A 57,671-nucleotide genomic window follows, 5' to 3' on the forward strand; every position below is an offset into this window, starting at 1 on the left:
GCCGCCTTCCTCACAGAGGCAGCGTCGAAATCGGTGCGAAGCGCGATCGGCATGGCAAACTCCAATCCGTTTGCCATGTTGAATCAGGGCGCGCTGACGCTGGCAAGCCCCGCCGAGTCACGATCTCCGAGCCTTGGTATAAGGGGGTCCCGATCGGCGCCGATCGCCCCCCGAGAGTTTTTATTCTGTCTTCCGCTACAACGCCTTAGCCGCATTTCGGCGGGGGTCCCGTTTCGACGCCTATCCACAAGCAGGTCAGTCTCAAGTTGCCGCAACCCGCCTTGCACAGACAGTATTCAGCGATTAGATGTGTCTACAGCAGGAAGCGAGTACACATACCGAGTACACAAAGGATCTGGGAGACTAGCAAAAGTCGCAGATTTCCGCGGTTTTTGCCCTCGAGGAAGTCCTCCCGTTGGGGTCACCACTCTCCGCAGATCAGCCCCCCGCCGTGGCAGCGTGGCATGCGATGCCGGGACGGGTATCACGTCGGCGGACGCCGGATCGGCCGTACCACGCACTCCAGCGCTGTCGGGGCAATCCCATCGCCAGCGACACAAGCGCTTTTGCCGCCACCGATCGGGCATGGTCCGGGCGTGCGTAGCCCGACGCGGCCGATATTCGGTCCGTCCGCTTTCTCCGCCGATCGCGCGGTCGGTGCCACCCTCGGCACGGACATTTGCTTCCGGCGCTGTCCGGCAAGCGACCGCCCCTCGCCAAGCCGGGTTCGCAGAGCGGCATACGTCTGATGACGTATCACGCCATCGCGATTTTTCGGCCATTTCCAGGCGATGGGTCGGCACGCGAGGACAGAATGAGCGGAGTTCGCGTAGGAAAACGGGTGATCGGGGCAGAGGCGCCGGTGACGATCGGGTGGGAAAACATCCCGAGGGTCGAGGGCGGCCCGGTGAAGCAGTTCGTCTTCACCTGGTTCCAGCCCGCGATGCTCTTCGCGTTGCTCGCCTTCTGGTACTATGCGCCCAATTCGATCGCCAAGGCATCGACGGCGATCGGCATCGGCATCGGTTTCAGGGTGCTGCTGCTCGGCCTCGAATGGGTCAATCCCCGCTTCGCGAGCTGGCAGCTGACGTGGAAGGAGCTGGTCACCGACCTGTTCTACGTCGGGCTCGGCTACACCGTGCTCAATCTCGCGGAAGGTTTCATCGGCAGCGATGTCATCACCGAGAAGCTGCTGCACTCGATGGACTGGGGCAAGGTCACCTGGTTCATGACGCTGCCGCTGCTGGTGCAGGCGCTGCTGATCGCGTTCATCTTCGATTTCGTACAATATTGGATGCACCGCGGGATGCATAACTGGTATCCGCTGTGGCTGCCGCATTCGGTGCACCACTACATTACCCAGCTCAACATCAACAAGGGCGCGGTCGGCAACCCGGTGGAGCTGTTCCTGATCGGGCTGGGGCTGGGCGGCTTCTTCGATTTCCTGCCGCGTGCGGCCCTGCTCGCCGGCGTCTTCGGGCTGGCGATCGGATCGTACCAGCACATCAACGTGCGCTTCAATTCGCCGCGCTGGTGGCGGTTCCTGTTCAACACTACCGAGCACCACAGCCTGCACCACTCGCAGGATTATGAGGCGACGCGCAGCAACTATGCCGGCTCCTTCATCTTCATCGACCGAATGTTCGGGACGTGCGTGGATGGCGAAGCCGAACTGCTGGGGCTGGAATACGGCCGCCGCATGTCGGTGCGCGAACAGATGACCTTTCCGTTCGTCGAGGGCTGGAAGACGATCAAGGTCAAATATGGCCGGTCGACGGGCGGCCAGCCGATCGCGGTGCCGGCGGAATGACGGGGCTGGCCCTGCCCACGTCATCCGGCAACCGCCCGAACGGACACCGCATGAACCTTCGCCTCGTCGACTGGATCTGGAACGTCAGCGGTAGCGTGGCCCTGCCGCGCGGCCAGTCGGCCGAGGAGGCGTTCGCCCGGATCGACCCGCTGTTTCGCCAGCCGGGCACCACGCATGAGCGGGCCGGCGACACGCTGACCTTCCGCAAGAGGGATCAGGCCGCGCAGGACAGGATGGCGGTGTTCGACGGCGGCGTGCTGCGGATCGAGCGCGGCGTCGCCGGTCCGCTGCTGCGCTACCGCCTGACCAGCCGGATGCTGCTGTTCTGCTTCTTCTTGCCGCTGCTGTTTCTCGGCTTCGCCGGGCTGACGATCGTCGTGAGCGACTACCAGAAGCCATCGGCGGAAGCCGCCGCGAAGGCAAAGAAGGAGGCCGCCGCAAAGAAGAAGCCCGACGTGCCGATGAACCCCCTCGACAAGGCGCTGGGCGCCCCGGCCCCCGACAAGGCGAAGAAGGACAAGAAGGACGAGGACAAGAGCCAGAAGCCCACGTCCGCCTACGTCTTCGCCGGCATCTTTGCCCTGCTCTATATCGTCGGTCGGATCCTGGAGGCGCGGTTGTTCCGGTCGCTGCTGAGGAAGAAGCTGGAAGCCTGACGCGCGCCGTCAGGGGTGGGGGATGGCGGGATCGGCCGGCCGGCAATTTCCCCTGGGCACCCGCGCCGGGAGGGCGAACCGGGCATGGCGCGCCATCGGCGCCCCGCCTGCCCGCCTCGTAAGATCTCCCGGTGGGCCGCGTGACGCACGCCACACCCGCCAAGGCCCTCGTCACGATCGCAATCGTGCCGCTCGTCCGACCGGAAGGTCCGGCAGGTGATCGCCAGACAGTCGGCGACACCGCTACGGCACCATCCAGATGAAACGATCGGTTCTAGCCCGCCGCCAGCGGCGGCATGCGCCGCATGCGCCATGCCGGGCGCCGCGCCGCCGGGCATGGCGCCCGGCGGGGGCAGTACTCAACGGGCGATATAGGCCCGCCACCCGCCCAGCGCCGTGATGTCCTCCGCGCCCGCCATCGCGCGCGGCTCGGCGACGAAGCCCTTGACGAGGCTGCCGTCCGCCAGCGTCACCGTGCCGATCGCCAGCGGCGGCGGCACCTCGGCGACGAAGCTGCCGAACGCGGCCATGTCCAGCTCGTACACCTCCAGCGCGATCGCACCGCCGGTCTCGTCGTGGATCAGCGCGGGCTTGGGCGGCACGCTGCCGGCCATCGCGAACAGCCGATAGACGGGCGCAGTCTTCGCTTCGCCGACGAACGTCGCCTCGCGCGAGGTCAGCTGCCAGTGCAGCGGCATGTCCTTCAGATGCGCGCCGACGACGGCGATGCGGACTTTCTCCATCGAACCCTCCAGATCGAGCGGCGGCACGCTGGCCGGCGCGGGAAACAGCGTCTTCGCCGCGGCCGCCAGCGCGCGGTCCGTACCCGCCGGGCCGATCAGCGTGACGCCGAAGCCCACGCCGCTGGCATGGCACCCCGTCGGCACGGCGATCGCCGCCATGTCGAGCAGGTTGACGAAGTTGGTGTAGGTGCCGAGGCTCGCGTTGAGCGCCACCGGGGCGGCGAGCATCTCGCTCACGCGATAGCTGGTCGGCGCGGTCGGCAGCAGGAGCAGGTCGATATCCGTCCACATCGCTTCCGCCATGCGGGCAAGCGCGGCCAGCCGGTACGTGCCGGTAAAGACGTCGACCGCGCTATAGGACAGCCCCTGCTCCACGATCCCGCGCACGACCGGGTGGATCGCGTCCGGCTGCCCTTTCAGGAAATCGCGGATCGCGGCGGTCCGCTCGGCGACCCACGGGCCGTCGTAGAGCAGCCGCGCCGCCTCGGCGAGCGGCGCCATGTCGATCTCGACGATCTCGGCATCCAGCCCCGCCAGCGCCGTGTCGTACAGGAACCCCGATTCGATATCGCCGAACCATGCCCGCTGCTCAACGCGCGGCACGCCGATCCGCCGGGTCGCACGCGGCACGTCGGGCAACGCGCGCGAGAACACGTCGTCCACATCGAAGCCCGCGACGAGATCGTCGACCAGCGCCGCGTCGTCGACCGTGCCCGCCATCACCGTGATGCAGTCCAGCGTGCGGCAGGCCGGGATCAGGCCACGGCTGCTCCACCGCCCCCGGCTGGGTTTCAGCCCGACGAGGTGGTTGAACGCCGCCGGGATGCGCCCCGAGCCGGCCGTGTCGGTGCCGAGCGCGAAGGCGACCAGCCCCGCCGCCACCGCCACCGCCGACCCCGAACTCGATCCGCCGCTGATCCACGCGCGGTTATAGGCGTTGCGGGGGATGCCGTAGGGGCTGCGCGTGCCGTTGATGCCGGTCGCGAACTGGTCGAGGTTGGTCTTGCCGATCACGATCGCGCCCGCCGCGACGAGCCGTTCGACCACTTCGGCGGAACGGGCCGGGGCATAAGCGAAGGCCGGGCACGCCGCCGTGGTGTCGAGGCCGGCGACGTCGATATTGTCCTTCACCGCGAAGGGCACGCCGGCCAGCGGCAGCACTTCGCCGCGCGCGACCCGTGCGTCGATCGCGGCGGCGGCGGCGCGCAGGGCCGTGGCGTCGAAGCGGGCGATCCAGACGGCATCCTGAACCGCATCGTAGCGGTCCAGCCGGGCCAGCACGTCCTCGATCACGGCGGCGGCGGATCGCCGCCCCGCTTGCACGTCCGCCGCGATGGCGCTGGCGGAGAGGCGGTCGAGCGCGGTCATGCGCGGGTCAGCGCCAGCATCGGCGCGCCGGGCGATACCGCCTGCCGCTCGGTCACGTACAGCGCGGCGACCGTGCCGGCGGCGGGGCTGGTGACAGGAAACTCCATCTTCATCGCTTCCATCACCGCAATCGTCTCCCCGGCGGCGACGGTATCGCCGACCGCCTTCATCAGCTTCCACACGCTGCCGCCGAACGGCGCCTCGACCATCTCGGCGCCATCGGGCAGCGCCACCTCGTCCGCCGCCGCCCCGCCGACCTCCTCGACGAGGCTGGCGACGCGATCGAACTCGCCGCGCGCCTCCCAGTCCGCGCGCTCGGCAGCGAAGGCCGCGTTGCGCTGCGTCTCGAACGCGGTGATCGAGCCGGCGTTCTCGTCGAGGAAGGCGCGATAGTCGGCCAGCCGGAACTCGGTCTCCTCGATCTCGATGCTGCGCCGCCCGAGCGGGAAATCGCGCCGCCATTCGGTCAGCTCGTCATGGCTGACGGGGAAGAAGCGGATCTGGTCGAAGAAGCGCAGCAGCCACGGCTTGCCGTCGACGAAGGCATCCGTCTGGCGGTGCGTGTTCCACACCTGGATGGTGCGCCCGAACAGCTGATAGCCGCCCGGTCCCTCCATGCCGTAGATGCACATATACGCCCCGCCGATGCCGACGACGTTGGGCGGCGTCCAGGTGCGCGCCGGATTGTATTTGGTGGTGACGAGGCGGTGGCGCGGATCGACCGGGGTGGCGACGGGGGCGCCGAGATAGACGTCGCCCAGACCGTACACGAGATAGCTCGCGTCGAAGATGATGCGCTGCACCTCGGCGGCATCCGCCAGCCCGTTCACCCGGCGGATGAACTCGATATTGTCCGGGCACCACGGCGCGTCGTCGCGCACGACCGCCATGTAGCGTTCGATCGTCTGGTGGATCGCAGGATCGTCCCAGCTCAGCGGCAGGTGGACGATGCGCGAGGGGATGGTGAAATCGTCCAGCTCGCCGAGCGCCGCCTCGATCGCGGTCAGCCGGTCGAGCAGCGCCGCCTCGCGCAGCGACACGCCGTCGTAATGCACCTGAAACGAGCGGATGCCGGGCACGATGTCGATGATGCCGGGCAGCGCCGTCTCGACCAGCGCGGCGGTGGCGGCATGGACGCGCAGGCGCAGTTCGAGATCGAGCGTGATCGCACCATATTCCACAAGCAGGTTGCGGTCGCCCTGCCGGCGGTACAGCACGCGCGGACGCCGCCCCTGTGCCGGCAGATCGGCAAGGATCGCCTCTTCGCGCACGGCGTCGGGCACGACGGCGGGCGGCGCGGCGCGCCCGGCGATGACCGCCTCCTCCACCGCGCTGGCGGCCTCCGCCTCGGCAAGGCTCACCTGCGCGAAACGGATGCGGTCCCCCGCCGCAAGCTGCCCGACCTGCCACAGATCCGCCGAGATGACGACGAACGGGCAGACGAAGCCGCCAAGCGACGGGCCGTCCGGGCCGAGGATGATCGGCATGTCACCGGTGAAGTCGACCGCGCCGATGGCATAGGGGTTGTCGTGGATGTTCGACGGATGCACCCCCGCCTCGCCGCCATCCTTGCGCGCCCAGCGCGGCTTCGGCCCGATCAGGCGCACGCCGGTGCGGTTGCTGTTGTAATGCACCTGCCACTCGGCCGAGAGGATCATCTCGATATCCTCGGGCGCGAAGAAGTCCGGCGCGCCGTGCGGGCCGTAGAGGACGCGCATCGTCCCCACCGGGCCGAGCGCGGGCTGGTCCACCGGGCGGGGGGCGGGCGATGCGGTACATGGCCGGTCGGCCAGATGCAGCGTGTCGCCCACGTGCAGCCGGCGACCGCCGTGGCCGCCGAACTCGCCGAGGTCGAACGTGCTGGCGCTGCCGAGATAGGCCGGTACGTCCAGCCCGCCCGCGAACAGCAGGCAGCCGCGCATCCCGCCACCGCCCACCCGGCCCAGCGCCAGCACCTGCCCCGCCGCCACGTCCACCGGCACGTTGCGGGAGACGGGTGCGCCGTCGAGTGTCGCATTAAAATTCGCGCCGGTCAGGCAGATGCGCGCGGCCGTGTTGAAGGCGAGCGTCGGGCCGGTCGCGGTGAACTCCAGCCCCGGTGCGGCGGCATCGTTGCCGAGCAGCGCATTGCCCAGCCGGAAGGCGCGCGCATCCATCGGCCCCGATGGCGGCACGCCGACATCCCACGAGCCGATCCGGCCGGGGTAATCCTGCACCGCCGTCAGCGTGCCGGCGCTGCGCACGACGATGCTGCGCGGATGATGCTCGACCGACTGGAGCGAGCCGGTGGAGACATTGCCCGAGGCGAAATCCTCGTTCCGTGCCACGTCGCGCAGCCAGCGCACGTTCGTCTCGATGCCGGCAAGCCGCGTCGCATCCAGCGCGGCCTGCAACGCCGCCACCGCCGCGTCGCGATCCTCGCCGCGCACGATCAGCTTGGCGAGCATCGGGTCGTAGAAGGGCGACACGTCCGAGCCGCCTTCGACCCACGTCTCCACCCGCGCACCGGCGGGGAAGGCGACCTCGGTCAGCCGGCCGACGGCGGGCCGGAAATCGACCGCCGGATCCTCGGCATAGAGCCGCGCCTGGATCGACCAGCCGGTGGGGGCGGGCACGGGCGCGTCGAGGAACGCGAAATCACCCCCGCCGCCGCGCACCATCCACTCGACCAGATCGATCCCGGTCACTTCCTCGGTCACGCCATGCTCCACCTGAAGCCGGGTGTTCACCTCGAGGAAGAACCAGTCCTCCCGCGCCGAATCGTAGAGGAACTCGACGGTGCCGGCCGAACGGTAGCGCGCGGCCTTGCCCAGCCGCACCGCCGCCTCGATCAGCGCCGCGCGGACATGACCGGGCAGGTTCGGCGCAGGGGCCTCCTCGATCACCTTCTGGTTGCGCCGCTGGAGCGAGCAGTCGCGCTCGCCCAGCGCCACCACGCGGCCCGCGCCGTCGCCGAAGATCTGCACCTCCACATGGCGCGCGCGCGGCACGAAGCGTTCGAGGAACAGGCTGGCGTCGCCGAAATTGCCGGCGCCCAGCCGCGCCACGGCGGCATAGCCATCGCGCACCGCCTGATCGTCCGCGCACACCCGCATGCCGATGCCGCCGCCGCCGGCGGTCGCCTTGAGCATCACCGGATAGCCGATCCGCCCCGCCGCCTCGACCGCCGCCGCCGCATCGGCGAGCAGGCCGGTGCCGGGGGCCAACGGCACGCCTTCCGCCTCCGCCAGCGCACGCGCGCTGTGCTTCAAGCCGAACGCGCGGATATTGTCGGGCGTCGGGCCGACGAAGGCGATGCCCGCCGCCTCGCACGCCTCGGCGAAATCGGCGTTCTCCGAGAGGAAGCCGTAGCCGGGGTGGATCGCATCCGCCCCCGTTTCCTTCGCGACAGCGAGGATGCGCGCGGCATCGAGGTAGCTTTCCGCCGCCGGCCCCGGCCCGATCCGCACCGCGACATCCGCCTCGAACACGTGCCGCGAGGCCTCGTCGGCATCGGAGAAGACCGCGACCGAGCGGATGCCCATCCTTTTCAGCGTGCGGATGATCCGGCAGGCGATCGCGCCCCGGTTGGCGATCAGGACCGTGCGGACGTTCATGCCGTCACGATCATGCGCACGGGCGTCGGGTTGAAGCCGTTGCACGGGTTGTTGATCTGCGGACAATTGGAAACAACCACGATCACGTCCATCTCCGCATGCAGGTCGACGGTCATGCCGGGGGCGGAAATGCCGTCGACGATGCCCAGCGCGCCGTCCGCCTCCACCGGCACGTTCATGAAGAAATTCACGTTCGACACGATGTCGCGCTTGGCGCGGCCGTCGTGCAGGTTCGCCTCGAGGAAATTGTCCACGCAGGCGTGCTGCGCCTTGGTGTGGTGGCCGTAGCGCAAGGTATTGGACTCGCACGAGCAGGCGCCGCCGATCGTGTCGTGATAGTCGACCGAGGTGGCCGCGATGGTCATCATCGCGCGGCCCTCGTTGGACAGCAGCACGCTGCCCGTCCGCAGAAAGATATTGCCCTGACGCGCGATCGTATCCTGCGCGCTGTAGCGTTCGGCATCGTCGGCGGCCGCATAGACGAGGAAATCCACCGCCTGATTGCCGTCGAGATCGACGACCCGCAGCGTCTCGCCCGCCGCCATCCGGTGCCGCCACGGCGCGCGCGCCGCCACGATCTCGTCATGGACGACCGGCCCCGGCAGGCCGGCGAGGTGCGGATCGCCCGCGTTCTGGGAGTGCGTCGTCATCGGCGGTACAGATCCTCGGTGTTGAGGAAGGCGCGCCGCCGCTCGGGCGTCGCGTTGCGGATCGGGTCGTCCTGCCCGGCGACTGGCCCGCGCCATGCGGTGGCGCGCAGCGGCGTGACGCTCCACGGCCGTTCGTCCCTCACGTGCGGGCAATTGGCGAGCACGACGATCAGGTCCATCTCGGCCCGCAGCACGAGCGCGCGGCCGGCTGCGAACGGGCCGATCTGGGGTTCCACGGCGCCATCCAGCGCGATCCGCACGCCCTTGAACAGGTTGAGGCACGGATGCACGTCGCGCCGGCCGAGGCCATGTTTCGCGGCCCCCAAAAGCAGCCGGTCGCGCGCGTTGGGGGTCTCGCCCGAATTGCTGCCGTCACCGTAGCGACGGGCGTTCGATTCCCGGTTGGATGCGCCGCAGAAGGCGTCGTGCGTGCCCGCCTCGTCCGTCTCGATGCTGGCGAGCGCACGGCCCATGTCGGACAGCAGCACGCTGCCGGTGGTGGGGTAGGCGTTCCACTGCACCTTCACCGTATCGGCGATGTTCAGCCGCTCGGCGGGCATGTCTGCGTTGAACAGCAGCAGCGAGGCGCAGGCATCGCCGCGCAGGTCGATCAGCCGCAGCCGCGTACCGCGCGCGATCCGGCGCGAGGCGTAGCCGCCCGCTGCGATCGTCTCCTCCCACAGCAGGTCTTCGGGCGCGACGCCGGCAGGCAGGTCGTCGGCGCGCGGTGGCAGCAGCGGCATCGCCTCGACGACGGTATCGCCCATCGCGCGGGCATGGGCGCGCGCGGCACCCGGATCGGCCAGACCGCTCATGCCGCCTCCCCCGCCAGGCGCCCGGCGTCCTGCTCCTGCTCGTACAACGGCGGCAGCAGCGCGGTCGTGGTGAACAACCGCAGCTGTCGCACCCCGCGCACCTTGCGCAGCGCATCGCACAGTTCCCGCAGCCGCACCGCCGGCCCCTGAACGAGCAGCACCTCCAGCGACTGGTCGTCCTCTAAGAAGACGTGCTGCGAGGAGATGACCTCCTTCAGATACTCGGCCTGCGTCTGCGCGAGCTGGTGGCGCACGCGCCCCATGTCGCCGCGATAGACCAAGGTGATGGTGCCCGCGAGCATGTCGTCCGGCCGCATCGCCTCGCCGTGATCGGCCAGCGCGTTGCGGATCAGCTCGGCGATCAGCTGGGAGCGGGACGGCAGCCCGCGCTCCTCCACCATCACGTCGAGCTGGCGAGAGAGTTCGGCGGGCAGGCTCATGCTCAGCCGCGCGAGGCTTGTGGGGGCTGCGTCTTTCACCGGATCATTTCTCACGATTATTACCTATGATGTCAATCGTAATAACGTCCGCGTCGGGTTCGGCCCCGGCGGCGGTGTCGGCGGGCAGCACGTGCGGCTTGAGCGCGAGGTCGTAGATCGCCGTCGCGCCGAAGCGGTGGGGGGCGTGCGGATCGATCCGGCGCTTGTCGAACGTCAGCAGCCGGGTGCCCAGCTTGAAGGCCTCGCCGATGTCGTGCGTCACCATCAGCACGGTCAGCCCATGCTCGCGCCACAGCCGCAGGATCAGGCGGTGCATGTCCTGCCGGATGCCGGGATCGAGCGCGCCGAACGGCTCGTCGAGCAGCAGCACGCGCGGCCGCGCGATCAGTGCCTGCGCGATCGCGAGGCGTTGCTGCATCCCGCCCGAAAGCTGCGCGGGATAGACATGAAGCGCGTCGCCCAGCCCCACCTCGGCCAGCATCGCCGCCGCTTCCTCCTCGGCGGCGCGGCGCGCGCGGCCGAACAGCCGGGCGGTGAACCGCGCACCGGCACATTCACGCGCGAACATCACGTTGCGCAGCGCGGTCAGGTGCGGGAACACCGAATAGCGCTGGAACACCACGCCCCGATCCGGCCCGCATTCCGCCACGAGCGGCCGGTCGTCCAGCAGGATGCGGCCCCGGCTTGGCGCCTCCTGCCCCAGCACGAGGCGCAGGAAGCTGCTCTTGCCGGCGCCCGACGGCCCGATGATCGAGATGAAGCTGCCCTCGGCGATGTCGAGATCGACACGCTCCAGCACGATCTTGTCGCCATATTCCAGCCACACGTTGTCGAGGGTGAGGAGCGCGCTCATCGGTCGCTCCGATGCGCCCAGGCAAAGCCGCGCCGGCTCAACTGCGCCAGCGCCACGTCCATCGCGATCGCCAGCAGCGAAATCCACGCGACATAGGGAATGATGACGTCCATCGACAGATAGCGGCGGACGAGGAAGATGCGGTAGCCCAGCCCCGCGTCCGAGGCGATCGCCTCGGCCGAGATCAGATAGACCCACGCCGGCCCGAGCGACAGCCGCAGCCCGGCGATCAGGCGCGGCATCGCCTGCGGCAGCGCCACGCGCAGCGCCAGTTGCCAGCTCGACGCGCCGAGCGTCTGCGCCTTGACGAGCTGTTCCTGCGGGATTCGCGCGACATGATCGGCCAGGTCGCGGATTAGGAAGGGCGCGACGCCGATCACGATCAGCGCCACCTTCGCGGTTTCGCCCAGCCCGAAGACGATGAACAGGATCGGCAGCAGCGCGATCGGCGGGATCACGGCGATCGCCGTCACCAGCCCGCCGAGAGTGGCGCGCGCCACCGGGAGCACCCCCAGCACCATGCCGACCAGCAACGTGGAAAGCGTGCAGATGCCGAGCGCGATGCCGAGCCGCTGGAGGCTCGCCGCCGTGTCCATCCAGAACAGCATGTTGCCGCTCAGCGGATCGACCTGCGCGATCAGGCGGTGCATCGCCGAGACCATCGCGCCCGGCGTGGGCAGCAGCTTGTCCGAGGGATTGTCCGCATGCCGCGCGGCCGACGCGAACAGATAGGTGACGAGGATCGCCAGCAGCGGGATCGCGCCGAGCAGCATGGCGCCGTTGCGGCTTGGCCTGATGTTCACCCAGCGCATGACGGCCTCCTCACAGCGTGCCGGCCGCGGCCTGCTCCATGAAGCTCGGATCGAACCGCAGCTTCACGTTGGCCGGGTCGCCCAGCGTCTTGCCGCCCGGCAGGCCGATGCCGACCGCGTCGGCGGAGGTCGCGCCCTGCCCGAACAGCCCCTTGGAGAAGCTGAAGTCGCGCACCTTGGTCATCGTGCCGGCCAGCGTCGGCGCGGTCAGCGCCGCCACTGCGTCGCGCGGGGTGCCATAGAGGTGGGTGGTGCGAAGCTGCGCGTCGAACGCCTCGGGCGTGGTGCCCGCCATTCTGGCCATCGCGGCGCGCGCGGCGGCACCTGCCGCGTCCTGCCGCTGCATCAGGCCGATCGTCTCGTACCAGATCCCGGCGAGCGCCTTGCCCAGGTTCGGGTTCGCCTTCAGCGTCGCGGTATCGATGACGAGCAGGTCGAGGATCTCGGCGGGGATCTGGTGCGAATCGAACGCCAGCTTCGCGTTCGGCAGCCTGGCCATCTCGGTCAACTGCGGGTTCCACGTCACCGCTGCGGTGGCCGCCGGATTGGCGAAGGCACCGACGATGTCGGCGTCCGACGTGTTCACCGTCTTCACGTCGCTGAGCTTCAGGCCCACCGTGGAAAGCCCGCGCGCCAGCAGGTAGTGCGACACCGACAGCTCGACCAGATAGACGGTGCGCCCCTTGATGTCGGCCAGCCCCGCCGCGTTCTTCAGCACGATCCCGTCATTGCCGTCGGAATAGTCGCCGAGGATGATCGCGCTGGTATCCTTGCCGCCGGCCGCCGGGATGGTCAGCGCGTCCATGTTTGTCACGGTCACGCCGTCCAGCTTGCCGGCGTTGTACTGGTTCACCGACTCGACATAGTCGTTGACCTGCACGAAGTTGATCTTGACGCCGTACTTGTCGGCCCATTTCTTCACGATGCCGGCCTGCTGGGCGTAGGGCCACGGCATCCAGCCGGCATAGATCGACCAGCCGATCGAGAAGTCGGTGCGCTTGGCCCCGGCCTCTTGTGCACCGCCGCTGCAACCAGCCGTAACGAGCATCAGGGAGGTCGCGATCGCGACACATGTCTTGGACAGCCAACCCGCCACGCGCACCTCCAAATATCGCATCGTCACGATGCCCAGCCCCGATATTGCTGGACCGGACGATGCACTGAATATTAAGTTTGGACAATCCGGTAATAAAATTTATAACGAGCGAATGGCCGCTGTCATTCTTTTTTGCACTGCCGCAAAGTCCGGGTCGGGCCATCGTGGCTGACGGGGCCGGCCGCGATGCCGCTACCGCCGGGGAGCGGGAGCTTCGCCGGGCCAAGGAGGCGGCCGAGGCCGCCAACGCCGCCAAGACGCGCTATCTCGTCGCCGTCAGCCACGAGATACGGTCGCCGCTGAACGCGATCTACGGTTACGCGCAACTGCTCGAACGCGACGGCGCGATCCCCCCCGCCGAGGCGGGCAGCGTGATCCGGCGGTCGGTGGAGCATCTGACCAATCTGGTCGAGGGGCTGCTCGACATCTCGCGGATCGAGAGCGGCGTGCTCCAGCTGCGGCAGGATCTCGTCCGCCTGCCCGCCCTGCTCGATCTCGTCGTCGACATGTTCCGCATGCAGGCGACCGCGAAGGGGCTGTCGCTCGACTATGTGGCGGATGGCCGCCTCCCGCCGTTCGTGCGGACCGACGAGAAGCGGCTGCGCCAGATCCTCATCAACCTGCTGTCGAACGCGATCAAATACACCCACGCGGGCGGCGTGACCGTCACTGTCCGCTATCGGAGCCAGACGGTGCTGGTGGAGGTCACCGATACCGGCATCGGCATCGCCCCGGCGGATATCGAGCGGGTGTTCGAGCCATTCGAGCGCGGCGGCGCGCCCGATGTCGCGTTGCAGCCGGGGATCGGGCTGGGGCTGGCGATCACCCGCGCGCTCGCCCGCCTGCTCGGCGGCGAGGTGACCGCATCGAGCGAGGAGGGGCGCGGCAGCCGTTTCCAGCTTCGCCTGATGCTGCCCGAGCCGATGGCCGCCCCGTCGCGTGCGCTCACCTATGCCAACGTCATCGGCTATCGCGGCGCGCGCCGCACGCTGCTCGTGATCGACGACGACCCCGCGCAGACCACCGTGTTGCGCAGCCTGCTGCGCCCGCTCGACTTCACCGTGTTCTCGGCGGCGAACGGGGCGGAGGGGATCGAGCTGGCGCGCTGCGCGCCCGATCTTGTGCTGCTGGACATCCACATGCCGGGCATGAGCGGCTGGGAGGCCGCCACGCGGCTGCGCGAGGTCTGCCCGCCCGCGACGCGCATCGTGATCGTTTCGGCCAACGCGCATGAATTCCGGGCGGGCGGCGACGGGCGCAGCAGCCACGACGCCTTCATCTCCAAGCCGGTCGAACTCGACGCGCTGCTCGACATGATCGGCCGCCAGCTCGATCTCGACTGGATCGTGGCCGACGACATGGCCGCCGCCAACGATGCGGCCGGCTCGCTCGCGCTGCCGGAGGCGGCGCGGCCGCTGCTCGCCACGTTGCGGGGTCATGTCAAAACCGGCCGCGTCCGCGCGATCGAGGCGGCGCTAAGCGACCTCGAGGCGGCCGCGCCGGCGAGCGGCGCGATCCTGGCCCGGATGCGGCGCACCCTCGATGCGTTCGATCTGCGCGCACTCGCCCGGATGATCGACGATGGCCTCTGATCCGGGGCGGGCAGGCGGCGGTGCCACGATCCTCGTCGTCGACGACACGGTGGAGTCGCTGCGCTTCCTCGCCGCCACGCTGGAACAGGCGGGCATGGTCGCGCTCGTCGCGATCGACGGTCTGGCCGCAATGGACCTGCTGGAGCACGCCCCGCCCGCCCTCGTGCTGATGGACGCGCTGATGCCGGGGCTGGACGGCTTCGACCCCCCCCGCCGCATCAAGGCGGACAGCCGCTTCCGCCACCTGCCGGTGGTCTTCATGACCGGGCTGACCGAAACCGAGCATGTCGTGCGCGGCTTCGCGGCGGGCGCGGTGGACTATGTGCCCAAGCCGATCGTCGTCGAGGAGCTGCTCGTGCGGATCGCGGTCCATCTGGCCAATGCGCGGATCGCGCAGGGCAGCCAGCTCGCGCTCGACACCGCCGGGCGCCCGTCGTTCGCGGTGGACGACGAGCTGGCGACGAGCTGGCTCACGCCGCTGGCGGCGGGGATGATCGAGCGGCTGTTTCCCGGCTGGCGCGCGCACGACGCGCATCTGCCCGCGCCGCTGGCCGACGCGATCCGCCGCCTCGTCGCGGCCGATGCGCCGGAGGGCGCGCAGGCGGCGCTGGAGGTGGGCGATACCGCGGTCAAATGCACCTTCCTGCGCCGTGCCGCCGGCGGCGACCGGCTGTTCCGCCTGACCGAGAACCGCGAGGGCGATGCCGAGCGGCTGCTCGCCGCGCGTCACGGCCTCACCTCGCGCGAGGCCGAGGTGTTGTTCTGGATCAGCCGCGGCAAGCAGAACCGCGAGGTGAGCGCGATCCTCAAGATCAGCCCGCGCACCGTGAACAAGCATCTGGAACAGATCTTCGAGAAGATGGGCGTCGAGAACCGCGCATCGGCTACCGCGATCGCCGTGGGCACGTTGTCACGGTAGGTCATGGCACGAGGTAGTGACGCCGCCGGATCGGCCGTTATGCGTTGTTTGACGTAGAGTCCGCCGCCCGCGCCGCACCCCACTGTCGGCAGCTGGGATACAGCAGGAAGGAGCAGCCTTGCCACAGACCGCCCGTACCGCCGCCCCGGGCCGGGCCGAGGCGATGTTCCTGGCCGGCATCGCCGACGCCGAGGCCGGGCGGATCCGCGCCGGCATCGATCTGATCGAACAGGCGATCGCGCTCGTTCCGCGCGGGGAATATCGCGCGCAGCTCGCCCGCCTCTACACGCTCGTGCGCCGTGACGGCGATGCCGCCGCCGTACTGCGCGCCGCCGAAGCCGCCCTGCCCGGCGATGCGCTCGGCCGCGACACGATGGGGTGCGTCTATGCCCGGCTTGGCGATCACGAGGCCGCGCTGGCCCACTTCCTCTCGGCGACCACGCTCGCGCCGGACGACGGCCGTTTCCGCTATAATCTGGCGGCGACGCTCAGCTTCCTCGGTCGCACGGACGAGGCGGCGGCGGCGCTGGAGGCCATCCTCGCCGACGCACCCGACGATGCGCGCGCGCACCACCTGCTCGCGGGGCTGCGCAGGCAGACGGCGGCGGATAATCATGTCGAGCGGCTGCGCGCCGTGCATGATCGCGCACCACCCGGCCGCGCGCGACTGCTGACCGGCTACGCACTGGTCAAGGAACTGGAGGACGTGGACCAGCCGGACGAGGCGTTCGCCCGGCTCGCCGCCGTCAACGCCGCGCATCGCGCGTCGCTCGCCTATGATTTCGCGCGCGATGCCGCACTGTTCGACGGCATGGAGGCGGCGTGGCCGGCGATGGCGCGCGCGCCCATGGGCACGCCGCCCGCCGACGCGCCGATCCTCGTCATCGGCATGCCGCGCACCGGCACCACGCTCGTCGACCGCATCCTCGCCTCGCATCCGGCGGTGGAGAGCGTGGGCGAACTTCAGGCACTGCCGCTCGCGGTCAAGGCGGCGGCGGGCACGCGCAGCCGCACCGTGCTCGATCCGGAGACGATCGTCGCCGCCACGCGCGCCGATGCCGCCGCGATCGGGCGCGACTATCTCGCCCGCGCCGCGCACCACCGGCGTGCGACGGCCGGTCGTTTCGTCGACAAGTTTCCCGGCAATTTCCTGTACGCGGGCATCGCCGCGCGGGCGCTGCCGAACGCCGCGATCGTGTGCCTGCGCCGCAGCCCGATGGACACCGTGCTCGCCAATTTCCGCAACCTGTTCGCGATCGGCTCGCGTTATTACGATTACAGCTACGACCTGCTCGACATCGCGCGATATTATCACCGCTTCGACCGGATGATGGCCTTCTGGCGGACGGCGCTGCCGGGCCGTATTCTCGAACTGCGCTACGAGGCGCTGGTGGCGGATCAGGAGGGGCAGACGCGCGCACTGCTCGCCCACTGCGGGCTGGACTGGTCGGATCGCTGCCTCGATTTTCACACCAATGCCGGCGCGGTCTCCACGCCCAGCGCCGCGCAGGTGCGTCGGCCGATCTACGGCAGCTCGGTCGCCCGGTGGAAACGGCACGCCGCCGCCCTCGAACCCGTGCGCGCCTTCTTCGAGGCTCACGGGATCGCGGCGGACTGACCCCCCGCTACGTCAAACGACCCATGGCGAGGCCGGCCGTCGCGGGCGAGCCATGACGCCATGAACATCTCTCCGCGAATGATGCTGCCCCTCGTCGCACTGGCGGCCATGGCAGCGCCGGCGATGGCACAGCCCGCCCCGTCCACTCGCCTCGTTTCCCGCGACGGGGGCGACCGCCTGCTCGTCCGCGGCCACCGCGCGTCGCCCCAGGCCGCCGTCCGCATCAACGGCCGCCCGGTCGAGGTGAGCGGCGGCACCGCGTGGCGCATCGAACTGCCGGTCGCGACAGTGCGCGAATGGTCCGCCGGCAACGCGCGGGCGTTGCACGTCACCGTCGGCGCGTACGACGCGGCCGGTGGGGACGTCGCCACGGTGCGGCTGCCCATCGGCATGCTCGCGCGCGATATCGAACTTGCCTCGCTCGTCGTGCGCGCGCGATAAGCCGGCCATCAGCATGGAGACCTGACCGGACGCCCCCTCCTCCTGCCTCCCCCGACGCGATCGGCATGCCGGCGCGGCCCGGTTGCACGTTCGCTTTACGCAATTGTCGCGGGCCTTCCGTGCGCCTAAATGCACGCCTCCCGCCCGATGAGAGGCGGGGATTGCAGGAGAAGGCCATGAAGATCGCCATTGCGGCCCTTGCCGCCGTCACGCTCGGGTCCGCAGCGTTCGCGGGCACCGTCGCCAATCCCTTCGCCAAGGACAGCGCCACGCTGACGCTGAAGGGCCTCGACCTCGCCAGCGCGGACGGGCAGCAGCGCCTCGCGGTACGCGTCGATCAGGCCGCCCGTGCGGTCTGCGGCGAGAACCTCGCCAACATCCATATCGACCTGGAAGCACGCGCGCGCGCCTGCCGCGCCGACGTCGCTGAGCAGGTGCGCGGCCAGATCGAAGCCCGCGTGGCGGCTGCTTCGCCGGCACGTTCGGTCCAGCTGGCCTCCGTCCGCTGAACTGACGACCCCGGCGCGGTCCCGGTCGCGCCGAATGATCTGCACCGACAAGTGATGACGGGCCGGGGTCGATCGCCCCCTGCCTACGTCATTCGGCCACCTGCCCCCATGATGCCATCGACCTAGACCGTCGGGCATGATGGAGGCGGGCATGGTTTCGGCATACACCGTATCGGCGGACGATGAGGATCGCGGGGCTTCCGACCGGATTGCCTCGGCCCCGACCTTGCGGACGCGGGTAGCGGGTTATCTCCAGCCGGCGATGGTGCTCCTCGCCCTCGTTTTCTGGATGACGGCGCCGGCCGCCCTCACCAGCCAACCCTGGATGCTCGTCGTGGTGACGTCGCTCACCACGCTGTTCGTCCTGTGCCTCGAGGTGGTAAGCGAGCGCCATGCGGGCTGGCGGATGGACCGGCGCGAGTTCTTCACCGACCTGGCCTATGTCGTGCTGAACGCCACGGTGATCTCCTGGGCGTCGGCCACGCTCGCGGAGGCGCCGCTGACGGCGGCCAAGCACGCGCTGGGCATCGCGACGCCATGGGCGATGCACCTGCCCTTCCCGCTTCAGGTCGCGCTGGTCGTGTTCCTGATCGAGTTCGGCCAGTACTGGATGCATCGCCTGATGCACAACCAGTCCTTCTTCTGGTCCACCCACGCGCCGCACCACCACCTCACCCAGCTGAACGCCGCCAAGGGCGCGGTCGGCAACCCGATCGAGCTGCTGCTCATCAGCCTCAGCGTGGTGGCGTTGTTCGATGTGCCGCTGCCCGCGCTGTTCTGCGGACTGAGCATCCTGAACATCATCTCGACGTTCGCCCATGCCAACACGCGGTTCGATCCGCCGGCGTGGTATGCGTTCTTCTTCACGACCATTCGCAACCACAGCCTGCACCACTCGACCGGCTATGAGGAAACGCGCTGCAACTACGGCAATTCGCTGATCCTGCTCGACCGGCTGTTCGGCACCTACCGGGACGGCGAATCCGCGATCGTCGGGCAGGACGAACGGCGCCGGCTGAGCATCGCCGAACAGATGCTGTTTCCGTTCCAGCCCGCGATCGACAGGGTTCGCGAACGGCGGGCGCAGGCCCGCGCCGACCTCGCCTCCCCGCCCGCCGACCGGCCGCCCACCGCGCTGGCGCAGGCGACCGACGCATGATTTCCAAGGAGCAGCGCCACGTGACCATCGGCTTCCGTTCTTCCTCTGCCACGCTGCGCGCGGCCTGATCGCGATGCTTCTCGGCATGGGCATCGCCGCCCTCATGGCCGCCGCCGCACCGGCCTCGCCGCCGCCGCCCGCCATCGAGGAACAGACGCTCGACGTCCCCGGCTTCGCGGATTTTCTCGCGGTGGACGGCGACGGCGTCTGGGCGACCAACAAGGGCCGCGTCGAGCGATGGTCGCGCAAGGGCAGGCTCGCCGCCGTGCCGATGGCGGGGCCGTGCGGCGCGATGGCGGTGGCGGCGGGATCGCTGTGGGTTGCCGACTGCAAGGACGCCACCGTCGTCAGGATCGACCTTGCGACGGCCAAAGTCGCGGCGCGGATCCCCACCGGCATCGCCAATCCCAAGGGCGAGACGAACGTCGTCTTCGGCGCGGGATCGATCTGGGTGCCGAGCGACGATGCCGGCGGCATCGCGCGAATCGACCCGAAGACGAACCGTGTCGTCGGGACCGTCAGGGTCGATCCCGGCACCCATTACCTCGCGTTCGGCCTCGGCGCGCTGTGGGCGGTCAGCAGCGCCGGACGCACGCTCCAGCAGATCGACCCCGCGACGGACAAGGTCGTCCGGCGGATCGCGCTGGGCGCGCAGCCGGGCTTCCTCGTCGCGGGGGAGGGCGCCGTCTGGGTGCAGGAGCAGGGTGACGGCACCGTCGCCCGGATCGACCCGCGCAGCGGCACGGTGACCGGGCGGGTCAAGGTGGGCGCAGACCTGAAATACGGCGATATCGACGCGGGCGGCGGCAGGATCTGGCTCCGCACTACCGCCGACCAGACGATGGTGGTGATCGATCCCGCCTCGCTGAAGATCGTCGCCCGACTCGGCAAGCCCGCCGGCAGCGGCGCCCTGCGCTACGTCGGCCAAGGGGCCGGCACGGGGCTGTGGACGTCGGCGCACGACGTCCACACGCTCTCTTGGTGGCGGCTGGGCACTCCGCCCCGCTGAACGCCGCCGATCAGGCCATCACCGGGCCTGCCTGCCCGTTTTTCCACGGCGCCGTCGCGGCTGCGCGTGCGTCACCGGGCGAGCGCAACGCCGGTGCGGCGGGCGCGCGCCACCGTCCCGCCACGCGACGATCCGCCCGCTTACGTCAAACGACCCATGGCGATGCGCGCCATTTCACCAAATCGTAATAACCGGAAGCACGGCCGCAGAGCCGGGCGCACATGGAACGGATGGGCTGGGGCGGGGTGCTTATAAAATAAACGGGGGTACAGAGTGGTAACGACCTTTTCTCGCGCGGCGCTGCTCGGCGCGACGATGCTTGCCGGTGTGGCCGCGATGCCGGCCGCGGCGCAGACCACGACCGAGACGGCCGTCACGACCAGCGAGCCGGTGGGCAGCGACGAGATCGTCGTGACCGGCAGCCGCCGCTCGACGACGCTGCAGGACGCCCCGATCAACATCAACGCCGTCACCGCCGACACGCTCGCCCGCGCGCGCATCGACGATGTCCGCTCGCTCGCCGCCTTCACCCCCGGCATGACGGTGGTCGATACCGGCCCGGCCTCCACCGGCACCATCGTGCTGCGCGGGATCAACTCGGGCGACACCTCCAGCGACGGCAACAACGCGAACAACACCATCGGCGTCTATCTCGGCGAGGTGCCGCTCTACCTCGATTTCAAGCTGATCGACATCGCGCGCGTCGAGGTGCTGCAGGGGCCGCAGGGCACGCTCTACGGGCTGGGCACGCTGGCGGGCGCTGTCCGCTACATCCCGAACCGGCCGACCACCGATCGCTTCTCCATCGACGTGCACGGCCGCGGCTACGCGCAGTCGCACAGCGAGAACCCCGGCGGGGTCGGCGATGTCGCGATCAACGTGCCGATCCTGGAAGATCACATCGCCTTCCGCACCTCGACCGGCTACTACCGCAACGCCGGCTTCATCGATTACAACAACATCCTGCAACAGCCCGGCGTCTCCGATCCCCAGCCGGTGCGCAGCGCCGACGCGAACGCCGCCTCGCTCGGCACCGCCGCGCAGCAGGCCGCCAACTTCCGCCGCGAGAAGGATCTCAACTACGAGCGCACCTTCACCACCCGCAACCAGCTGCTGCTCGAATACAACCCGGACCTGAAGCTCTACCTGACCTATGCCCACCAGCAGACCAAGACGGGCGGACGGCAGGCGAACATCGCCGGCGTGCTCGGCACCGGCCGCTACGAGGCCCCGTTCCGCTACGAGGAACCGTACCGGCGCAACGCGAACCTCTACGCCGCCGAGCTGAACGTGAACGTGTTCGATTTCGCCCAGCTCGTCAGCACCACGGCCTATACCGAGCAGAAGAACCGCGACGTCGGCGACAACACCGATCTGCTGCTCGACCTCGACTACGGCTACGAGGCGTTTCCGGAATTCTCTTCGTTCGCCAACAACCAGCAGCGCTACAAGCAGTTCAACGAGGAGATCCGCCTCGTTTCCAGCCATGGCGGGCCGTTCAACTGGGTGCTCGGCGGCTTCTACAACCGCCAGAAATTCCACAGCGACCGGCAGGAATATGTGCCGGGCTTCGCCGGGTTCGCCGGCGTCAACCGGCCCGACGACCTCGAATATATCTCGTTCGTCGATACCAAGACGACCGAGAAGGCGGTCTACGGCGAGGGCACGCTGCACATCACCGAGGCATGGCAGGTCACCGGCGGCCTGCGCTATTACAAGTATGACGCCGAGGCGCGCGGCGGATCGGATTTGCCGCTGCTGTCCGGCGGCCTGCGCCGCACCCCCTTCCCGCTGATCCAGTTCGCGCCGGAACGCATCGCCTCGCCCGATCCGGTGAGCGCCGACGGTTTCGTGTGGAAGGCGAACACGTCGTACAAGTTCAGCAACGACCTGCTCGTCTACGGCACCTACAGCACCGGCTACCGCGTCGGCGGCGTCAACCGCGTGCCCGCCTGCACCCCTTCGGACTATGCCGCGATCGCCGCCGGCAGCCAGGCGCTGTGCGCCTTGCCCGACGAGATCACGTTCAGCCCGGACAAGACGCGCAACATGGAAGTGGGCGTGCGCGCCGCGCTGTTCGACAAGCGCATCCAGTTCACGCTCGCCGGCTTCCGCGTCAACTGGAACGGCATCCAGGTGCCCAGCACCACGATCAACGGCGCGATCGGGATCACCAAGAACGGCAGCAAGGCCCGCTCGCAGGGGATCGAGTTCAGCACCACGGTAAGGGTCACGCCCGAATTCGTCGTGCAGGGCACCTATTCCTACGTCGATGCCAAGCTGACCCGGCGCGCGCCCGCCCTCGTCGTCGTGCAGGATCCCGGCCCCGGCTTCGACACCAACCTGTTCGACGGCGAACCCGGTGACCGCCTGCCCGGCTCGACCAAGAATTCGGGCAGCATCCAGGGCACCTATACCCACCCGCTCGGCGACGGCCGCAGCATCGAGGCGAACTGGGCGACCACCTACACCGGCAGCGTCTTCTCGCGCGTCGGCCTGCGCGGGTTCGGCACCCGCATCCCGAGCTACGTCATGCACCGGGCGGCGGTAACCTACCGCACCGATGCCTTCGATGTCGGCCTGTTCGCGGACAACATCTTCGACAAATATGCGGTGACGTCGGTGGGCAACGACCGCAGCTCGCTCAACCGCGTGCGCGACGCCTTCGGCAGCGTCGCGGGGCAAGGCGTGGTCGAGCGTTTCTACGCCCAGTCCGTGCTGACGCCCCGGCGCGTGGGTGTGGAGTTCCGCTATCATTATTGAGGGAGGACCGCGCATGCATCCGGTTGCCCGTCTCCGGGGCCGCGCGGGGGCGATCGGGAAACCGCTCGTCGCCGCCGGCGCCGCCCTCCTGCTGGCCGCCGCCGCACCGCCGTTCCAGCCGCCGCCCTTCACACCCTGGATCGACGGCACCACGGCGAGCGAGCCGGCGATGCAGGTCCAGCGCATCGACGCGGATACGTTTGTCATCCGCCAGTCCGTGCGGACGAATTTCGAGGCGCCGTTCCTCTACCTCCTGTTCGGCGATCGGGAGGCGCTGTTGCTGGACAGCGGCGCGGGCGGCCTGAAGGTCCGGCCGACGATCGACCGCCTGATCGCCGAATGGCGGGCTGCGCATCGCGACCGTCCGGTTCGCCTCGTCGTCGCGCATTCGCACAGCCACGGCGATCATCACGCCGGTGACACCGAATTCGGCGACCGCCCGGATACCCGCGTGATCGGCCTTACCCCGGAGGCGGTCGCGACGGCGTTCCACGTCGCCGACTGGCCGCGCGGCCTCGGCCGGATCGATCTGGGCGGGCGCGTGCTCGACATCATTCCCACGCCGGGCCACGAGCCGGCGCACATCATGGTCTACGATGCACGGACGCGGCTGCTGTTCTCGGGCGACATGCTCTATCCCGGCCGGCTGTACGTGCCGGTCGACCGCTTTGCGGCGTTTCGCGACAGCGCGGACCGGCTCGCCGCCTTTGCCGGGCAGCACCCGATCCGCGCGCTGCTGGGCGCGCATATCGAGATGACGACCACCCCCGGCCGCGATTATCCGATGGAGGCGGCCACCCATCCGCTGGAACATGCGCTGCCGCTGCCGCCTGCCGCGATCGGGGAATTACAGAAGGCGGTCCATGCGGCGGGGGCGAACCCCGTCGTCGACCGGCACGCCGACTTCATCCTTTACCCCCGGCCGGCGAGCTAGGTCAGCCCCGCCTCAGGCCGGGGCGAGGATGCCGGCGAGGATCGTCAACCCGCCCAGCCCCAGCGACAGCGGCACCCGCAGCCGCATCCATCCCGCCGGCGCCTCACCGGCGGTGGCGAGCCGGCGATCGACCAGCAGCGTGAGCAGGATCGCGCTGCCCAGCAGCACCAGCGTCCAGCGGAGGCCGAGCGGGGCGGCGGCGCCCACCAGACCCGCCGCCACCAGCGACGGGACCACCGCCAGCACCGCCAGCCCGCCCTGCCCGTTGCCGCGCCGCATCGCGAAGCCCCACCAGATCCCGCCGAGGAAACTGAGGATGACCGCGCCGTAGATCAACGCCGCCACCGCCGCGAGGCTGGCGACGAGCCCGCCGTTCCAGCCGCCCGCCGCCGTGCCGAGCGCCACCGTCACCACGGCGGCGGCCTGCGGCAACAGCCCGGCGAAGCCCAGCGCGCGAGTGATCGGCTGCACGGCGAAAGGAAAGGATGCGGAGGACGGTTCGGTCATGCAGGATCAAAGCCTCCGCCCGCGTGCGCGTTCCATCGCATCCATCCGCCGCGTTCATTTCGCCCGCCGACGATGGGACCTTAATCGCCGGGGTTCGTTCAAGGGGCTTCCCACAGGAGCGACCTCATGAGCGATACCAACGACATTTCCGTGCTGAACGGCCTCATCAAGACCACCCTCGACAGCATGAAGGGCTATGAGGACGCCGCCAAGGATGCCGAGAGCACCCAGTTCGCGACGCTCTTCGCCGATTTCGCGCGTGATCGCAGCCAGGTCGCGACCGACCTGCAGGCGCAGGTCCGTACCCTGGGCGGAGAGCCGGAAACCGACTCCAGCCTGCTGGCAGCGGCGCACCGCACGTTCATGGATCTGAAGCAGGCGATCACCGGCAAGGACGACAAGGCGATCATCCAGGAGGTCGAGCGCGGCGAGGATCACATCAAGGCGAAATACGAGGCCGCGCTGAAGGACGGTGGCCTTGCCCCCGCCACGACCGCCGCGATCACCAAGGGCTTCGCCTCGGTGCGCGAAGGCCATGACAAGATGAGCGCGCTGAAGCACGGCGTCGCCTGACGATATGACGGGGCGGCGAGCCAATGGCCCGCCGCCCCGTCCGTTCCCGGCATCGATCGAGGGGGACGGTAGGTCACCCATCGATCGATGCCGTTTTTTCGCTTATTTCTCGTCGAGCGCGAAGCCGATCTTCAGCATCACCTGATACCGCTCCACCTTGCCATCGGCGATGTGGCCGCGCAGTTCGGTCATCTGGAACCAGCGGAGGTTGCGGACGGACTCGGCGGTGCGCTCCACGGCGGTTTCGATCGCCTTTTCGATGCTCTCGTCGGACGTGCCGACGACTTCGATAACCTTGGCGACATGTTCAGACATTCGATCTCTCCCACCCTTTTCGCCCGACCCCTGCGGCGGGCACCAGCCAGTGAACAACCCACATGTCCGCGAAAAGTCCCGTCAGGCGGGGTCTGTTTCGCCACCGGCCAGATCGAGGTCGGCCGGCGTGTCGATATCCAGCGCCAGCCCCGGCCGCCGCACCAGCACCGCCGCCCCGCCCGACTCGGCGCTGAAGCGTGCCAGGCTGCCCGGCCCGAAGCGAAAGGCGAGCGGCCGGCCCGCCGCCACCGCCAGCGCGTTGGTGCCGCCGCCGTGGCGATCGGGTGCCAGCGCCAATCCGGTCTGCCCGGCCACCAGCAGCGCGGTCACGTCGTCGGCGGCAAGGCGGGGCAGGTCGGCATGGATCACGGCGAACGACGCATCGCCATGCGCCGTGCGCAGGCCGGCCAGCGCCTCGTTCAACCCTGCGCCCTCGTCGCGATGCCATGCCCCCGCCCAGCCATCGGGCGCGGTTTCGCACACCGGCACCACCCGCACCCCGGGCACCTGCGCGATGGTGGCGACGACATGGCCGAACATCGCCGCCGCCAGCCGGTCACGCGTCGCGCCGTCGAGCCGGGCCGCCAGCCGGGTCTTGCGCGATCCCGCCGGTTTCAGCGGCACCGCGACGATCCAGCCGTCGTCCGGCCGGTTCATCGCAAGCTGTCGGCCAGCGCCAGCGCCGCCTGCGCCACGCGGATGCGATCGGGCAGGTCGTGCATCAGCGTATCGGCGCGGGCATGGGCGATGCCGGGATCGCCGGGCGGGTCGCGCTCGTCCACCAGCAGGCCGTCGATCACCCCGGCGTAATGGCGCGCGATCGCGGTGGTATCGATCGGCAGCGCCAGTTCCGCCATCAGCTTGGCGGTCGGCCCCTTCACCGCGGTGCCCCCTACGAGCGGCGAGACCGCCACCACGGGTGCGCTCGCGTGGGACAGCGCCTCGCGAATGCCCGGCACCGCCAGCAGCGGATCGACGCTGAGGAACGGGTTGGAGGGCGCGATCAGGATCGCCCGCGTGGCCGGGTCGCCGATCGCCTCCAGCACGCCCACCGCCGGCCGCGCGGCCGCCGCCCCCTCGAACCGGATCGCCGAGACGACCGGCGCACAGCGGCGCGCGACGAAATAATCCTGGAAGGCGAGCGTGCCGGCGTCGCTCTCCAGCATGGTCGCCACCGGATCGTCGCTCATCGGCAGCACGCGGGCACCGATGCCCCACGCCCGCGCCACGTCGGCGGTGATCGCGGACAGCGGCTCGCCCGCCGCCATCCGCATGGTGCGCCATACGTGCAGCGCGAGGTCGCCGTCGCCGAGCCGGAACCAGTCCGGCCCGCCGAGCGAGGCCATCGCCGCCATGAAGCTCCACGTCTCGCCGGCGCGGCCCCAGCCCTGCGCCTGATCCGCCTTGCCCGACAATGTGTAGAGCAACGTATCGATATCGGGGGAGACGCGCAGCCCGAGGTGGGTGAAGTCGTCGCCGGTGTTGACGATCGCGGTCACGCCGTCCGCCGGCAGCGCGTGGATCAGACCGAGCACCAGCTTGGCCCCGCCGACGCCGCCGGTCAGCACCACGACGTTCCCCGGCGCATTTTCGGGCGCGCTCACCGGAACAGATCCTCATGCGGGGGCCGCACGAGCGCGGCGGCGGGTACATCGGGCGCATCCCACGCAAGGCCGCGCACCAGCGCCGCCGGGACGCCCTCGGCCCCCTCGCCGGTGGCGAGGCCGGCGGCGCTCGCGACCATGTCGGCCAGCGCCACCTGCGTCACCTCCAGCACGCGGCCGTCGCGATCCTTCTCGCCGCGCTTGTCGATCAGCGCCGGCAGCCCCGCCGCGCCGATCGCCACGTTGGTCACGCCGTAGCGCCACGGCCGGCCGAAACTGTCCGACACCACCACCGCCGGCGGCGTGGCGAAACGGGCGGCGAGCGCCTCGTGCAGCCGGGCGGCGGACGCATCGGCATCCTCCGGCAGCAGCAGCGCGCGATCCGCCGCGCCCGGGCCGAGATTGGACTGGTCGATCCCGGCGTTGGCCATCACATGCCCGCTGCGGTGGCGGGTGATGAGCACGTTGGGCACCGCCCGCACCACGTCGCTCGATTCGGCCAGCACCAGCGAGACGAGCCGGGGGTCCTTGCGGGTGGTGGCGGCCAGCGCCTCGGCCGCCGCGTCGGGCGTCACCGCATCAAGCGACACGCCGCGCCCCTCGGCCTTGGAAACGATCTTCTGCGTCACCACCAGCACGTCGTTGCGCGCGGGCACCACGCCCATCGCCTCCAACGCATCGGCCAGCAGCGCCGCCAGATCGCACCCGGGCACGATCTCGCCGACGCCCGTGATGCCGAGGATTTCGATCATGCAACGCTCTCAGTCTGGTGGATGGACCGGGCCTCCTGTGGCGCGCAGGCCCGCGCCGTCAACCCGGCAGGCCCGTTCGCCGATGCCGCCGGGCCGTTCAGGCCTTGCGCGTGCCCGTCATCGGGTAGCTGCCGAACGCGCCGACGGTGGCGGTGCCGGCCAGCGTATCGCCGGTGATCGTGGCCTGGCAGGCGATGCGGATCGGGAAGGGCATCGTCACCTCCATCGAGAAGGTCAGCGTGTCGCCCGATACCTGTCCGTCCGTTACCGGCAGCGATCCGAGCGCGCCGGTCAGGTCGCCGGTAAAGCGATCGCCGTCGCGTTTCACCGTCAGCACCATCTTCTGCTCGCCCATCGGCGAGGCGGTCGCGCAATCCCAGGCGCCGTCGATATCGGCCATCGTCATTCCCTTGTCATCAGCGGCATCGTGCCATCAGCGGCGCAAGCCGGCCTCAGCTGGCCGGCTTGACCAGTTCCACCGGCAGGCCGACCGCGTCAAGCTGCGGGCGCACCTTGGCGGCATCGCCCACCACGATCCAGATCAGCCGCGACGGATCGATCACCTTGCGCGCCGCCGCATCCAGCTGCGGCACGGTAAGCGCACGGTAGCGATCGGCCAGCTTCGCATAATAATCGTCGGGCCGGCCGTAGAGCGCGTTCTGCATGATCGCGCCGAGCAGGTCGCCCGACGTCTCGAAGCTGCCCGGCAGCGAGCGGACCGCGTTGTTGATCGTCCGCTCGCGCTCCTCGGCGGTGATACCCTGCGGGCCGAGAAACGCCTTCATGTCCGCCAGCATCGCCGTGATCGAGGCGCCGGTCTTGTCCGTCTGCACCGGGGCGGAGATGATGTACGGCACGTTCTCCTTCACCATCCGCACATAGCCGCCGACGCCGTAGGCCCAGCCCTTCTGCTCGCGCAGATCGGTGTTGAGCCGCGAGAGGAAGCCGCCGCCGAGCACCTCGTTGGCGGTGGTCAGCGCCAGCGGGTCGTCGGTGCCCTTCACCGGCAGCACCTCGCCCGCCAGGATCAGCGACTGCGGGCTTTGCGGCCGGTCGATCAGCAGGATGCGGCTCGGGCGGGCCATGCGGTCCATGGCGAACAGCTTGGCGCCCTTCGCCACCCCCGCCGCCGGCGCCCACGCGCCGAAACGCGCCTCAAGCTGCGGTTTCAACTCGGCCAGCGTGATATCCCCGGCCACGAAGATGCGGGCGTTGTCCGGCCGGAACCATGCCTGCTGGAAGGCGACCAGATCGGCCCGCGTCGCCGCCTTCACCCCCGCCTCGGTGCCCGATCCGGTGAACGGGATGCCATAAGGGTGCGCCGGCCCGTACAGCAGCGGCGGCAGCTCGCGCAGCGCGATGCTGCTCGGCTGCGTCTTTTCGCTCGCGATGCGGGCGAGCAGCTGGTTGCGGACGCGCTCCACCTCGGCGGGGGCGAACACGGGGTTGCGGATCACGTCGGCCAGCAGGTCGAGCGAGGGGGCGAGGTTCGGCTTCAGCGCGAACAGCGAGACGGTGGTGCTGTCCATCCCCGCCGACGAGCCGATGGTGGCGCCCAGCCGCTCCTGCTCCTCGGCGATGCGGATCGAATCGCGTGTCTTCGTGCCCTCGTCCAGCAGCGCCAGCGTCAGCGCCTGCGTGCCCAGCTTCGCCTTGGGATCGGCCGAGTTGCCCGCGTCGAACTGCACCGCCACCCGCACCGTGGGCACGGTGGTGCGGCGCGCCAGCACCACCTCGATCCCGTTCGACAGCGTGGTGCGCTCCACCTTCGGGAACACGAGGTCGTCGATCGGCTTCACCGGCGGCGCGCTGCGGGCCGGGCCGGCGGCCTGTTTCGGCGCGGGCGGGGGGCCCGGCGGCGTCACCCGCGCCGCCATCGAAGCGCCGGGCGCGGCCGCCCCGCCCTGCTTGGGATCGCGATAATAGCGCAGGCCGCGCGCGTTGCCGCCGCCGCCGCCCGCACTTGCCACGTCGGCGGCGCTCCGCTCGCCCGGCGCCACCACGATGCTCAACGCCGGCCGGCCCAGCCACTTGCGCGCCGCCGCCAATACGGTGGCGGGCGTGGCGGCGGCATATTCGGCCAGATCCTTGGCGTATTTCTCGGGATCGTCGGAGTAGACCGCGCCTTCCGCCAGCGTCACCGCCTTCCCGCCGAAGCCGCCGACCGATTCCAGCCCGGCGATGCGCCCGGCCACCTCCCGCGTGGCGGCGCGCGCCACCTCGTCCGCGGTGGGGCCGGTCTTGAGGAAATCGGCGATCAGCGCATCGAGCCGGGCGGAAACCACCTTGGGGTCGACGCCGGGGCGCACGTTGGCGGTGATCTCCACCAGCGACACCTTCTCCAGTTCCTGCAACGAGGCCGAGGCGCTGACGGCGGTCTTGTCCTGCCGCACCAGCGCATTGTCCAGCCGCGAGGAAGACAGGCCGCCGATGATGGTGAGCGCGATATCGAGCGGCACCGCATCGGGATCGTTGAGGCCGGGCGCCGTCCAGTTGCGATAGATCCGCGTGGTGGCGACGCGATCGTGCATCACCCGCTCCACCGGGGCCGCAAGCGTGGGTACGGCAACGGCCGGGCGCGGCGTCTCCGGCCCGCGCGGGATGCCGCCGAACCATTTCTCCACCAGCGGGCGGGCGGTGGCGGCGTCGATGTCGCCGGCCAGCACCAGCACCGCGTTGTTCGGCCCGTAATGCGCGCGGAACCAGTTCTTCACGTCCTCCAGGCTCGCGCCATCGAGATCGGCCATCGAGCCGATGGTGGAGTGGCGATACGGGTGGCCCGGCGGGAACAGCCCTTCCAGCTGGGCATATTCGACGAGGCCGTAGGGCTGGTTGTCGCCGCTGCGCTTCTCGTTCTGCACCACGCCGCGCTGGTTATCGAGCTTGGTCTTGTCGATCGCGCCGAGCAGGTGGCCCATCCGGTCCGATTCGAGGAACAGGGCAAATTCCAGCGCACCGGTCGGCACCGTCTCGAAATAGTTGGTCCGGTCGAACGAGGTGGTGCCGTTGGTGTCGGTCGCCCCCACCGTCTCCAGCGGCTTGAAGAAATCCTCGTTCGCGTTCTCCGATCCGTTGAACATCAGATGCTCGAACAGGTGGGCGAAGCCGGTCTTGTCGGCCGGCTCGTCCTTCGAGCCGATATGATACCAGACGGACAGCGCCACCACCGGCGCCTTGCGATCGGTGTGCACGATCACGCGCAGGCCGTTGGGCAAAGTGAACTGGCTGTACGGAATGGCCACCGCCTTCACCAGATCGGCAACCGGCGCGGGCTTTGTCGGCGCGGGGGCGGCCGCCAGCGAGGACGTGGCGAGCAGGCCGGCGGCCAGCGAGGCAGCGAAGGAACCGAAGATCGGACGGAACATGGGGGACTTTCCGACGGGGGGAGGCCAGAGGGCCGATGACGCATCCTAGCCCGATCCGCCGATCCGGCAACATCGTCGACCGGATCGGCCCCGCATGACGGAGAATAGACCGATGACCCGCCGCACCGCCCCCGAACTGGCCCGCGATTATCTGGGCAAGGACGCCGCCGGGCTGGCCGCCGAGGAGCGCCGCGTGCTCGACGGCATCGCCGGCCGCCAGCCGATCGCCCGGGACATGGGCGAGGAGGCGGAGATCCGTTCCACTTTTTGGGACCGGCTGGCCGACCGGGTGGCGGCGATCGGCGGATCGTGGGCGTTCATCTTCTCGTTCCTCGGCATCCTCGTCGGCTGGATGCTGCTGAACACCGGCGTGCTGCCGCGCCTCCACGATGCCGCGTTCGATCCCTATCCGTACATCTTCCTCAACCTCATGCTCTCGATGATCGCGGCGTTGCAGGCGCCCGTCATCATGATGAGCCAGAACCGGCAGGCCACGCAGGACCGGCTCGCCGCTGCCCACGACTACGAAGTGAATCTGCGCGCCGAACTGGAGATCATGCGGCTGCACGAGAAGGTGGATGCGCTGCGGATCGAGCATCTGGAGGCGCTGGCCCGCCACCAGCAGGAGGTGATCGCCCTGCTTGGAAAATAGCGACGATCGGCCTTGTGTTGCATAATAGCAACACCATATCGCGGCGGTATCCAAGGGGAGTCACATGAACCTCGAAAAATTCACCGATCGCGCCAAGGGCTTTCTCCAGTCCGCGCAGACCGTCGCCATCCGCAACAGCCACCAGCGCATCGCGCCCGAGCATCTGCTCAAGGCGCTGCTGGAGGACAAGGAGGGCATGGCGAGCGGGCTGATCCGCGCCGCCGGCGGCGACCCCGCCATCGCCCTGCGCGACACGGACGCGGCGCTGGCGAAGCACCCGGCCGTCTCGGGCGGCGGCGCGCAGCAGTCCCCCGGGCTGGACAATGATCTGGTCCGCATCCTCGATTCGGCCGAGCAGATCGCGCAGAAGGCCGGCGACAGCTTCGTCACGGTCGAGCGGCTGTTGCTCGCGCTCACGCTCGCCACCACCTCGTCCGCCGGCAAGGCACTGGCGGCGGCCGGCGTGAAGGCGGAGGCGCTGAACGGCGCGATCAACGAACTGCGGCAGGGCCGCGCCGCCGACACGGCGGGCGCCGAGGATCGCTACGACGCGCTCAAGAAGTTCGCCCGCGATCTCACGGCAGCAGCGCGCGACGGCAAGCTCGACCCCGTGATCGGCCGCGACGAGGAAATCCGCCGCACCATTCAGGTGCTCGCCCGCCGTACCAAGAACAACCCGGTGCTGATCGGCGAGCCGGGCGTCGGCAAGACGGCGATCGCCGAGGGGCTGGCGCTGCGTATCGTCAACGGCGACGTGCCGGACGGGATCAAGGACCGGCGGGTGATGGCGCTCGACATGGGCAGCCTGATCGCCGGCGCGAAATATCGCGGCGAGTTCGAGGAGCGCCTGAAGGGCGTGCTCGACGAGGTGAAGCAGGCCGCCGGCGAGATCATCCTGTTCATCGACGAGATGCATACGCTGATCGGCGCCGGCAAGGGCGAGGGGGCGATGGACGCCTCCAACCTGCTCAAGCCCGCGCTGGCACGCGGCGAGCTGCACTGCATCGGCGCCACCACGCTCGATGAATATCGCAAGCATGTGGAGAAGGACCCGGCCCTGCAACGCCGCTTCCAGCCAGTGTTCGTGTCGGAGCCGACGGTGGAGGATACCGTCTCGATCCTGCGCGGGCTGAAGGAGAAGTACGAGCTGCACCACGGCGTGCGGATCACCGATGGCGCGCTGGTGGCGGCGGCGACGCTGAGCAACCGCTATATCACCGACCGCTTCCTCCCCGACAAGGCGATCGACCTGATGGACGAGGCGGCCAGCCGGCTGCGGATGGAGGTGGAGAGCAAGCCCGAGGAGATCGAGAACCTCGACCGCCGCATCATCCAGCTCAAGATCGAACGCGAGGCGTTGCGCTGGGAAACCGACACCGCCTCGAAGGACCGGCTCGACACGCTCGAAGGCGATCTGGTGGAGCTGGAGGAACAGTCCGCCGAGCTGACCACCCGCTGGATGGGCGAGAAGGACAAGATCAATGCCGAGGCCCGGCTGAAGGAACAGCTCGATGCCGCGCGCGTCGAGGTAGAGCAGGCGCAGCGGGCCGGCGACTGGGGCCGCGCGGGCGAACTCAGCTACGGCGTGATCCCCAATCTGGAAAAGCAGCTGTCCGAGGCGGCCAACGCGGCGGCCGGCGCGATGCTGCGCGAGGAAGTGACCGCGCAGGACATCGCCGGTGTCGTCTCGCGGTGGACGGGCATCCCGGTCGATCGCATGCTGGAGGGCGAGCGCGAGAAATTGCTGGCGATGGAAGCCACCATCGGCAAGCGCGTGATCGGCCAGAAGGCGGCGATCGAGGCCGTCTCCCGCGCGGTGCGCCGGGCGCGCGCCGGGTTGCAGGATCCGAACCGGCCGCTCGGCAGCTTCCTGTTCCTCGGGCCGACCGGCGTCGGCAAGACCGAGCTGACCAAGGCGCTCGCCGGCTTCCTGTTCGACGACGACGCCGCGATGGTACGGATCGACATGAGCGAGTTCATGGAGAAGCATTCGGTCGCCCGGCTGATCGGCGCACCGCCGGGCTATGTCGGCTACGAGGAAGGCGGCGTGCTGACCGAGGCCGTCCGCCGCCGCCCCTATCAGGTGATCCTGTTCGACGAGGTAGAGAAGGCCCACGGCGACGTGTTCAACATCCTGTTGCAGGTGCTGGACGACGGCCGGCTGACCGACGGGCAGGGCCGCACGGTCGACTTCTCGAATACGCTCATCATCCTGACGAGCAACCTGGGCAGCCAGTATCTGGCCAACGTGGCGGATGGGGACGACGTGGCCACCGTGGAGCCGCAGGTGATGGAGGTGGTGCGCGCGCACTTCCGCCCGGAATTCCTCAACCGGCTGGACGAGATCATCCTGTTCCACCGGCTGGGGCAGGAGACGATGGGGCCGATCGTGGACATCCAGGTGGGCCGCGTGGGCAAGCTGCTGCGCGATCGCAAGATCACGCTCTCGCTGACCGATGGCGCGCGGACGTGGCTGGGGCGGGTCGGCTACGATCCGGTCTATGGCGCGCGGCCGCTGAAGCGGGCGGTGCAGAAATATCTGCAGGACCCGCTAGCCGACGCCATCCTGCGCGGCGACATCCACGACGGATCGCTGGTGACGGTGGACGAGGGCGACGGCGCGCTGGCGCTGGGGGTGACGGCCGGCGGGGGTTGATGGCGAACGCCATCCGCCGCCGGTCGTCCGGCAGCGGATGGCACCCGGCTATCGCTCGATCGCGTCGCGTTTCATCGGGGCGAGCTTTGCCAGCAGCCGGTTCTGCGCGCCGAACGGCACGCCCTCGTCGCGCATGGCCTTCTGGAGGTTCTCGATCAGGGCGGCGAGGTCGGCGGTCTGGAGGCCCATGTCCTTGTGGGCATCCTTCATGCTGCGGCCGGTATAGTCGCAGCCGCCGCCCAGGATGTAGCAGAACTGCTCCTTCAGCGTGCGGCGCAGGCGCACCAGATCCTGCCCCTTGAAGATGTCGCTGATGCGCGGGTCGCTCGTGTTGAGCAAAACCAGGCTGTCGACGATCCGGCCGACCCCGGCCTGCCCGTGGAACGCCTGCCACAGCGCGTCGCCCCGCACCGGCACCGCGCCGGCATTCGCATTGTCGACGACATAGGGATCGACCGGCTGTTCCCCGGCGGGCACCGGCAGGGTGGCCGCGGCGAGCGCGAGCAGGAAGGTCATGGTCAGAAACTCGTCTGGAGGGAGAGGTAGAGGCCGCGCTGGCCGGAGACGGTGGCGATGCTGCCGAGATCGGCATACGCCGCCGTCACGGCAACGTTGCGGGTGACGGCCCAGGCGGCGAACAGGTCGAAGGCGTCGTCCTCCTTGGCGAAGCCGAGGTTGTCCGGCCGGGTGCGATATTCCGCGCCCAGCAGCAGCCGGCGGGATACCAGCATCCCGGCCGATCCCTCGAACTGCGCACGGTAGCCGCCGTGCCGGTCGCCGCCGAAACCGAGTAGCCCCGTCTGGTTCGCCTTCGTCATCCGCACCGTCGCATCGACCACGAGGCTACGGTCGAGCAGCACCTTGGTCGCCGCGAGGTAGAAATCGGTGCCGCTCGCGCTTTTGGCGCCGAGCGCCCGCACCAGCCCGTCGCGATTGCCGCGCTTGTGCTGCACGCCCACCGCGATCTGCGGCAGGATGCGGTCCTGATCGTACACCGCATCGCCGACGAGCCGCAGCTTGGCCCCGTAGATATCCTGGCTGAAGGCGAAGCCACGCCCCAGCCCCAGCGTGGCGCCGGCCGCGCGCGTATCAAAGCGCTGGCGGGCATAGCTGACCTCGATCCGGTCGAACGCGCCGATCGCGGCGCCGAACGTCGTCAGGCCGAAATCGTCGAGCTGCACCTGCGTGACGTGGGCGCTGCCGCCGATGCCGTTGCGCGTCTCGTTCCCGGCGATCAGCGCCCAGGTGGCCAGCCCGCCGCCGGCCGCCCCCTCGATGGTCGTCACGCCCGTCGCCAGCAGCAGCTTGCCGCCGCCGCGCCATTCCCCCGCCCGGGCGGGAGCGGCCATGGAGAGGGGAATCAACAATCCGGCAACCAGACGGTGTGACCACATGCTATTGTTCTCATGTCTATATCGGATTGCGCGGATGCGGTATCATCGCGTGCAAACATTGGCGAGAGTGCCTCCGATACGGACTTAACCTAACTTGCTTAAACTCTTCTCAACGGCTCCGGCCTATCTTCGCGGCATGATCGACAGGCGAATCCTCGCTGCCGGGCTCGCGGCGGCTCTCTCCTCATGCCCGGCGGCGGCGACGACCGTGGACGTGATCGTGCGGGACAGCGGCGGCAATGTCGTGCCGAACGCGGTGGTGATGCTGCAGGACGGCACCCCGGCCTCGGCACGCACCGTCAAATTCCCGTGGCCGTATGTGGTGGCGCAGCAGAACATCCAGTTCACCCGTTATGTCCTGATCGTGCCGGTCGGCGCGCAGGTGAGCTTTCCCAACCGGGACAAGGTGCGGCACCACGTCTACTCCTTCTCCAAGGCCAAGCGGTTCGAGCTGAAACTGTACGGGCAGGAGGAGGCGCGCACCGTCACCTTCGACAAGCCCGGCGTGGTCGCGCTCGGCTGCAACATCCACGATCCGATGACGGCCTTCATCATGGTCGTCGATACGCGCTTCGCCGCGCGGACGGACGCCAGCGGACGGGTGAGCATCACCGGCGTGCCGGGCGGCAACGTCAACCTGCGCGTCTGGCATCCGCTCGCCCGGGCGCCGGGCGGGGAACAGGCCCAGCCCCTGTCCGTGCCGGCCAGCGGCGCGATCGCCCGCGTCGTCAGCCTGAACCTGCGATCGGCCGCGCGGGGATGACCCTGCGCTTCCGCACGCTGCGCGCGAAGCTTTCGGTGCTGTACGCCGGGCTGTTCGTGCTCGTGCTGGGGGCGCTGGCGATCGTGGGGCAGGTGCTGATCGCCAACAATGCCACGCGCGCCGTCCGCAACGAGCTTGCCGCGAGCAGCAGCGTGTTCGATCGCATCTGGGCGCTGCGCGCGCGTGCGCTGGCCGACAGCGCGGACGTGCTGGCACGCGATTTCGGCTTCCGCTCGGCCGTGGCGACGGGCGACCGGCCGACGATCGAGTCGGCGCTGGCCAACCTGCGCAAGCGCGCCGGCGTCGCGACCGTCTTCATCACGATGGAGGACGGCAGCGTGATCGGCGACGGCCCCGCCCCGCTGCGCGCGCTGGCGCGCGACGTGCCGTTCCGGATGGACGAAGCCGGCGGGGATGCCGTGGTGAGCGGCGAGGCCACCGCCGTCCGCATGATCGTCGCGCCGATCCTGGCCCCCACGCAGGTGGGCTTCGTGGTGTTCGCGATGCCGATCGACGCGGCCGATCTGCAGGCGCTGGAACGCCTGTCCTCGATCCCCCTCACCGCCGTCGTGGCGCGGCGCGACGGCGCGGGGCGGTGGACGACAGGCGACGCGCGCGATGCCGATGGCGGCGCGGCGCTGAACAGTCTCGTCTCCCACGCCCTGCGCCAGCGCCGGTCCGCCCCGGAGCCGATCCGGCTGGCGGACGAGGACGGCATCGCGCTGGCCAAGCCCCTGCCCGCGATCGCCGGCGCACCGGAGGCGGTGCTGGTGCTCAGCTATCCGATGGCCAAGGCGATGGCGCCGTTCCGCAGCCTGCAGGTGGGCATCCTCGGCGCCGGCCTGCTGGGGCTGCTGCTCGTCCTGCTCGGCAGCGTCCGCCTCGCGCGCGGCATCGCCGAGCCGATCGCGGTGCTCGACCGCGCCGCGCGCGCGCTGGAGGCCGGCGAGTTCACCAAGGTGCCGATCCAGGGACATGACGAGGTGTCGCGGCTGGCCGTGAGCTTCAACGCGATGTCCGACGGGATCGTGCTGCGCGAGAACCACATCGCGCATCTGGCCTTCCACGATTCGCTGACGGGCCTGCCGAACCGCGTGCTGTTCCGCGAGCAGCTGGATGCCGCGCTGCGCACCGCCTGCCGGCGCGGCACGCAGATGGCGTTGCTGTGCCTCGACCTCGACGGGTTCAAGGCCGTGAACGACACGCTGGGCCACCCGGTCGGCGATGCGTTGCTGCGCGAGCTTTCGGCGATCCTGGAGGCGACGGCGAACGGCGCCCTCGTCTCGCGTCTGGGCGGCGACGAGTTCGCGATCATCCTGAGCGACTATGCCGAGGGCCGCCCGCGCCTGCTGGCGCAGGCCATCCTCGACAGGGTACGCCGGCCCGTCGCGGTGGCCGGCCACCAGATCGCCACCGGCGCCAGCATCGGCATCGCGATCGGCCCGACGGACAGCGACGATCCCGATGCGCTGCTGAAGAACGCCGACCTGGCCCTGTACCGCGCCAAGCAGGACGGGCGCGGCAATTACCGCTTCTTCGAGCCGGCGCTCGATGCCGCCGCGCGCAAGCGCCGCCAGATGGAGCTGGACCTGCGCGACGCGCTCGCCAACGGCCAGCTCAGCCTCGATTTCCAGCCGATCTACAGCCTGTCCAACGATGCGATCAGCGGGCTGGAGGCGTTGCTGCGCTGGCGCCACCCCGAACAGGGGCTGATCTCCCCGGTCGAGTTCATCCCCGTCGCCGAGGATACCGGGCTGATCCAGCAGATCGGCGAATGGGTGATCCACGAGGCCTGCCGCCAGGCGATGACATGGCCCGGCACGCTGCGCGTGGCGGTGAACGTGTCGCCGCTGCAGTTCCGCAACACCGGGCTGGCCGACATCATCGTCCAGGCGCTCGCCCACAGCGGCCTGCCGCCGTCGCGGCTGGAGATCGAGATCACCGAATCGATCTTCCTTGGATCGACCGAGACGACGCTGGCCATGCTGCACCACCTGCGCGCGCTGGGTATCCGCATCGCGCTCGACGACTTCGGCACCGGCTATTCCAGCCTCAGCTATCTGCGCCGCTTTCCCTTCGACAAGATCAAGATCGACCGCAGCTTCGTCACCGACATAAACCTCACGCAGAGCGCGGCCGCCATCGTCCACGCCATCGTCGATCTCGCGCGCGCGCTCGGCATGGAGACGACGGCCGAGGGCGTGGAGGACGAGGCGCAGCTGGCCGAGCTGCGCCATCAGGGGTGCAGCAGCATCCAGGGGTTCCTGTTGAGCCGGCCGATCCACGCCGACGACGTGGTCACGATGGTGACGCGCCAGCCGGGAACGCGCCGGGCGGCCTGAGCTGGCGGTCGGCGCGTCAGGCAGCGGGTATAGATGAAGGCCGCCGTCAACGCCGTTGGGCTATTGGAAGCCGGGCTGCCGTCGATATCCTCGCCCGCGCCGCCACGCTCGGCGACACACCCGACATTTCCACATGCCGAGCGAAGTCGAGGCACGTTGCGCGACACCGCGGATACCCCCCCGGTTCCGCTCGGAGAGCGATCGCGGGTGGCGAACCGCCTCAGAACCCCAGTTCGGCCATTTCCACCACGCGCTTCTCGCGCACGCTCGTCTCGGCGGCGATACCGATCGCCACCGCGCGCAGGCCGTCCTCCGCCGTCACCGTCACCGGCCCCTCGCCCCGCACCGCCGCCGCGAAGGCGACATGCTGATAATAGGTCGCGCCGTGGTGCGATCCGGCCGCCATCGCCGCTGCATCCACCGCCACATGGGTGCGCTCCGCCGCCTTCGGCCCGCGCCAGTCGACACGGGGCGACCACACGATGTCGCCGGGCGGGATCAGCACGTCCAGCCGGGCGGTGTCGCCGGTGGCGCTGATCTCCTCCTGCGTCTCGGCTCCTTCGGCGAACATGCACAGGTCCAGCATGGCGCGCACGCCGTTGGCGAACTCGACCACGGTGTAGCTGTTGTCGATGATGTCGGGCGCGGCACCGTCGTACAGCTCGCCGCGATGGTTCACGTCGTTGCTCCCCGAGCAGTAGACCCGCACCGGCTCCGCCTGCACGATCAGCCGCATCAGGTCGAAGAAGTGGCAGCATTTCTCCACCATCGTGCCGCCGGTGTTGCGGGCGAAGCGGTTCCAGTCCCCCACCTTTTCAAGGAACGGGAAGCGGTGCTCGCGCATCGCCAGCATCCGCAGATCGCCGATGCGCCCGCCGTGCACCTGCGCGATGAATTCGGCGACGGGCGGCATGTAGCGATATTCCATGCCGGTCCAGAACGGCGCGGGCCGCCCGGCGGTACGGTCCACGATCCAGCGCGCGTCCTCCAGCGTGGTGGCGAGCGGCTTCTCGCACAGGATCGCCACGTCGCGGTCCAGCAGCGGGGCCAGCACCGCGCGGTGGGTGAAGTTGGGTGACGCGACGACCACCGCGTCCACCTGCGCGCCCGCCGCGAACGCCTCGACCGAATCGAACCGCGCCACGCGATCCGCGCCGGCCCCCAGCGCGTCCGTCGCCCAGCCGAGCGAGGCCGGCGTCGGATCGGCGATCGCCACCAGCTCGGCATCGGGCAGGATCGCGATGTTGCGTAAGTGCTCCAGCCCCATCATGCCCGTGCCGACGATGCCGTAGCGGATCAAGTCTCCCATGCGCGTCCTCGCTGTGCCATTGAACGGCCATGACAATGCTGCCCCTCTCCTCCGAACCGCGTGCCCTGGGCAAGAGCGGATTGACCGTTTCGCCGCTTGCCTGGGGCATGTGGCGTTTTGCCGGTGACGATCCGGCCGCCGCGCGGGCGAAGATCGACGCGGCGCTGGCGATCGGCATCACGCTGTTCGACACCGCCGACATCTACGGCTTCCCCACCCCCGGGTTCGGCGAGGCGGAGGCGTTGCTTGGCCGCGTCTTCGCCGAGGACCGGTCCTTGCGGGATCGCATGGTGCTGGCCACCAAGGGCGGCATCGTGCCACCGACGCCTTATGATTCCAGCGCGGCCTATCTGACCGCAGCGCTCGATGCGTCGCTGAAGCGGCTGGGGGTGGAGCAGGTGGACCTGTGGCAGATCCACCGGCCCGACATGCTCACCCACCCGCAGGAGGTGGCGGGCGCGCTCGTCCGCATGGTGGAGAGCGGCAAGGCGCGCACGGTGGGCGTCTCGAACTACACGGCCGGGCAGACGGCGGCGTTGCAGGCATGGCTGCCCTTCCCGCTCGCCAGCCACCAGCCCGAATGGTCGGCGCTGCACACGCATCCGCTGTTCGACGGGATCGCCGATCAGGCGATGGCGCGCGACATGGCGGTGCTTGCCTGGTCCCCGCTGGGCGGCGGGCGGCTGGGGAACGGAGACGGCGCGGTGGCAGCCCTGCTCGCGGCGCATGGCGAACGGCACGGCGTGTCGGCGACGGCGGCGGCCTACAGCTGGCTGATGTCGCATCCCGCGCGGCCGATCCCGATCGTCGGCACGCAGGATCCGGCGCGCATCGCGCAGGCGGTCGATGCCTTCAAGGCGCCGTGGACGCGCACCGAATGGTACGCCGTGCTGGTGGCATCGACGGGCGAGAAACTGCCATGAGCCTGTCCCCGTGCGAGGTCAGCTGGTTCTCGGCGCTGTGCGACGACGACTATGAGTTTCTCGGGCAACCCGATCCGCTGCTGCGATCCTCGTGGGCGCATTGTCGCGACATCGTGATGCAGGCGGAGAGCGGCGGGTTCGACAATATCCTGCTGCCGTCGGGCTATGCGCTGGGCATCGACACCACCGCCTTCGCCGCCGCCATCGCGCCGATGCTGCGGCGGATGCGGCTGCTGATGGCGGTGCGGATCGGCGAAAGCTGGCCGCCGCAACTGGCCCGCCAGATCGCCACGATCGACCGGATGCTCGGGGCCGATGCAGGCGGCAACGGCCGGCTGGCGATCAACATCATCTCCTCCGATCTGCCCGGGCAGGTGATGGCGAGCGGCCCGCGCTACGCCCGCACGCTGGAGGGGATGCAGATCCTGCGAACCCTGCTCAACGGCGAGCCGCTCGATCATCAGGGACAGCACTGGCAGCTGAAGCTCGATCCGCCGCGCGTGGCCACCGTCAACGGCCGCAGCCCCCTGTTCTACTTCGGCGGGCTTTCGGAGGATGCGCGCGAGGCGGCGGCGCAGGGGTGCGACGTCTATCTGATGTGGCCCGATACCATGCCGGCGGTGCGCGGTATCGTGGCCGACATGCGCGCCCGCGCCGCGCGCCACGGCCGCACGCTCCGCTTCGGCTACCGCGTGCATGTGGTGGTGCGCGAGACGGAAGCCGAGGCACGCGCCGCCGCCTCGCGGCTGCTGTCCAGGCTGGACGATGCGGCGGGCGCGGCGATCCGCGCGCAATCGCTCGACTCGCAGTCGGCCGGGGTGCGGCGGCAGGCCGAGCTGCGCGAGCGCGCGGGCAACGAGGGCTATGCCGAGGACAATCTGTGGACCGGCATCGGCCGCGCGCGATCGGGCTGCGGCGCCGCGATCGTCGGCGATCCCGATCAGGTGCTGGCCAAGCTGGCGGCGTATCGCGCGGAAGGGATCGAGGCGTTCATCCTCTCGGGCTACCCCCATGCGGCGGAGGCGGACCTGTTCGCCCGTCATGTGCTCCCGAGGCTGGATCACGCACCGCTGGCATAGAAAAACTGCGTGGTCACGGCGGGCGAACCGCCGGAGAGGGGATGGATGAAGTTCGAGGCACAGGCCGGGCGGTACGCGCGTGACGGCTTCGCCGTGTTCAAGGGCGCGCTGGCCGGGCCGCTGCTCGATCTGCTGCGCGGCGAGTGCGATGCCTTCGTGACGCGTGAGGATCGGCGGATGGACGCCGCCGGCACCGACCGGCTGGGCCTGAGCCATCGCGGCAAACGCTATTTCGCCAACGAGTGCCAGCGCCAGACGCCGGCCCTGCGCGGCATGCTGTTCAGCCCGGCGATGGCCGATATCGCCCGCGCCACACTGGGCGACACCGCTTATTTCTTCTTCGACCAGTATGTCGTGAAGGGGCCGGAAGGCGGGCTGCCGTTCGCGTGGCATCAGGATTCGGGCTATGTCGCAGGCAACGGCGGGCCCGTGGATCATGCCCCCTACCTCACCTGCTGGTGCCCGCTGGACGATGCGACCGAAGCGAACGGCACCGTCCGCGTGATCCCCGGCAGCCACCGTGCCGGCATCCGTCCGCATGTGCGCGATGCCGCGACCGGCGATCTGGCCGTGGCGACGGACGAGCCGGGCGTGATCGTACCGGCGAAGGCCGGCGATATCGTCGCCTTCTCCAGCCTGCTGCTGCACGCCACCGGCGCCAACCGCTCGGCCGCCGCGCGCCGGGTATATCTGGCGCAATATACCCCGGAGGCGATGCTGAACCCCGGCACCCGCCAGTTGCGCCGCAACGCCATCGCCTTCGTGGCCGGCGGCAGACGGGTGACGTTCGGATGAGCTTCGATCACCCTCCGATTGTGTCGAGCAGCATCGAGCGAAGTCGAGTACCGAGGGCCGGACAGGTATCTCTGCAAGCGGATTCCGGCTTCGCCCGATGCCGCTCGATACAGACGTCTGGGACCAAGGCGGATCGACATTCAGCCCCGATGGTGTGGAAACCGATGTTACATCCGTCACCCCGGCCTCGTGCCGGGGTCCACCGGGCTACGGAGGATCGGCTGAAGGCCCGGATGACAGCGTTCGTGAGGCGGTGGACCCCGGAACAGGTCCGGGGTGACGGCCATGGGCGGAGCCTCCCGGCGAATGCGATCGCCGCTGGAAACACCGCATGATCCTCCTCTCCCCCCGCCGCCGCTGGCTGCTGTTCGCGCTGGTGCTGACGGCGAACATCCTCAACCTCGTCGATCGCCAGATCATCGCGGTGCTGAAACCCGTGATCTCGGCCGATCTCGGCTGGAGCGACAATGATTACGGCAACCTCGCCGCCTGGTTCCAGGGGTCGGCGGCGCTGGCGTTTCTCTTTACCGGCTGGCTGGTCGACCGGCTGGGGGTGAAGTGGGCCAACCCGATCGGCGTGGCGGCGTGGAGCCTCGCGGCGCTGGCGCATGGCTGGGCGACGAGCATGACACAGTTCGTCGCCTGCCGGGTGGCGCTGGGGGCGACCGAGGCGATGGGCACGCCCGCCGGCGTCAAGACGATCGCGACGATCTTCCCGCCCCGGCTGCGTTCCACCGGCTTCGGCCTGTCGAACGCGGTAGGCAGCGTGGGTGCGATCGTGACGCCGCTGGCGATCCCGGCGATTGCGATCGCGTTCGGCTGGCGCGGCGCGTTCATCATCGCCGGGCTGCTGGGGCTGGCGTGGGCGGCCGTGTGGCTGCTGACGACACGCGGGCTGTCGTTCGGCGCCGAGCCGCCGGTGGCCACGCCCGATCCGGATACGCTGCCCGATGCACCGCCCGCTTACGGCCCGATCCTCACCGACCGGCGGACATGGGCGATCGCCGTCGCCAAAATTCTGTCCGATGCGACATGGTGGCTGATGCTGTTCTGGATGCCCGATTTCTTCCACCGCATGTTCGGCCTCACCGGCACCGATCTCGGCCCGCCGCTCGCCATCGCCTATGGCGGCGCGGCGGTGGGATCGCTGGTGGCGGGCATGGCGGCCAGCCGGCTGCTGGCGGCGGGGTGGAGCGTCAACCGTGTCCGCAAGTCGGCGATGCTGGTGTCCGCGCTGATGGTGCTGCCGGTGCCGCTGGCGCTGTCCTCCGGCAGCTACGGCATGGCGGTGGGGCTGCTGGCGCTGGCGCTGGCCGGGCATCAGGGTTTTTCCACCAACCTGTTCGGCCTGATCGCGGATGTATCGCCGCGCGCCAAGGTGGGGCGCGTCACCGCGTTCGGTGCGTTCTGCGGCAATCTGGGCGGCATGGCGATCGCCAAGATCGCCGGCCTCGTGCTGGCCGCCGGGCTGGGCTACGGCCCGCTGTTCCTGTTCGCCAGCGTCTCCTATCTGCTGGCGCTCGGCTGGATCCAGCTGCTGCTGCCGCGTATCCGCCCGGTGGCGGACAATGATCCGATGGCACTGGCGGGGGCGCACTGATGGCGGATGGGGAAAGGCGCGGCGTGCTGCTGGCGGCCACCGGCGCGGGAGAGCCGCATGCGGCGATGTCGTGGCCGCTCGACGGCCCCGCCGCCGCGCCCGTGCTGGAAACGCGCAGCGCCGGGCTGGCCCTGCCCCGCCGCCCCGGTGGCAAACCGCGCAACATCGTGGTGATCCTGACCGACGATCATCGCTACGACGCGATGGGCTTCATGGGCACGCAGGATTTCGTCGAGACGCCCGTGCTGGACCGGCTGGCGCGCGAGGGGGCGTGGCTGAAGAACGCCTTCGTCACCACCGCGCTGTGTTCGCCCAGCCGCGCCACGATCTTCACCGGCCTCTACGCGCACCAGCACCGCGTGGTGGACAACAACCATCCGATCGCGCCGGGCCTCGTCTTCTACCCCGAATATCTCCAGGCCGCCGGCTACGAGACGGCGTTCATCGGCAAGTGGCACATGGGGCTGGAGGGCGACGACCCGCAGCCCGGCTTCGATCGCTGGGTCAGCTTCAAGGGGCAGGGCGATTACTGGCCCAACGGCGACGGGCTGAACGTGGACGGCGAACGCATCGAGCAGGACGGCTACCTGACCGACGTCCTCAACGATTTCGCGCTAGACTGGCTGGAGAGCCGCACGCGCGAGAAGCCGTTCATGCTGTTCCTCGCGCACAAGGCGGTGCACGCCGAATTCTACCCCGCCCCGCGCCACCTCGGCCGGTACGACGCCGCCACCTTCCGCCCGCCCGAGACGATGGCGGCGGGCGTGGAAGGGCGGCCGATGTGGGTGGAGAACCAGCGCAACAGCTGGCACGGCGTCGACTTCGCCTATCACGCCAACCTCGACATCGGCGATTACTACAAGCGGTACATGGAGACGTTCCTCTCGGTGGACGAGGGGATCGGGCGGATCATGGATCACCTCGACCAGCGGGGCGAGCTGGACGACACGCTGATCCTTTACATGGGCGACAACGGCTTCCTGTTCGGCGAGCATGGCCTGATCGACAAACGTTGCGCCTATGAGGAGTCGATGCGGATCCCGATGCTGGCGCGCTGCCCGGCGCTGTTCCCAGGCGGCACCGTGGTGGAGCAGGTCGTCGCCAACCTCGACGTCGCGCCCACGCTGCTGGGGCTGGCCGGGCTGGAGCCGCCGGCGTGGATGGAGGGGCGTGACCTGCTGCCGCTGTTGCAGGGGCGGGACGTGCCGTGGCGCGAGGCCTTGCTCTACGAATATTACTGGGAACGCAATTTCCCGCAGACCCCCACCGTCCACGCGCTGCGCGAGGACCGCTGGAAATACGTCCACTACCACGGCATCTGGGACATCGACGAGCTGTACGACCTGCAGGACGACCCGCTGGAATCGCGCAACCTGATCTTCAGCCCCGGCCACGAGGCGGTGGCCGAACGGCTGAGCGCGGCGCTGTTCGCGCGGCTGGAGGCGACCGGCGGGTTGCAGATCCCGCTGTCGCGCGATGCCGGGCTGCGCAATATATTGCGCGATGCCGCCGGGCCGGGGCTGGCGCCGTTCCCGGAGGCGCTGCTCAAGATGCTCGCGCGGTAGCGAAACATCTTTACAACCAACGCAGTAGATTTAACGCGCCCCAACGGGCCAAGGGGGAACAGGACGATGACGGGGACACATGCACGGACGATGACGCTGCTGCTGGCGGGCGTCGCCTTCGTGCCCTATGCGGCGCTCGCGCAGGAAGCCGCCCCGCCCGCACCCGCAACGGCCGTGGCCCCGGAGGTCGCAGCGGCACCGGCGTCCGCAGCGGATACCGGCGAGATCGTCGTCACCGCGCGCTTCCGCACCGAATCGCTCAACAGCGTGCCGATCGCGATCACCGCGCTGCGCGGCGATTCGCTGGCCGAGAAGAACCTTAACAACCTGCAGGATATCGCCGCGATCGTGCCGACCGTGGATTTCCGCGCCGGCGCGTCGAACAAGGATCGCACGATCTTCATCCGCGGCATCGGCACGGTCACCACCTCGCCCGGCGTCGAATCCTCCGTCTCCACCGTGGTGGACGGCGTGGTGCTGGTGCGGCCGGGGCAGCAGACGCTGGATCTGGGCGAGATCGACCGGGTGGAGGTACTGCGCGGGCCGCAGGGCACGCTGTTCGGCAAGAACGCCTCGGCCGGCGTCATCAACATCGTGACGAAGGCGCCGACCGACACCGACTACGGCCATGCCGAGGCCGGCTATTACGAGGGCGGCGAATATCGCCTCAAGGCCACCGTCTCCGGCCCGATCGTGCCGGGCAAGCTCGATTACCTGCTCTCGGGCCTCGCCGGCGGGTGGAAGGGCAACGTGCGCGATCTGGCCAGCGACAGCCGGGTGAACGGGTACTTCCGGCGCGGCGTGCGCGGCAAGCTGCGCTGGACGCCGACCGAGACGCTCTCCGTCACCGCCGCCGCCGACTATCTGTACCAGCGCGACGACGTGCCGACCGGCGTGGCCGCCTCCACCGGGCGGCGGGCCTATCCCACGGGCGCATTCACCAACTCGGCCGTGCTGCCGGCCTATCTCGCCGCGCAGGGCATCACCGCCTCGCCCTCCAACCGCACGATCCGCTCCAGCTTCGTCAGCGAGGTGCGCGACAAAAATTACGGCGGTTCCGTCACCCCCGATCTGGAGCTGGGCGGCTTTACCCTCACCTCGATCACCGCCTATCGCGAGTGGAAGAACCGCCAGCATCAGGATCAGGACAATTTCGCCGAACTGGCCGACGGCCAGCCGCCGCTGGGCATCCCGCAGGGCGAGGATCGCGGCACCGTCGATTTCAACCAGTTCTCGCAGGAGCTGCGGCTGACCTCGCCGAAGGGCGGCTTCCTCGATTACGTGCTGGGCGCCTATTACCTGCGCGCCCGGACCGACGAGACGTACCGCCGCGACATCCGCCAGAACCTGGCGACGGCGAACCTGCCGGGGCGCACGGCGGTGGTGATCCCCTATTGCCTCGGCGAGGCGCTGGCCCGGCACGATTGCGGCGTGGCCGACTACGGCATCGTCTCGAAGAACTACTCGCTGTTCGGCGAGGCGAACCTGAACTTCACCCCGGCGTTCCGCGCGATCGCCGGCGGGCGGCTGATCCACGACCGGCTGAGCAGCTACCACAACCGCATCTCCACCGCGGGCTTCGCCGCCGGCTCCACGATCAACGGCGACGTGCCGGCGATCCAGCCGAACCACAGCAGCACGGGCAGCACCAGCCGCACCGATTTCAGCGCCCGCGCCGGCCTGCAATACGACATCACGCCGGACGTGAACGCCTACGCCACCTATTCGCGCGGCTACAAGGGGCAGGCGTACAACGTGTTCTTCAACATGCGCAGCTTCGACGAGGCGCCGCTGAAGCCGGAAACCTCGAACAGCTACGAGATCGGCTTCAAGGGCAGCGCGCTCGATCGCCGGGTCAATTTCGCGCTGGCCGGCTACATCACCAAGTTCGACAATTTCCAGGCCAATTTCAGTGATTTCGTCAACGGCGCGGTGCTGACCCGGCTCATCAACGCCGGCAAGGTCTCCACCCGCGGGGTGGAAGGCGACATCTCCGTCCGGCCGGTCGATCCGCTCGCGCTGTCGTTCGCCTTCGCCCGTACCGATGCGCGGGTGGACAGCTTCATCTGCCCGGCGGGCGCGTCGGCCAACTGCAATATCGACGGCCAGCCGCTGCCCTTCTCGCAGAAGTGGAAGCTGCACGGCGAGGGCACCTACACCGTGCCGCTGGGCGGCGATTACGGGCTGGAACTGAACACCGATTATACGTGGAAATCGAAGACCCAGTATCAACTGGATCAGCGGCCCGACACGATCCAGCCCGCCTACGGCATATGGAACGCCTCGATCGCGCTGGTCGGCAAGGGCGATGCCGGCGCGTGGCAGATCCGCGCGGTGGTGAAGAACATCGCCGACAGGAACTACTCCTCCTTTCTGCTGCAGAGCGGCGCGGGCAACGGTCTGGTCCGCTTCGTGCCGCGCGATGCCGCACGTTACTTCGGGGTGAACGTCGCGACCGATTTCTGATCTGGCAACCCCGGGGGGACATTGGCCTCCCCCCTTGACCCCCGCCCCGCGCTGAACGACAGCGACGCCGCCGGATGGGGCCGGCGAATATAGGGGGAAATTATGAGGGGAATCGGAACGTTACGCCTCGCCGGCACGATCGGCATTCTGTTGTCCGGACCGGCCGTCGCGGCGGCGGTCGACGCACCGGTGGCGGCCGCCGTTTCTTCGCCGGTCGCCGTCACGTCGCCGGCCGAGGCCGCGCCGCCCCCGCTCATCGCCACGCTGCGACCGGCACCGGCGGCGGGCGAGATGATGGTGCTGCCGGCGAACACCGAATTCCTGTTGACGCTGGACCGCGATCTCAATTCCAAGAAGATCCGGCAGGGCGAGACCTTTCCGCTCATCGTCACCAGCGACGTGATGCTCGGCGACTATGTCGTCATTCCGCGCGGCACGCCGGCGACGGGCGAAGTGACGTACCGCACCGGCAAGGGCGCGTTCGGCAAATCGGCCAAGATGGAGATCGACCTGCGCTCGATCGACCTGAGCGGCCGGCACATCCCGATCCAGGGCCATTACCGCGAGGAAGGCAGCGGCAACACCGGCGCCACGGTCGGCACCGCGGTCGCCGCCGGGCCGTTCGCCGTGTTCGTGACGGGGCGCAGCGCGATCTTCCGTCAGGGTCGCGAATTGCGCGTGAAGACCAGCGAGGACATTCAGGTCGCGCTGGCCCGATAGGCATCGACGCTCGGGTGGCGCCGCATCCGATCGTGCGATCGTGCGATCGCGACGATGCTGGCCGCCGCCCCGGCCGCGCCCGCACCGGCTGTGGCGAGAGGCCGCGTCAGGCGATCTCGCTGGCCATCGCGCTCGGCGGCGGCGACATCGGCCAGGCGCTGCGCGTGGCAGCGGTGATCGACACGCATGTGCCGGCCGAAGCGTGCTGGTATCTCCATTACGTCGGTTGCGTGCCCGACCGGCGACGGCAGGGGCTGGGCAGTGACCGCCGAATGGCACGTGCCGCCCGATGGCTCACGCTTCTGGTCGCTGCGGCGGCCAGCGGGGTGCGGCGCGGTCGGCGATTGACATCGCGCCGGCTTTGCGACCACCCCGGCCAGGCTAACGATGCGATCGGGGGCATGATGATCCGGCGACTTCTTCTCTGCCTTGCGCTGCTGATCCCGATGGTCTCCGCCAGCGCCGATGAGGGTCGCCCGGGCCGCCCCGAAAACGGCCGCAAGGTGGCGCTGATCATCGCCAACGCCGGCTATGCCAACGCCACCCGGCTTGGCAACCCGCCCAACGATGCGCGGATCGTGGCGGCGGCGGCGCAGCGGGCGGGTTTCGAATCGGTCACGCTCGCCCCCGATCTCGGCCTCGTCGCCTTCCAGAACGCACTGCGGACGTTTCGCGCCAAGGCGGCCGGGGCGGCGATCGCGATGATCTATTACGCCGGCCACGGCATCGAGGGGTCGGGGAAGAACTGGCTGATCCCGGTCGATGCGAAGCTCTCGTCCGATCTCGACCTGTCGTACGAGGCGATCGAGCTGGACCGGGTGATGGAGGCGATCTCGGGCGCGCAGGTGCGGATGGTGATCCTCGATGCCTGCCGCAACAACCCGTTCGGGCGATCGTGGCGCGGCGGCACGCGTGCGGTGACGCGCGGGCTGGGCGGGGTGGAGGTGGACGACGTGCTGGTGATCTACGCCGCCGCCCCCGGGCAGACGGCGAGCGACGGGACCGGCGGCAACTCTCCCTTCGCGCTGTCGCTGTCGCGCCGGCTGGTGCAGCCTGACCTGCCGATCCAGTTGCTCGGCGGGCTGGTGCGCGACGACGTTCTCGCCTCCACCAACGGGCAGCAGCGGCCGTTCATCAGCGCCAGCATCACCGGCACGCCGGTCTATCTCGTCGCCCGCTCGCCCGGCGCCGGCGGCACGACAGCGTCCGCCCCGTCGGTCGACGGCGCCACGCTGGATGCGCTGGCCTGGCAGGGGGCGGTCGGCGCCGGCAGCCGGGAAGCGTTCGAGGAGTATCGCCGGCAATTCCCGCGCGGACGGTTCGCCGCGCTGGCCGAGCAGAACATCGCCCGCATCGGCCGCGCCAACGCGGGTGGCGGCACCGCCTCGGCCGACGCCGTCGGCCCGCCGGGCTCCAGCGGCATCGCGCCGCGCCTGCTCGTGCCGGACAGTTCGCGGCGGGCGATCGCCCGGTCCGAACTGACGGCGCTCTCCGCCGGCGAGCTGCGCATCGCCCGCAACGAGATCTATGCGCGCCACGGGCGGCTGTTCACCGCGCCCGATCTGGAACGCTATTTCAGCCGCTTCCCCTGGTATCGGCCGAAGCCCGCCGCCACGGTCGCGCTGAGCGAGGTGGAGGAGCAGAACGTGATCCTGATGCAGCAGGAGGAGGCGGCACGCGGCGGCCGGTGAGCCGCCCGGCGTCGCGGCTTGCCACCGGCGGCGGTGCCGCTATCCCCGGCCGGATGCCCGCCCCGCCCGCCATCGACCATATGGACCTGCCGGCGCTGCTGGCCGCGATCGCCTCGACCGAGCCGGCACCGGGGGCCGGCGCGGCGGGTGCCGTGGCGCTCGCTTTGGGGGTGGCCTGCGCGCGCAAGGCACTGCGGATCAGCGCGCGGCATCATCCGGCGGATGCATCGCTGCGTGCGGCGGACACGCATCTCGTCACGCTGGGCGAGGAGGCGCTGGCACAGGGACAAGGCGATGCGCGGGATTTCACTGCGTTGCTGGAAGCGATGCGGCTGCCCCATCACGATGCCGCCGGGCACGCCGCCCGCACCGCCGCGATCGACCGCGCCACGGCGGCGCTGCGCGATACGACCGAACGGCTGGTGGGGCTGTGCGACGCGGCCACGCTGCGGCTGGAGGGGGTAGCCGCCCGTGCCGAGGGGATCGTGACGGGTGACGTGGACGCGGCCCGCGCGCTGATCGCCGCGGCCCGCGCGATCCACGCCGCCAACCTCGCGGAATTGGATCAGGCGCGGGGCTGAAGGCCGGCGCGCGGGCAACAGTGGATCGGCGGCGCGATACCAGGAAACGCGCGCGAGGCGCCTCCCCCCTGACGCGCGTGCCGGATGCCGGGCCGCCCGGCATCCGGCGACCCCCGAAAGGCCCGCTTCAAGGCTGCGTCGCGACAGCCCGCCACGCGTCGATCGCCGCCCAGCCGTGCACGCCCAGCCGCCGCCAGCGCGCCTCACTCATCCCGCCGAGCGCCACCACCGGCGCCGTCGCCCGCCGCGCCAGCCGCGCCAGCCCGAGGGGGCCGAGCGTGGCGGCGCCGGGGTGCGATCGCGTGGCGAAGACGGGCGAGACGAACAGCAGGTCCGCCCCTCGCGCCGCCGCCAGTTCGCGCGCGCCGTGCACGGGCACCGTCCGGAGCAGCCGGGCAGGTGCGCGGTGCGGGGGGCGGCCGTGCGCGCCGTCCGCGCCCCACGCCAGCGCCTGTCGCGGCGGCCCGGCCAGCACCAGCACCAGCCGCCGCCGCCGCGTGATGGCGCGCACCCGGTCGAACAGCACGCGGCGGGCGGGCATAGGGGTGGCATAGTGGCGGAAGACCACGCCCGCCCCGCGCGGCAACCGTGCCAGTGCCGACCACAACGCCTCGCCCAGCCGCTCGTCCGTCATCAGCCAGCGGGTCGGCAGCGGGCGTTTCGACAGGTGTTGCACAGGCGGAGGTTGGCGGCGCTTCATGCCGCCGCCTATAGCAAGCCGCATGACCAGCCCGAACCCCGATCCCGCCGTTCCCGCCGACGACGCCGCCGGCGATCACTTGGCCACCCCGCTGGAAGGCGTGCGCGCCGCCATCGCCCGCGCCGCCGGCCTCGCCGGGCGCGGGGCGGACACGGTGGAACTGATCGCCGTCTCCAAGACCCGCACGGCGGAGGAGATCGCACCGCTGATCGCCGCCGGCCAGCGCAGCTTCGGCGAGAATCGCGTGCAGGAGGCGGAGGGCAAGTGGCCCGCCCTTCGCGCCACCACACCCGGTCTGCGGTTGCACCTTGTCGGCCAGTTGCAATCGAACAAGGCGGAGGCGGCGGTGGCGCTGTTCGACGTGATCCACGCGGTCGATCGCCCCTCGCTGGTGAAGGCGCTGGCCGCCGCGATCGCGAAGACGGGGCGGACGCCGGAATGCTTCGTGCAGGTGAACATCGGCGAGGAAGCGCAGAAGGGCGGCTGCGCGATATCCGACCTGCCCGGCCTGCTCGATACCGCGCGCGACGCCGGCCTGCCGATCGCCGGGCTGATGGCGGTGCCACCCGCCGATACCGAGGCCGCCCCTTATTTCGCGCTGCTGGCCAAGCTGGCGCGCGACCATGCCCTGCCCGGCCTCAGCATGGGCATGTCCGGCGATTACGAGACGGCGGTGATGCTTGGCGCCACCTGCGTGCGGGTGGGCACCGCGCTGTTCGGCGACCGGGCGTGAGCCTGGCCATCGGGCGGGAGGCACGGGCGTGAGCCGCTGGTCGTGGATCCTGAAACGGATCATCCAGCAGATCTGGTTCCGCGCGGCGCTCCTCAGCCTGCTCAGCGTGGCGCTGGCGGTGCTGGTGGGCGTCATCACGCCATACCTGCCCTACAGGTTCGGCGGCGAGCTGGGGCAGGATGCGGTCGGCACCATCCTCGGTATCATGGCATCGAGCATGCTGGCGGTGACGACCTTCTCGCTCACCGCGATGGTAAGCGCCTATTCCTCGGCCACCCAGCTCGCCACGCCGCGCGCCACGCAATTGCTCATCAGCGATCCCACCTCGCAGAATGCGCTGTCCACGTTCCTCGGCGCGTTCGTCTTCTCGATCGTCGGTATCATCGGCTTGCAGACCAGCGCCTACGGACACGACGGACGGGTGATCCTGTTCGGCGCGACGGTGCTGATCGTGGTGCTGGTGGTCGTCACGCTGCTGCGCTGGATCGGCCACATCACCGCCTTCGGCCGCATGGCCGACGTGATCGACCGGGTGGAGGATGCCGCCAGCCGCGCGATGGCGGCCTTCGCCGCGTCACCGTATCTCGACGGGCGGTCGGCGGTGACGATCCCGGACAGCGCGGTTGCGTTGCGCGCGGAGACGACCGGCTATGTCAGCCACGTCGATGTCGCCACACTCGGGCGGATCGCAGATCGGGCCGGCTGGACGGTGCATGTCACCGCGCTGCCCGGTGCGCTGGTGCATCCCGCGCGCGACCTGATGCGGATCGAAGGCGCGCCCGATGACACGCAGCGCGCCGCGCTGATTGCCGCCTTCACGATCGAGCGGCATCGCAATTTCGATCAGGATCCCCGGCTTGGCCTGATCGCACTGTCCGAGATCGCCAGTCGCGCTCTTTCGCCGGCGGTCAACGACCCGGGCACCGCGATCGAGGTGCTGAACGCCCTGCTGCGCGTGCTGCTCTGCCTGCCCGCCGACGTGCCCGACGCGGCCGAGGCGGCATCACGCCTCCCCGTTCACCTGCCCCGCCCTACCGTGGAGGAGATGCTGACCGACGCCTTCCGCCCGATCCTGCGCGACGGCGCCCAGGAAATCGAGGTGACGATCCGGCTGACCGCCACGCTGGCCGCGCTCCATGAAGCGCTGCCGGATGCACGCGCGCCGATCCGCGCGCTGGCCGATCACACCGCCGTTCGGGCACGGCGGGTGATGGACGATCCCGACGATCTGGCCGCGTTCGAGCAGGCGCACGACAAGGCGTGGCCGGCGGGCGCCTGAACGGCGTCCGGGGCTAGACCCGCTCCTTGGTCGCGGTGAAGCGGATCGCCGGGTTGCGCTGGCTCACATAGCCCAGTTCCCAGTCGTCCTTGGCCATGAACACCGGCTCGCCATCATGGTCGCTCGCCATCGCGCCGCGATGGTCGGCGGCGAAGCCCTTCATCACGACCGCGTCGTCGGAGGCGATCCAGCGCGCGGTCTGGTAAGGGGACGGCTCCAGCCGGGCATCCACCTTATACTCATGTTCCAACCGCGAGATCAGCACCTCAAGCTGCAACTGCCCGACCACGCCGACGATCATCGCCGCCCCCAGCGACGGGCGGAACACCTGCACCACGCCCTCCTGCGAAAGATCGTCGAGCGCCTTGTTGAGCTGCTTGGTCTTGGTCGGATCGACCAGTTGCACGCGGCGCAGAATCTCCGGCGCGAAATTGGGCAGGCCGGTGAAGGTGATGCCGGTGCCCTCGCTCAGCGTGTCGCCCACCCGCAGCGTGCCGTGGTTGGGGATGCCGATGATGTCGCCCGGCCACGCCTCGTCCGCCACCTCGCGGCTCTGCGCGAAGAACAGGATCGGGCTGTGCACCGCGATCGGCTTGCCCGTGCCCGACTGGTTCAGCTTCATCCCCCGACGGAACCTGCCCGAGCACAGCCGCATGAACGCCACGCGGTCGCGGTGCTGCGGGTTCATGTTCGCCTGCATCTTGAAGATGAACCCGCTGACGAGCGGCGAATCGGGATCGACCGGCGCCGGGCTGGCCGGCTGCGGACGGGGGCTGGGGGCCAGATCGCGCAGCGCGTCGATCAACTCGGCCACGCCGAAATCCTTGAGCGCGGATCCGAAATACACCGGCGTCAGGTCGCCGTTGCGGTATTTCACGGGATCGAAGCCGGCATAGCCGCCCACCGCCAGCTCCGCCTCCTCGCGCAGCTTTTCCAGCGCCGGCCCGGACACCAGCGAATCGAGGCGCGGGTCGTCCAGCCCGTCCACCGGCTCGACATGGCCGGAGAAACGGCGCTCGGCATCGGGCAGCAGCAGCCGGTGCCCGCGCAGGTCGTACAGCCCCTCGAACAGCCCGCCCATGCCGACCGGCCATTCCATCGGGCAGACGTCCAGTTGCAACTGGTCGGCGATCTCGTCGAGCAGCTCGAAGGTGTCGCGCCCCTCGCGGTCGATCTTGTTGACGAAGGTGATGATCGGCACCGAGCGCAGCCGGCACACCTCGAACAGCTTGCGTGTCTGCGGCTCGATGCCCTTGGCCGCGTCGATCACCATCACCGCCGAATCGACCGCCGTCAGCGTGCGATAGGTATCCTCGCTGAAATCCTCATGGCCCGGCGTGTCGAGCAGGTTGAAGGTGATGTCGTCATAATCGAATGTCATCACCGAGGACGTGACCGAGATGCCGCGCTGCTGCTCGATCTTCATCCAGTCCGATCGCGCGCGCCGCGCGGCCCCACGCGCCTTCACCTCGCCCGCCATGTGGATCGCGCCGCCGGCGATCAGCAGCTTCTCGGTCAGCGTGGTCTTGCCGGCGTCGGGGTGCGAGATGATCGCGAAGGTGCGCCGGTCTGGGCGCCCGGTCGGACGGTCGGTGGCGCTATCGGGGGCGCGGTCGGTCATGGATGAAGTCCGGGAGCAAAAGGGATCGTGCGGCGCGATAGCGATTCGGCCGGCGGATTGCCACCCGAGCGCGTGCCCCGCCCCTTCAGCCCAGCAGCAGCGCGCGCCGATTGAGGTGATGACCCAGCGCCACCAGCCCGACGCCGACGATCGTCAGCCCCGTCTCGCCGATGCCATGCTCCACGGTGAGCGCAGCGCCCATCAGCGCCAGCCCGCACACGCCGACCAGCGCCGGCAGCGTCGCGCGGTGCCGCAGCCAGCCCCGCCCCAGCGCGATGGCGGCAAGCCCCATCGCCAGCGCCAGCCCGACCTCGTGGATCATCGGGTGCAGCAGCAGCCCGCCGGCCGATGCCAGCAGGGTGAGCAGCACCGCGCTGGCAAGGCAGTGGACGAGGCACAGGCCGGACAGGCCGATCGCCACGCGATCGAGCCACGACTTGTCCCGCCGGCGTGTGATGATCTTGGCCTCGGCCACCGTCCGCTCCTTCGTTGCCCCGGCTCTGCCACTACGGAAGCGAAGATACAACATATCATTCGCACGCCGGTTGCATCGCCGATGCTGCGGCCCGCATTTGCGCGACGGCGGTGGAGGGCGTAATCGCGCGCCATGTCGCTTGCCCGCCCCGCCGCTTCTTCGCCACGCCCCCGCGCCATCGCCCGCTGGCTGCTGGTCGTTGCCCTGATGGTGTTCATGATGGTCGTCGTCGGCGGCATCACCCGGCTGACCGAATCGGGCCTGTCGATGACCCGGTGGGAGCCGATCGCCGGCACCGTGCCGCCGCTGAACGAGGCGCAATGGCAGGCCGAGTTCGATGGCTACAAGGCGACGCCCGAATATCGCAAGATCAACCGGGGCATGTCGCTGGGCGAGTTCAAGGGCATCTTCTTCTGGGAATATCTGCACCGGCTGATCGGGCGGACGATCGGCATGGTCTTCGCCCTGCCCCTGCTGTGGTTCTGGTGGCGGCGCGCGATCCCGGCGGGCTACGGCCGGCGCCTGCTGCCGTTGCTCGCGCTCGGCGGATTGCAGGGCGCGATCGGCTGGTGGATGGTCACCTCCGGGCTGGTCGACCGGCCGGACGTGAGCCACCTGCGCCTCGCCACGCACCTGATGGCGGCGCTGTTCATCTATGCCGGGCTGATCTGGACCGCGCTGGACCTGTTCGCCCTTGCGCGCGATTCCACGGCACGGCCGGCGCGGCTGCCGGGAATCGGCATCCTCGCGCTGGCGCTGCTGGCCGTACAGATCATGCTCGGCGCGTTCACCGCCGGGCTGGATGCGGGCTATGCCTATTCCAGCTGGCCGCTGATGGGCGACACGCTGTTCCCGGCCGGCGGCTGGAACGCAGCCGCCTCCGCGCTCGCCAACCTCGTGAGCAATCCGATCGTGGTGCAGTTCGTCCATCGCTGGTTCGCGTGGGTCGCGGCGGCGGGCGTGCTGCTGCTGGCCTATCGCGCCCGCCAGGCGGGAGCGACCGGCGCCGCCCATGCGATCAGCACGGCGGTGGCGCTCCAGATCGCGCTTGGCATCGCCACGCTGCTGAGCGGGGTCGCGATTCCGATCGCGGTGGCGCACCAGGCGACGGCGGCACTGCTGCTGGCGGGCGTGATCGCCGCCAGCCATCGGCTCGGCCACATGGCCAAAAGCGTCGCGGTATCTTGATACCTCTCGCGAAAAGCCCGGTTTTGCTTGACTATCCGGGCCTCCGCCGCCATTAGCGCCCCGTCAGCGCCGCCCCTCGGGGTGGCGCGCTTTCGTTTTATCCGAGAGGTCCGCGCACATGAAAGCGCTCATGAAGACCACGAAGTCGGCGACCCCGTCGACCGTGGAAAAAAAGTGGCTCCTGATCGACGCCGAGGGTCTCGTCGTCGGCCGGGTCGCCAGCATCATCGCCAACATCCT

50 protein-coding genes (1 of these 50 running past the window's edge) are annotated in these 57,671 nt (G+C 69.6%); 29 read left to right on the plus strand and 21 right to left on the minus strand.

Going from position 1 to position 57,671, the window contains the following annotated elements:
* Positions 1–814 precede the first annotated feature (814 nt).
* Both FOY91_RS02760 and FOY91_RS02765 read left to right on the plus strand, forming a co-directional pair.
* The gene (locus FOY91_RS02760; protein ID WP_145147911.1) at positions 815–1,810 is read left to right on the plus strand and encodes a sterol desaturase family protein; all 996 of its coding nucleotides are present in this window, start codon (positions 815–817) and stop codon (positions 1,808–1,810) included.
* A 50-nt stretch (positions 1,811–1,860) separates the two neighbouring features.
* Positions 1,861–2,466 carry a hypothetical protein gene (locus FOY91_RS02765; protein WP_145147913.1) on the plus strand — a complete coding sequence of 202 codons (606 nt, stop codon included), beginning with the start codon at positions 1,861–1,863 and terminating at the stop codon, positions 2,464–2,466.
* A gap of 359 nt (positions 2,467–2,825) precedes the next feature.
* On the opposite strand, the gene atzF is transcribed toward FOY91_RS02765, so the two are convergent.
* From atzF to FOY91_RS02805, 8 genes are read right to left on the minus strand one after another with little or no spacing between them, the layout of a single operon-like run.
* Complete coding sequence (gene atzF / locus FOY91_RS02770; protein WP_145147916.1) at positions 2,826–4,577, minus strand: allophanate hydrolase; 1,752 nt, start codon at positions 4,575–4,577, stop codon at positions 2,826–2,828.
* Complete coding sequence (gene uca / locus FOY91_RS02775; protein ID WP_145147918.1) at positions 4,574–8,173, minus strand: urea carboxylase; 3,600 nt, start codon at positions 8,171–8,173, stop codon at positions 4,574–4,576. Before uca ends, atzF begins: the two co-directional genes overlap by 4 nt.
* Positions 8,170–8,823 carry an urea amidolyase associated protein UAAP2 gene (locus FOY91_RS02780; protein WP_145147920.1) on the minus strand — a complete coding sequence of 218 codons (654 nt, stop codon included), beginning with the start codon at positions 8,821–8,823 and terminating at the stop codon, positions 8,170–8,172. Before FOY91_RS02780 ends, uca begins: the two co-directional genes overlap by 4 nt.
* Entirely contained in the window at positions 8,820–9,638 is an 819-nt protein-coding gene (locus FOY91_RS02785) for an urea amidolyase associated protein UAAP1 (protein WP_145147922.1), read from the minus strand. Before FOY91_RS02785 ends, FOY91_RS02780 begins: the two co-directional genes overlap by 4 nt.
* A complete protein-coding gene (locus FOY91_RS02790) occupies positions 9,635–10,078 on the minus strand; it encodes a CopG family ribbon-helix-helix protein (RefSeq protein WP_203234476.1) in 444 nt (147 codons plus the stop codon). Before FOY91_RS02790 ends, FOY91_RS02785 begins: the two co-directional genes overlap by 4 nt.
* Before the next feature lie 43 nt (positions 10,079–10,121).
* Positions 10,122–10,931: an ATP-binding cassette domain-containing protein gene (locus FOY91_RS02795; RefSeq protein ID WP_145147926.1), complete on the minus strand. Its 810-nt coding sequence runs from the start codon at positions 10,929–10,931 to the stop codon at positions 10,122–10,124.
* On the minus strand, positions 10,928–11,743 hold the full coding sequence (locus FOY91_RS02800; protein WP_145147928.1) for an ABC transporter permease: 816 nt from the start codon (positions 11,741–11,743) through the stop codon (positions 10,928–10,930). Before FOY91_RS02800 ends, FOY91_RS02795 begins: the two co-directional genes overlap by 4 nt.
* A gap of 10 nt (positions 11,744–11,753) precedes the next feature.
* Complete coding sequence (locus FOY91_RS02805; RefSeq protein WP_145148022.1) at positions 11,754–12,860, minus strand: putative urea ABC transporter substrate-binding protein; 1,107 nt, start codon at positions 12,858–12,860, stop codon at positions 11,754–11,756.
* 143 nt (positions 12,861–13,003) lie between these two features.
* On the opposite strand from FOY91_RS02805, the gene FOY91_RS02810 reads away from it, so the two are divergent.
* From FOY91_RS02810 to FOY91_RS02850, 9 genes are all read left to right on the plus strand, one after another.
* Complete coding sequence (locus tag FOY91_RS02810; protein WP_238995202.1) at positions 13,004–14,431, plus strand: hybrid sensor histidine kinase/response regulator; 1,428 nt, start codon at positions 13,004–13,006, stop codon at positions 14,429–14,431.
* Positions 14,421–15,350 carry a response regulator transcription factor gene (locus tag FOY91_RS02815; RefSeq protein WP_145147930.1) on the plus strand — a complete coding sequence of 310 codons (930 nt, stop codon included), beginning with the start codon at positions 14,421–14,423 and terminating at the stop codon, positions 15,348–15,350. The genes FOY91_RS02810 and FOY91_RS02815 overlap by 11 nt, the downstream gene beginning before the upstream one ends.
* A 163-nt stretch (positions 15,351–15,513) precedes the next feature.
* Positions 15,514–16,968, plus strand: a complete 1,455-nt coding sequence (locus FOY91_RS02820) for a tetratricopeptide repeat-containing sulfotransferase family protein (protein WP_145148023.1) — start codon at positions 15,514–15,516, stop codon at positions 16,966–16,968.
* A gap of 60 nt (positions 16,969–17,028) precedes the next feature.
* Positions 17,029–17,409 (plus strand): hypothetical protein, encoded by a 381-nt coding sequence (locus FOY91_RS02825; RefSeq protein ID WP_238995203.1) that lies wholly within the window; start codon positions 17,029–17,031, stop codon positions 17,407–17,409.
* A 176-nt stretch (positions 17,410–17,585) separates the two neighbouring features.
* Positions 17,586–17,918, plus strand: coding sequence for a UrcA family protein (locus FOY91_RS02830; RefSeq protein WP_145147934.1), 333 nt, complete (start codon positions 17,586–17,588; stop codon positions 17,916–17,918).
* Positions 17,919–18,069: 151 nt separating this feature from the next.
* Positions 18,070–19,077, plus strand: coding sequence for a sterol desaturase family protein (locus tag FOY91_RS02835; RefSeq protein WP_145147936.1), 1,008 nt, complete (start codon positions 18,070–18,072; stop codon positions 19,075–19,077).
* A gap of 85 nt (positions 19,078–19,162) precedes the next feature.
* The gene (locus FOY91_RS02840; protein WP_420822853.1) at positions 19,163–20,086 is read left to right on the plus strand and encodes a Vgb family protein; all 924 of its coding nucleotides are present in this window, start codon (positions 19,163–19,165) and stop codon (positions 20,084–20,086) included.
* 273 nt (positions 20,087–20,359) lie between these two features.
* Positions 20,360–22,849 (plus strand): TonB-dependent receptor, encoded by a 2,490-nt coding sequence (locus FOY91_RS02845; protein ID WP_238995204.1) that lies wholly within the window; start codon positions 20,360–20,362, stop codon positions 22,847–22,849.
* A gap of 13 nt (positions 22,850–22,862) precedes the next feature.
* Complete coding sequence (locus FOY91_RS02850; protein ID WP_145147940.1) at positions 22,863–23,783, plus strand: MBL fold metallo-hydrolase; 921 nt, start codon at positions 22,863–22,865, stop codon at positions 23,781–23,783.
* Positions 23,784–23,795: 12 nt separating this feature from the next.
* Here the strand turns inward: FOY91_RS02850 and FOY91_RS02855 are convergent, their stop codons facing one another.
* Positions 23,796–24,290 (minus strand): DUF3429 domain-containing protein, encoded by a 495-nt coding sequence (locus tag FOY91_RS02855; RefSeq protein WP_145147942.1) that lies wholly within the window; start codon positions 24,288–24,290, stop codon positions 23,796–23,798.
* A gap of 126 nt (positions 24,291–24,416) precedes the next feature.
* On the opposite strand from FOY91_RS02855, the gene FOY91_RS02860 reads away from it, so the two are divergent.
* The gene (locus FOY91_RS02860; RefSeq protein ID WP_145147943.1) at positions 24,417–24,863 is read left to right on the plus strand and encodes a ferritin-like domain-containing protein; all 447 of its coding nucleotides are present in this window, start codon (positions 24,417–24,419) and stop codon (positions 24,861–24,863) included.
* Positions 24,864–24,965: 102 nt separating this feature from the next.
* Here the strand turns inward: FOY91_RS02860 and FOY91_RS02865 are convergent, their stop codons facing one another.
* The 6 genes from FOY91_RS02865 to FOY91_RS02890 all read right to left on the minus strand — a co-directional run bounded on the left by FOY91_RS02865 (position 24,966) and on the right by FOY91_RS02890 (position 30,899).
* The gene (locus tag FOY91_RS02865; RefSeq protein ID WP_145147944.1) at positions 24,966–25,178 is read right to left on the minus strand and encodes a dodecin; all 213 of its coding nucleotides are present in this window, start codon (positions 25,176–25,178) and stop codon (positions 24,966–24,968) included.
* Between the two features lie 81 nt (positions 25,179–25,259).
* Positions 25,260–25,835 carry a 2-phospho-L-lactate guanylyltransferase gene (gene cofC, locus FOY91_RS02870; RefSeq protein ID WP_145147945.1) on the minus strand — a complete coding sequence of 192 codons (576 nt, stop codon included), beginning with the start codon at positions 25,833–25,835 and terminating at the stop codon, positions 25,260–25,262.
* Positions 25,832–26,782, minus strand: coding sequence for a 2-phospho-L-lactate transferase (cofD, locus tag FOY91_RS02875; RefSeq protein WP_145147946.1), 951 nt, complete (start codon positions 26,780–26,782; stop codon positions 25,832–25,834). Before cofD ends, cofC begins: the two co-directional genes overlap by 4 nt.
* Positions 26,779–27,534 carry a coenzyme F420-0:L-glutamate ligase gene (gene cofE, locus FOY91_RS02880; RefSeq protein ID WP_145147947.1) on the minus strand — a complete coding sequence of 252 codons (756 nt, stop codon included), beginning with the start codon at positions 27,532–27,534 and terminating at the stop codon, positions 26,779–26,781. Before cofE ends, cofD begins: the two co-directional genes overlap by 4 nt.
* A 97-nt stretch (positions 27,535–27,631) precedes the next feature.
* Positions 27,632–27,934 (minus strand): hypothetical protein, encoded by a 303-nt coding sequence (locus tag FOY91_RS02885; RefSeq protein ID WP_145147948.1) that lies wholly within the window; start codon positions 27,932–27,934, stop codon positions 27,632–27,634.
* Between the two features lie 52 nt (positions 27,935–27,986).
* The gene (locus tag FOY91_RS02890) at positions 27,987–30,899 is read right to left on the minus strand and encodes a M16 family metallopeptidase (RefSeq protein ID WP_145147949.1); all 2,913 of its coding nucleotides are present in this window, start codon (positions 30,897–30,899) and stop codon (positions 27,987–27,989) included.
* Between the two features lie 112 nt (positions 30,900–31,011).
* On the opposite strand from FOY91_RS02890, the gene FOY91_RS02895 reads away from it, so the two are divergent.
* A complete protein-coding gene (locus FOY91_RS02895; RefSeq protein WP_145147950.1) occupies positions 31,012–31,551 on the plus strand; it encodes a DUF1003 domain-containing protein in 540 nt (179 codons plus the stop codon).
* A gap of 64 nt (positions 31,552–31,615) precedes the next feature.
* The gene (gene clpB / locus FOY91_RS02900) at positions 31,616–34,207 is read left to right on the plus strand and encodes an ATP-dependent chaperone ClpB (protein WP_145147951.1); all 2,592 of its coding nucleotides are present in this window, start codon (positions 31,616–31,618) and stop codon (positions 34,205–34,207) included.
* A 48-nt stretch (positions 34,208–34,255) separates the two neighbouring features.
* On the opposite strand, the gene FOY91_RS02905 is transcribed toward clpB, so the two are convergent.
* Together FOY91_RS02905 and FOY91_RS02910 are read right to left on the minus strand one after the other, a co-directional pair.
* On the minus strand, positions 34,256–34,723 hold the full coding sequence (locus FOY91_RS02905) for a group I truncated hemoglobin (RefSeq protein WP_145147952.1): 468 nt from the start codon (positions 34,721–34,723) through the stop codon (positions 34,256–34,258).
* A 2-nt stretch (positions 34,724–34,725) separates the two neighbouring features.
* On the minus strand, positions 34,726–35,556 hold the full coding sequence (locus FOY91_RS02910; RefSeq protein WP_238995205.1) for a DUF3034 family protein: 831 nt from the start codon (positions 35,554–35,556) through the stop codon (positions 34,726–34,728).
* Positions 35,557–35,737: 181 nt separating this feature from the next.
* Here FOY91_RS02910 and FOY91_RS02915 point away from each other — a divergent pair, with 181 nt between their 5' ends.
* Together FOY91_RS02915 and FOY91_RS02920 are read left to right on the plus strand one after the other, a co-directional pair.
* A complete protein-coding gene (locus FOY91_RS02915) occupies positions 35,738–36,364 on the plus strand; it encodes a cupredoxin domain-containing protein (RefSeq protein WP_145147954.1) in 627 nt (208 codons plus the stop codon).
* Positions 36,361–38,706 (plus strand): putative bifunctional diguanylate cyclase/phosphodiesterase, encoded by a 2,346-nt coding sequence (locus tag FOY91_RS02920; RefSeq protein ID WP_238995206.1) that lies wholly within the window; start codon positions 36,361–36,363, stop codon positions 38,704–38,706. The genes FOY91_RS02915 and FOY91_RS02920 overlap by 4 nt, the downstream gene beginning before the upstream one ends.
* A 220-nt stretch (positions 38,707–38,926) precedes the next feature.
* Here the strand turns inward: FOY91_RS02920 and FOY91_RS02925 are convergent, their stop codons facing one another.
* Positions 38,927–40,015 carry a Gfo/Idh/MocA family protein gene (locus FOY91_RS02925; RefSeq protein WP_203234472.1) on the minus strand — a complete coding sequence of 363 codons (1,089 nt, stop codon included), beginning with the start codon at positions 40,013–40,015 and terminating at the stop codon, positions 38,927–38,929.
* A gap of 29 nt (positions 40,016–40,044) precedes the next feature.
* Between FOY91_RS02925 and FOY91_RS02930 the strand changes: the two genes are divergently transcribed.
* The 9 genes from FOY91_RS02930 (at position 40,045) to FOY91_RS02970 (ending at position 51,435) form a co-directional block, all read left to right on the plus strand.
* A complete protein-coding gene (locus FOY91_RS02930; protein ID WP_145147955.1) occupies positions 40,045–40,938 on the plus strand; it encodes an aldo/keto reductase in 894 nt (297 codons plus the stop codon).
* Entirely contained in the window at positions 40,935–42,017 is a 1,083-nt protein-coding gene (locus tag FOY91_RS02935) for an LLM class flavin-dependent oxidoreductase (RefSeq protein WP_145147956.1), read from the plus strand. The genes FOY91_RS02930 and FOY91_RS02935 overlap by 4 nt, the downstream gene beginning before the upstream one ends.
* A 45-nt stretch (positions 42,018–42,062) precedes the next feature.
* Positions 42,063–42,812: a phytanoyl-CoA dioxygenase family protein gene (locus FOY91_RS02940; protein ID WP_145147957.1), complete on the plus strand. Its 750-nt coding sequence runs from the start codon at positions 42,063–42,065 to the stop codon at positions 42,810–42,812.
* A gap of 331 nt (positions 42,813–43,143) precedes the next feature.
* Complete coding sequence (locus FOY91_RS02945) at positions 43,144–44,412, plus strand: MFS transporter (RefSeq protein WP_145147958.1); 1,269 nt, start codon at positions 43,144–43,146, stop codon at positions 44,410–44,412.
* A complete protein-coding gene (locus FOY91_RS02950) occupies positions 44,412–45,977 on the plus strand; it encodes a sulfatase family protein (RefSeq protein WP_203234473.1) in 1,566 nt (521 codons plus the stop codon). The genes FOY91_RS02945 and FOY91_RS02950 overlap by 1 nt, the downstream gene beginning before the upstream one ends.
* 66 nt (positions 45,978–46,043) lie before the next feature.
* Entirely contained in the window at positions 46,044–48,443 is a 2,400-nt protein-coding gene (locus FOY91_RS02955; protein WP_145147960.1) for a TonB-dependent receptor, read from the plus strand.
* A gap of 102 nt (positions 48,444–48,545) precedes the next feature.
* Positions 48,546–49,163 (plus strand): hypothetical protein, encoded by a 618-nt coding sequence (locus FOY91_RS02960; protein WP_238995207.1) that lies wholly within the window; start codon positions 48,546–48,548, stop codon positions 49,161–49,163.
* Between the two features lie 14 nt (positions 49,164–49,177).
* Entirely contained in the window at positions 49,178–50,854 is a 1,677-nt protein-coding gene (locus tag FOY91_RS02965; RefSeq protein WP_238995208.1) for a caspase family protein, read from the plus strand.
* Positions 50,851–51,435 (plus strand): cyclodeaminase/cyclohydrolase family protein, encoded by a 585-nt coding sequence (locus tag FOY91_RS02970; RefSeq protein ID WP_145147964.1) that lies wholly within the window; start codon positions 50,851–50,853, stop codon positions 51,433–51,435. Before FOY91_RS02965 ends, FOY91_RS02970 begins: the two co-directional genes overlap by 4 nt.
* Before the next feature lie 127 nt (positions 51,436–51,562).
* Here the strand turns inward: FOY91_RS02970 and FOY91_RS02975 are convergent, their stop codons facing one another.
* A complete protein-coding gene (locus tag FOY91_RS02975) occupies positions 51,563–52,135 on the minus strand; it encodes a thiamine phosphate synthase (protein WP_145147966.1) in 573 nt (190 codons plus the stop codon).
* Positions 52,136–52,157: 22 nt separating this feature from the next.
* Between FOY91_RS02975 and FOY91_RS02980 the strand changes: the two genes are divergently transcribed.
* The gene (locus FOY91_RS02980) at positions 52,158–52,868 is read left to right on the plus strand and encodes a YggS family pyridoxal phosphate-dependent enzyme (protein WP_145147968.1); all 711 of its coding nucleotides are present in this window, start codon (positions 52,158–52,160) and stop codon (positions 52,866–52,868) included.
* A 28-nt stretch (positions 52,869–52,896) separates the two neighbouring features.
* On the plus strand, positions 52,897–54,147 hold the full coding sequence (locus FOY91_RS02985; RefSeq protein ID WP_145147970.1) for a DUF2254 domain-containing protein: 1,251 nt from the start codon (positions 52,897–52,899) through the stop codon (positions 54,145–54,147).
* Positions 54,148–54,160: 13 nt separating this feature from the next.
* Here FOY91_RS02985 and FOY91_RS02990 read toward each other — a convergent pair whose 3' ends face one another.
* Both FOY91_RS02990 and FOY91_RS02995 read right to left on the minus strand, forming a co-directional pair.
* The gene (locus FOY91_RS02990) at positions 54,161–55,768 is read right to left on the minus strand and encodes a peptide chain release factor 3 (RefSeq protein WP_145147972.1); all 1,608 of its coding nucleotides are present in this window, start codon (positions 55,766–55,768) and stop codon (positions 54,161–54,163) included.
* Between the two features lie 85 nt (positions 55,769–55,853).
* Positions 55,854–56,243, minus strand: a complete 390-nt coding sequence (locus FOY91_RS02995) for a MerC domain-containing protein (protein ID WP_238995209.1) — start codon at positions 56,241–56,243, stop codon at positions 55,854–55,856.
* A 132-nt stretch (positions 56,244–56,375) separates the two neighbouring features.
* Between FOY91_RS02995 and FOY91_RS03000 the strand changes: the two genes are divergently transcribed.
* Together FOY91_RS03000 and rplM are read left to right on the plus strand one after the other, a co-directional pair.
* Positions 56,376–57,431 carry a COX15/CtaA family protein gene (locus FOY91_RS03000; RefSeq protein WP_145147976.1) on the plus strand — a complete coding sequence of 352 codons (1,056 nt, stop codon included), beginning with the start codon at positions 56,376–56,378 and terminating at the stop codon, positions 57,429–57,431.
* Positions 57,432–57,549: 118 nt separating this feature from the next.
* Positions 57,550–57,671: the 5' end (the start) of a 50S ribosomal protein L13 gene (gene rplM / locus FOY91_RS03005; protein ID WP_145147978.1), read on the plus strand. It continues 358 nt past the right edge of the window; only the first 122 of its 480 coding nucleotides appear in the window; the start codon lies at positions 57,550–57,552; its stop codon lies beyond the right edge, outside the window.

This window comes from Alterirhizorhabdus solaris (assembly GCF_007785815.1).
GTDB classification, from domain to species: domain Bacteria; phylum Pseudomonadota; class Alphaproteobacteria; order Sphingomonadales; family Sphingomonadaceae; genus Alterirhizorhabdus; species Alterirhizorhabdus solaris.

Coding starts and splice junctions, on each gene's coding strand:
- FOY91_RS02760 (WP_145147911.1), top strand. CDS start 815: ATGAGCGGAGTTCGCGTAGGAAAACGGGTGATCGGGGCAGAGGCGCCG.
- FOY91_RS02765 (WP_145147913.1), top strand. CDS start 1,861: ATGAACCTTCGCCTCGTCGACTGGATCTGGAACGTCAGCGGTAGCGTG.
- atzF (WP_145147916.1), bottom strand. CDS start 4,577: ATGACCGCGCTCGACCGCCTCTCCGCCAGCGCCATCGCGGCGGACGTG.
- uca (WP_145147918.1), bottom strand. CDS start 8,173: ATGAACGTCCGCACGGTCCTGATCGCCAACCGGGGCGCGATCGCCTGC.
- FOY91_RS02780 (WP_145147920.1), bottom strand. CDS start 8,823: ATGACGACGCACTCCCAGAACGCGGGCGATCCGCACCTCGCCGGCCTG.
- FOY91_RS02785 (WP_145147922.1), bottom strand. CDS start 9,638: ATGAGCGGTCTGGCCGATCCGGGTGCCGCGCGCGCCCATGCCCGCGCG.
- FOY91_RS02790 (WP_203234476.1), bottom strand. CDS start 10,078: ATGAGCCTGCCCGCCGAACTCTCTCGCCAGCTCGACGTGATGGTGGAG.
- FOY91_RS02795 (WP_145147926.1), bottom strand. CDS start 10,931: ATGAGCGCGCTCCTCACCCTCGACAACGTGTGGCTGGAATATGGCGAC.
- FOY91_RS02800 (WP_145147928.1), bottom strand. CDS start 11,743: ATGCGCTGGGTGAACATCAGGCCAAGCCGCAACGGCGCCATGCTGCTC.
- FOY91_RS02805 (WP_145148022.1), bottom strand. CDS start 12,860: ATGCGATATTTGGAGGTGCGCGTGGCGGGTTGGCTGTCCAAGACATGT.
- FOY91_RS02815 (WP_145147930.1), top strand. CDS start 14,421: ATGGCCTCTGATCCGGGGCGGGCAGGCGGCGGTGCCACGATCCTCGTC.
- FOY91_RS02820 (WP_145148023.1), top strand. CDS start 15,514: ATGTTCCTGGCCGGCATCGCCGACGCCGAGGCCGGGCGGATCCGCGCC.
- FOY91_RS02825 (WP_238995203.1), top strand. CDS start 17,029: ATGAACATCTCTCCGCGAATGATGCTGCCCCTCGTCGCACTGGCGGCC.
- FOY91_RS02830 (WP_145147934.1), top strand. CDS start 17,586: ATGAAGATCGCCATTGCGGCCCTTGCCGCCGTCACGCTCGGGTCCGCA.
- FOY91_RS02835 (WP_145147936.1), top strand. CDS start 18,070: ATGGTTTCGGCATACACCGTATCGGCGGACGATGAGGATCGCGGGGCT.
- FOY91_RS02840 (WP_420822853.1), top strand. CDS start 19,163: ATGGGCATCGCCGCCCTCATGGCCGCCGCCGCACCGGCCTCGCCGCCG.
- FOY91_RS02850 (WP_145147940.1), top strand. CDS start 22,863: ATGCATCCGGTTGCCCGTCTCCGGGGCCGCGCGGGGGCGATCGGGAAA.
- FOY91_RS02855 (WP_145147942.1), bottom strand. CDS start 24,290: ATGACCGAACCGTCCTCCGCATCCTTTCCTTTCGCCGTGCAGCCGATC.
- FOY91_RS02860 (WP_145147943.1), top strand. CDS start 24,417: ATGAGCGATACCAACGACATTTCCGTGCTGAACGGCCTCATCAAGACC.
- FOY91_RS02865 (WP_145147944.1), bottom strand. CDS start 25,178: ATGTCTGAACATGTCGCCAAGGTTATCGAAGTCGTCGGCACGTCCGAC.
- cofC (WP_145147945.1), bottom strand. CDS start 25,835: ATGAACCGGCCGGACGACGGCTGGATCGTCGCGGTGCCGCTGAAACCG.
- cofE (WP_145147947.1), bottom strand. CDS start 27,534: ATGATCGAAATCCTCGGCATCACGGGCGTCGGCGAGATCGTGCCCGGG.
- FOY91_RS02885 (WP_145147948.1), bottom strand. CDS start 27,934: ATGGCCGATATCGACGGCGCCTGGGATTGCGCGACCGCCTCGCCGATG.
- FOY91_RS02890 (WP_145147949.1), bottom strand. CDS start 30,899: ATGTTCCGTCCGATCTTCGGTTCCTTCGCTGCCTCGCTGGCCGCCGGC.
- FOY91_RS02895 (WP_145147950.1), top strand. CDS start 31,012: ATGACCCGCCGCACCGCCCCCGAACTGGCCCGCGATTATCTGGGCAAG.
- clpB (WP_145147951.1), top strand. CDS start 31,616: ATGAACCTCGAAAAATTCACCGATCGCGCCAAGGGCTTTCTCCAGTCC.
- FOY91_RS02905 (WP_145147952.1), bottom strand. CDS start 34,723: ATGACCTTCCTGCTCGCGCTCGCCGCGGCCACCCTGCCGGTGCCCGCC.
- FOY91_RS02910 (WP_238995205.1), bottom strand. CDS start 35,556: ATGGCCGCTCCCGCCCGGGCGGGGGAATGGCGCGGCGGCGGCAAGCTG.
- FOY91_RS02915 (WP_145147954.1), top strand. CDS start 35,738: ATGATCGACAGGCGAATCCTCGCTGCCGGGCTCGCGGCGGCTCTCTCC.
- FOY91_RS02920 (WP_238995206.1), top strand. CDS start 36,361: ATGACCCTGCGCTTCCGCACGCTGCGCGCGAAGCTTTCGGTGCTGTAC.
- FOY91_RS02925 (WP_203234472.1), bottom strand. CDS start 40,015: ATGGGAGACTTGATCCGCTACGGCATCGTCGGCACGGGCATGATGGGG.
- FOY91_RS02930 (WP_145147955.1), top strand. CDS start 40,045: ATGACAATGCTGCCCCTCTCCTCCGAACCGCGTGCCCTGGGCAAGAGC.
- FOY91_RS02935 (WP_145147956.1), top strand. CDS start 40,935: ATGAGCCTGTCCCCGTGCGAGGTCAGCTGGTTCTCGGCGCTGTGCGAC.
- FOY91_RS02940 (WP_145147957.1), top strand. CDS start 42,063: ATGAAGTTCGAGGCACAGGCCGGGCGGTACGCGCGTGACGGCTTCGCC.
- FOY91_RS02945 (WP_145147958.1), top strand. CDS start 43,144: ATGATCCTCCTCTCCCCCCGCCGCCGCTGGCTGCTGTTCGCGCTGGTG.
- FOY91_RS02950 (WP_203234473.1), top strand. CDS start 44,412: ATGGCGGATGGGGAAAGGCGCGGCGTGCTGCTGGCGGCCACCGGCGCG.
- FOY91_RS02955 (WP_145147960.1), top strand. CDS start 46,044: ATGACGGGGACACATGCACGGACGATGACGCTGCTGCTGGCGGGCGTC.
- FOY91_RS02960 (WP_238995207.1), top strand. CDS start 48,546: ATGAGGGGAATCGGAACGTTACGCCTCGCCGGCACGATCGGCATTCTG.
- FOY91_RS02975 (WP_145147966.1), bottom strand. CDS start 52,135: ATGAAGCGCCGCCAACCTCCGCCTGTGCAACACCTGTCGAAACGCCCG.
- FOY91_RS02980 (WP_145147968.1), top strand. CDS start 52,158: ATGACCAGCCCGAACCCCGATCCCGCCGTTCCCGCCGACGACGCCGCC.
- FOY91_RS02990 (WP_145147972.1), bottom strand. CDS start 55,768: ATGACCGACCGCGCCCCCGATAGCGCCACCGACCGTCCGACCGGGCGC.
- FOY91_RS03000 (WP_145147976.1), top strand. CDS start 56,376: ATGTCGCTTGCCCGCCCCGCCGCTTCTTCGCCACGCCCCCGCGCCATC.